Origin of the sequence: Xanthobacter autotrophicus ATCC 700552 (genome assembly GCF_043194565.1) — a bacterium.
Lineage (GTDB): Bacteria > Pseudomonadota > Alphaproteobacteria > Rhizobiales > Xanthobacteraceae > Xanthobacter > Xanthobacter autotrophicus_F.
On sequence record NZ_JBAFVS010000019.1, the window covers coordinates 55424 to 100327 of the forward strand.

The 44904-nt window shown below is 67.2% G+C and carries 34 protein-coding genes (1 of these 34 running past the window's edge); 19 read left to right on the forward strand and 15 right to left on the reverse strand.

Annotated features, from left to right (window positions below; genetic code table 11):
* The 6 genes from V5F48_RS18220 to V5F48_RS18245 all read left to right on the forward strand — a co-directional run.
* On the forward strand, positions 1-1289 hold the 3' portion of the coding sequence (locus V5F48_RS18220) for a hydantoinase B/oxoprolinase family protein (RefSeq protein WP_394259849.1). The gene continues 988 nt to the left of window position 1, outside the view; the window shows 1289 of its 2277 coding nt (coding positions 989-2277); its start codon lies off the left edge, out of view; its stop codon occupies positions 1287-1289.
* Positions 1286-2128 carry a hypothetical protein gene (locus tag V5F48_RS18225; RefSeq protein ID WP_394259850.1) on the forward strand — a complete coding sequence of 281 codons (843 nt, stop codon included), beginning with the start codon at positions 1286-1288 and terminating at the stop codon, positions 2126-2128. The genes V5F48_RS18220 and V5F48_RS18225 overlap by 4 nt, the downstream gene beginning before the upstream one ends.
* Before the next feature lie 160 nt (positions 2129-2288).
* On the forward strand, positions 2289-3176 hold the full coding sequence (locus tag V5F48_RS18230; protein ID WP_394259851.1) for a transporter: 888 nt from the start codon (positions 2289-2291) through the stop codon (positions 3174-3176).
* A 453-nt stretch (positions 3177-3629) separates the two neighbouring features.
* Complete coding sequence (locus tag V5F48_RS18235; protein WP_394259852.1) at positions 3630-4082, forward strand: MarR family winged helix-turn-helix transcriptional regulator; 453 nt, start codon at positions 3630-3632, stop codon at positions 4080-4082.
* A gap of 40 nt (positions 4083-4122) precedes the next feature.
* Positions 4123-4524 carry a DUF1398 domain-containing protein gene (locus V5F48_RS18240; protein ID WP_394110872.1) on the forward strand — a complete coding sequence of 134 codons (402 nt, stop codon included), beginning with the start codon at positions 4123-4125 and terminating at the stop codon, positions 4522-4524.
* Between the two features lie 104 nt (positions 4525-4628).
* Positions 4629-5177, forward strand: coding sequence for a DUF6790 family protein (locus V5F48_RS18245; RefSeq protein ID WP_394259853.1), 549 nt, complete (start codon positions 4629-4631; stop codon positions 5175-5177).
* A gap of 50 nt (positions 5178-5227) precedes the next feature.
* Here the strand turns inward: V5F48_RS18245 and V5F48_RS18250 are convergent, their stop codons facing one another.
* Genes V5F48_RS18250 through V5F48_RS18280 form a run of 7 tightly spaced genes read right to left on the reverse strand, consistent with a single transcriptional unit; the run spans position 5228 to position 12755 of the window.
* Positions 5228-5947 carry a nitroreductase gene (locus V5F48_RS18250; RefSeq protein ID WP_394110870.1) on the reverse strand — a complete coding sequence of 240 codons (720 nt, stop codon included), beginning with the start codon at positions 5945-5947 and terminating at the stop codon, positions 5228-5230.
* Positions 5944-6681, reverse strand: coding sequence for a FadR/GntR family transcriptional regulator (locus V5F48_RS18255; protein ID WP_394259854.1), 738 nt, complete (start codon positions 6679-6681; stop codon positions 5944-5946). Before V5F48_RS18255 ends, V5F48_RS18250 begins: the two co-directional genes overlap by 4 nt.
* Positions 6665-8326: an acyl-CoA synthetase gene (locus tag V5F48_RS18260; RefSeq protein WP_394259855.1), complete on the reverse strand. Its 1662-nt coding sequence runs from the start codon at positions 8324-8326 to the stop codon at positions 6665-6667. The genes V5F48_RS18255 and V5F48_RS18260 overlap by 17 nt, the downstream gene beginning before the upstream one ends.
* A 29-nt stretch (positions 8327-8355) precedes the next feature.
* Positions 8356-9585, reverse strand: a complete 1230-nt coding sequence (locus tag V5F48_RS18265) for a CaiB/BaiF CoA transferase family protein (RefSeq protein ID WP_394259856.1) — start codon at positions 9583-9585, stop codon at positions 8356-8358.
* Between the two features lie 13 nt (positions 9586-9598).
* Positions 9599-10393 (reverse strand): SDR family NAD(P)-dependent oxidoreductase, encoded by a 795-nt coding sequence (locus V5F48_RS18270; RefSeq protein ID WP_394259857.1) that lies wholly within the window; start codon positions 10391-10393, stop codon positions 9599-9601.
* On the reverse strand, positions 10393-11598 hold the full coding sequence (locus V5F48_RS18275) for an acyl-CoA dehydrogenase family protein (RefSeq protein WP_394259858.1): 1206 nt from the start codon (positions 11596-11598) through the stop codon (positions 10393-10395). Before V5F48_RS18275 ends, V5F48_RS18270 begins: the two co-directional genes overlap by 1 nt.
* An 11-nt stretch (positions 11599-11609) precedes the next feature.
* Positions 11610-12755, reverse strand: a complete 1146-nt coding sequence (locus tag V5F48_RS18280) for a phosphotransferase family protein (protein WP_394259859.1) — start codon at positions 12753-12755, stop codon at positions 11610-11612.
* Positions 12756-13022: 267 nt separating this feature from the next.
* Between V5F48_RS18280 and V5F48_RS18285 the strand changes: the two genes are divergently transcribed.
* The 7 genes from V5F48_RS18285 to V5F48_RS18315 all read left to right on the forward strand — a co-directional run bounded on the left by V5F48_RS18285 (position 13023) and on the right by V5F48_RS18315 (position 21656).
* Positions 13023-14402: an ABC transporter substrate-binding protein gene (locus V5F48_RS18285; protein ID WP_394259860.1), complete on the forward strand. Its 1380-nt coding sequence runs from the start codon at positions 13023-13025 to the stop codon at positions 14400-14402.
* A 103-nt stretch (positions 14403-14505) separates the two neighbouring features.
* Positions 14506-15309, forward strand: a complete 804-nt coding sequence (locus V5F48_RS18290; protein ID WP_394259861.1) for an ABC transporter ATP-binding protein — start codon at positions 14506-14508, stop codon at positions 15307-15309.
* 30 nt (positions 15310-15339) lie between these two features.
* The gene (locus tag V5F48_RS18295) at positions 15340-17586 is read left to right on the forward strand and encodes an ATP-binding cassette domain-containing protein (RefSeq protein ID WP_394259862.1); all 2247 of its coding nucleotides are present in this window, start codon (positions 15340-15342) and stop codon (positions 17584-17586) included.
* A gap of 26 nt (positions 17587-17612) precedes the next feature.
* Entirely contained in the window at positions 17613-18503 is an 891-nt protein-coding gene (locus V5F48_RS18300) for a branched-chain amino acid ABC transporter permease (RefSeq protein ID WP_394259863.1), read from the forward strand.
* 3 nt (positions 18504-18506) lie between these two features.
* The gene (locus tag V5F48_RS18305) at positions 18507-19571 is read left to right on the forward strand and encodes a branched-chain amino acid ABC transporter permease (RefSeq protein ID WP_394111018.1); all 1065 of its coding nucleotides are present in this window, start codon (positions 18507-18509) and stop codon (positions 19569-19571) included.
* 117 nt (positions 19572-19688) lie between these two features.
* Positions 19689-20687, forward strand: a complete 999-nt coding sequence (locus tag V5F48_RS18310; RefSeq protein ID WP_394259864.1) for a TRAP transporter substrate-binding protein — start codon at positions 19689-19691, stop codon at positions 20685-20687.
* A 168-nt stretch (positions 20688-20855) separates the two neighbouring features.
* Entirely contained in the window at positions 20856-21656 is an 801-nt protein-coding gene (locus V5F48_RS18315) for an enoyl-CoA hydratase (protein ID WP_394259865.1), read from the forward strand.
* 249 nt (positions 21657-21905) lie between these two features.
* Here V5F48_RS18315 and V5F48_RS18320 read toward each other — a convergent pair whose 3' ends face one another.
* The 4 genes from V5F48_RS18320 to V5F48_RS18335 all read right to left on the reverse strand — a co-directional run bounded on the left by V5F48_RS18320 (position 21906) and on the right by V5F48_RS18335 (position 28804).
* A complete protein-coding gene (locus V5F48_RS18320) occupies positions 21906-24659 on the reverse strand; it encodes a cation-transporting P-type ATPase (protein WP_394259866.1) in 2754 nt (917 codons plus the stop codon).
* A 189-nt stretch (positions 24660-24848) separates the two neighbouring features.
* Entirely contained in the window at positions 24849-25529 is a 681-nt protein-coding gene (locus V5F48_RS18325; RefSeq protein ID WP_394259867.1) for a response regulator transcription factor, read from the reverse strand.
* 504 nt (positions 25530-26033) lie between these two features.
* The gene (locus tag V5F48_RS18330; RefSeq protein ID WP_394259868.1) at positions 26034-26645 is read right to left on the reverse strand and encodes a pentapeptide repeat-containing protein; all 612 of its coding nucleotides are present in this window, start codon (positions 26643-26645) and stop codon (positions 26034-26036) included.
* Positions 26646-27004: 359 nt separating this feature from the next.
* Positions 27005-28804 (reverse strand): PQQ-dependent methanol/ethanol family dehydrogenase, encoded by a 1800-nt coding sequence (locus V5F48_RS18335; protein WP_394259881.1) that lies wholly within the window; start codon positions 28802-28804, stop codon positions 27005-27007.
* Positions 28805-29270: 466 nt separating this feature from the next.
* Between V5F48_RS18335 and V5F48_RS18340 the strand changes: the two genes are divergently transcribed.
* On the forward strand, positions 29271-30035 hold the full coding sequence (locus V5F48_RS18340; protein ID WP_394259869.1) for a transporter: 765 nt from the start codon (positions 29271-29273) through the stop codon (positions 30033-30035).
* A 189-nt stretch (positions 30036-30224) separates the two neighbouring features.
* Here V5F48_RS18340 and V5F48_RS18345 read toward each other — a convergent pair whose 3' ends face one another.
* Positions 30225-30380 carry a hypothetical protein gene (locus tag V5F48_RS18345; protein WP_394259870.1) on the reverse strand — a complete coding sequence of 52 codons (156 nt, stop codon included), beginning with the start codon at positions 30378-30380 and terminating at the stop codon, positions 30225-30227.
* Between V5F48_RS18345 and V5F48_RS18350 the strand changes: the two genes are divergently transcribed.
* The 4 genes from V5F48_RS18350 to V5F48_RS18365 all read left to right on the forward strand — a co-directional run bounded on the left by V5F48_RS18350 (position 30379) and on the right by V5F48_RS18365 (position 34621).
* Entirely contained in the window at positions 30379-31437 is a 1059-nt protein-coding gene (locus tag V5F48_RS18350) for an FIST N-terminal domain-containing protein (RefSeq protein ID WP_394259871.1), read from the forward strand. The two genes, V5F48_RS18345 and V5F48_RS18350, sit on opposite strands and share 2 nt — an antisense overlap.
* A complete protein-coding gene (locus tag V5F48_RS18355; protein ID WP_394259872.1) occupies positions 31434-32816 on the forward strand; it encodes an ATP-binding response regulator in 1383 nt (460 codons plus the stop codon). Before V5F48_RS18350 ends, V5F48_RS18355 begins: the two co-directional genes overlap by 4 nt.
* 293 nt (positions 32817-33109) lie before the next feature.
* Positions 33110-33550: a cytochrome c-550 PedF gene (gene pedF, locus V5F48_RS18360; RefSeq protein WP_394111024.1), complete on the forward strand. Its 441-nt coding sequence runs from the start codon at positions 33110-33112 to the stop codon at positions 33548-33550.
* Positions 33551-33928: 378 nt separating this feature from the next.
* The gene (locus tag V5F48_RS18365; protein WP_394259873.1) at positions 33929-34621 is read left to right on the forward strand and encodes a response regulator; all 693 of its coding nucleotides are present in this window, start codon (positions 33929-33931) and stop codon (positions 34619-34621) included.
* Positions 34622-34820: 199 nt separating this feature from the next.
* Here V5F48_RS18365 and V5F48_RS18370 read toward each other — a convergent pair whose 3' ends face one another.
* Together V5F48_RS18370 and V5F48_RS18375 are read right to left on the reverse strand one after the other, a co-directional pair.
* Positions 34821-35423, reverse strand: coding sequence for an invasion associated locus B family protein (locus V5F48_RS18370; protein ID WP_394259874.1), 603 nt, complete (start codon positions 35421-35423; stop codon positions 34821-34823).
* A 137-nt stretch (positions 35424-35560) separates the two neighbouring features.
* Positions 35561-41647 carry a hypothetical protein gene (locus V5F48_RS18375; protein ID WP_394259875.1) on the reverse strand — a complete coding sequence of 2029 codons (6087 nt, stop codon included), beginning with the start codon at positions 41645-41647 and terminating at the stop codon, positions 35561-35563.
* Between the two features lie 414 nt (positions 41648-42061).
* Between V5F48_RS18375 and V5F48_RS18380 the strand changes: the two genes are divergently transcribed.
* Positions 42062-43015 carry a helix-turn-helix transcriptional regulator gene (locus V5F48_RS18380; RefSeq protein WP_394259876.1) on the forward strand — a complete coding sequence of 318 codons (954 nt, stop codon included), beginning with the start codon at positions 42062-42064 and terminating at the stop codon, positions 43013-43015.
* 133 nt (positions 43016-43148) lie between these two features.
* Here V5F48_RS18380 and V5F48_RS18385 read toward each other — a convergent pair whose 3' ends face one another.
* Positions 43149-44903: a thiamine pyrophosphate-binding protein gene (locus V5F48_RS18385; RefSeq protein WP_394259877.1), complete on the reverse strand. Its 1755-nt coding sequence runs from the start codon at positions 44901-44903 to the stop codon at positions 43149-43151.
* Position 44904: the final 1 nt, after the last annotated feature.

Consider the following 44904-nt stretch of genomic DNA (forward strand, 5'->3'; position numbering starts at 1 on the left):
GGTCCGCGCCTGAATTCACCAACCGCGCCACCAATACCATCGTCGCCGGCCTCAAGGGCATGCTGGCGCAGGTGTTCTTGTGCTACGTGTGGCCGGACCTGCCGCGCGGACAGGCGGCCTTCGCCCCCATCGAGGTCATCACCGATCCCCATTCCATCGTCAATTGCTCCTATGACGCGCCCAACTCCCAGAGCCTGATGTCCATCTTCACGGGCTTTACGGCGGGCCAGCACGCGGTGGCGAAGTTCCTCTATTCCTGCCCGGAGAAGTTCACCAAGGTCCACGCGCCCACCTTCAACATGATCAATACCTTCGTGTGGGGCGGCGTGTCCCAGCACGGCGAGACCCTCGGCAACCTCTGCGCCGACCTCAACGGCATGGGCGCCGGCGCCACCGTGGACCGCGACGGCGAGCACGCGCTGGCGCCCATCTTCGCCACCATGGCCGACATCGGCGAGCAGGAGCTGAACGAGGAGGAAGTGCCCTTCCTCCAGCTGGTGTCCAAGAAGATGACGCGGGATGCCATTGCTCCCGGCAAGTATCGCGGCGGCCAGGGCTACACCATGATGGTGGCCACCAAGGACAGTGAGCAGTGGGGCTTCATGACCGTGTGTCAGGGCGCCAAGATCCCACCGCTCCAGGGCCTGTTCGGCGGCTATGCCTGCGGTTGCTATCCGCTGTCCAAGGTGAAGGGCGTGGATGTCTACGACGTGCTGCTCAACACGCCGGAGAAGTTCAAGCACTCCATCGAGGAAATCATGAACGAGCAGCCCTTCGAAGGCGCCAGCTACACCACCCACCACATGGGCATGGGCTTTGAGATATCAAAGCGCGGCGAGCTGTTCATGATCTCGCAGGGGGCAGGTGCCGGCTATGGCGATCTGCTGGAGCGCGACCCCAGGGGTGTCATCAAGGATATCGAGGAGGGGCTGATCTCCCCGGAGGTCGCCGCCCGCACCTACAAGGTGGCATTCGACCCGCAGACCCTGGCCATCGACGAGACGGCGACGGAAGAAGCGCGCGCCGCCGAGCGCCGGGCGCGCATCGCCCGCTCCAAACCCTATTCGGAGTTCGTGAAGGACTGGAGCAAGCCCACGCCGCCGACCCACCTGCAGTATTTCGGCGCGTGGGGGGACGATATCGAAACCCTCTACATGGGCAGCCCGCAAAAGATCCGCGACGCTGCAAACCCGCGCCCCAACTACATGCAGCATCCCAAGGATGTGCGCATCGCCGAGCTTGAGGCCCGCCTGGCCGCCGTCGGCGCCATGGGGGGCGAGAAGCAATGAGCCCACGGCTGGTGGACGCCCTGCCGCGCCCGTCCGGCGCGCCCGGGCTCAGGGTCTGGCTGAAGTCGTCGGGCTATGCCCGGCGCCTTCTGCTCGGGGAGGGGGGCGACCCGTGGGAGAGCGCGCCGCGCTATCTCTCCTTCTTCACCCAGGCCCATGGCCTGCTGCGGCCGGACGTGGGCGTGGTGGACGTGGGTGATCTCTATCGCTCCTGGGTGGCCCGCCACCCAGCCTTGAAGGCGGAGATGGGGGCCAAGTCCAGAGCGACTTTCCCCCTCAAGCGCATGCTGGAGGAGGAGGGGCCGCGGCGTCTCCTCGCCGAGGTCGTTGAAGCGGTGGCCGCAGCCTTGCGCGGGCAGACGCCGCTGGTGCTCGCCGCGCCCGCGCCCCGGCGCTGGCTCGCCGAGGCCGCCGCCTTCGCCGGGCGGGAGGGCGTCTCCATCGACGCCGACATGGTCGAGAGTGCCGCCATGTACATGGCGGACCTTGTGCGCGTGGTCTCGGCCCTTCCCATCGGCGGGCTGCTGCTGGAGGAGGACCAGGCGGCCGAAGCCGGCGACATGGACGCGGGCCGGCCGCTGGTGAACGTCGCGCGGCATTATCGCTGGGGCCTTGCCTTGCGCGGGCGTGACGGGGGCGCCACCACCGAGCTCGACACCCTCATCAGCTCCGGGCCGGTCGCGGGCGGGGACTTCGCCCTTGGCCTCGACGTGAGCCCGCAGCTGTGGAGCGGCGCGCCGCTCACAGAGCTTGGCGCAGGTCAGTTCTACTTCGCCGAGATTCCCGAAGGCGCAGAGCCGGAGGCGGTGCTTCAGCAGCTTTCGCGGCTGAGAGGTTGATCCGCGCGCGCGCCTGAACGGCCACGATTTGAGGTGTCTGGTTCAGCTCGGTCGGCTGGCGTGGCTCCGCGCGCCTGCGTGGGGAAGTCCGCCGGCACGTCGAGAACAAGCTGGCTGCCGAACGCAGCCCCATCACGTCAGAAACCATCCCGGAGGAAACATGATCAGCCTGCTCAATGGCGCCATTCTGGCCATCCTTTTTTGCATAGGGCTCGCGTCCGGCTCAGCCAAAGCTGCCGACGTGAATTCCGGTGACTACCTGCCCGCGCCCGCCGGCACAAATCTTCTGGTCTTCTACAGCCAGTACGCGACACGGAATGAGTATGTCACCAATTCGGGGCAGACATTTTCCGATGACACGGGGCTGGATTCCTACGTCAACATCCTGCGCTACGTGCATTACTTCGACATCGCCGGGTTCACGGTCGCGCCCCAGGTGCTCATTCCGGCCGGCACGCTCTACAATGGGCGTATTGCGGGCACACCGTTCGATGCTGCCGCCGGTCTTGGCGATCCCATCGTCGCGACCACGGTATGGGTCGTGAACAACAAGGCCACGCAGACATTTATTGGCATCATGCCCTACCTTTTCCTGCCGCTCGGCCAGTATAGCTCCGGGGAGGCGCTCAATCTGGGAGAGAATCGCTGGAAGCTCGATCTGCAGGCCGGATGGTACCAAGGCCTCGCCAGCGGCTTCGCGCTTCAGCTCACCGGCGACGCGGTCTGGTACGGGGACAACACCAAGGCTGGCAACGGGACCCAGACCCTGTCGCAGGATCCCACCTATCAATTCCAGGCGTGGTTCTCCTACGCCTTCGCCCCCTCCTGGTCGGCTGCCGTCGGCTATTCCCAGTTTTGGGGCGGCACGGAATATCTTGCCGGGGTTCCGACCGGAAATTCAACCGAGCACAGTCAGGTGCGCCTCGAGCTGTCCAAGTTCATCACTCCGACCTTCCAGGTGTTGGGCCTGGTTCAGCGCGATGTCGCAACGTCGGGAGGCTTCCCGGAGGACTTCCGAGGCACAGTACGTCTTCTGCAAGTGTTTTAGAGTATTTTCGACCGACTTGACTGTGGCTCCCTGAACGCCCGTCGCGGGGCGTGGGATGATTGAGTTCGCATGATCTGTCGTCGCAGCCGAGCACGCCGAAGAGCTTGAACCGGTCATTCCATCGGACACCACCATGTGGCGATCCTCGACCACGGACAGAAGCAAAGAACCCGGCGGCCCTGAGGGGGTGACGGTCCGATTCCGACGGATCGAGGCCGCACTCCGCCCCCGGCCGGCAGACCCCATCCGCCCTCGCCGCAACCTTCAACAGGCGACGGGACCTGCCGCTCCGCGCCAAGCAGGACGATGAGGGGCGGGCCGCTCGCGCTGGCACACATCCCCGGATGATGGTTGTGCGAGAGGGTCGGCATTCAAAGAATATCGACTCTGCGACAATATCATTGACTAGGAAACAGGATTGTGGTTGTTTCCTAGTCAACGAAAGGCGGCCTCATGACTCCGGTCTCCGAGTTGACCGATCATACGGGGTTCTGGATGCGCATGGTGTCCAACGCCGTGTCGCAGGCCTTCGCCCGTAAGGTCGAGACTGAAGGTGTCACCGTGGCGGAATGGTCGTTTATGCGGGCGCTTTACAATAGAGATCCCACACCTCCATCGGTTCTGGCGAACAGGATGGGCATGACGAAGGGCGCCATTAGCAAGCTTGCGGACAGGCTGCTTGCAAAAGGCCTGATCGAGCGGACGGAAAGCGCCAACGACAAGCGCGCTCACAGCCTGTCCCTGACGAGACAGGGAAAAGCCAAGATCCCGGCTCTTGCCTCACTTGCCGACAGGAATGAGGTCGAGTTCTTCGGTGTGTTGACGAAAGAACAGCACGAAACGCTCGACCGCATCCTGAAGGTTCTCGCCGAACGGCGTGAGTTGAAAGCAACTCCGGTGGACTGACCGCCGGATGCTCTTAACATCGCTACGAAAGGAAGCCGCCATGGACGCGGAACGGATTTCCATAGCCGAAACTTGCCTGCATGCGGCCCACGATGGAAGCCTGAGCTTTCCGGAGATTGTCGGCAAGCTGATCGCCGCCAACTTCGAGGGCTACACGGTCGACTATCGCCGCAACAGCCAGACCGACTATCTGCCGGACGGCGACAGCGTGACGATGGATATGCAGCCCTCCGTCGGCAACGTCGCCGCGGTCTTCGATGCCGCCGAGGTCGAGCGCCTGGTGCGATGGGCGCAGGCGAACCCCGCCGACTACAGCTACGTTGCTTTCAGCGAGAAGGCGAAAGCCGCCGGTTGCGCGGGATACCTCGTCTCGTTCCTGGGCCGCCGCGTCGTCTATTTCGGCCGGACTGCCGAGACCCATGTCGAGCACTTCCCAAAGTGACGGGGTGCCGATCATGACGCCTTCCGGACGCTCATCGCCCTTTGTACTCTCCTGATCTGCGCCGGCGCGACGGTCATTTCCCTCTCACGGTGAAGGGTATTCCCATGATGCCGGCTGATCTGATCAGAGCGACCATCGCCTTCGTAATGTCCAACTATTCGCTGAGCTTCTTCGCGCTCGGGCTTGTGGTCTCTATTGTTGCGATTGCACGATCGGGGTCTTCCATCGACCGCGCGCTTGTCGTCGAAAAGCTCCTCGCCTGGTATGTCTTCTTCAGTATAGGCGTCGACAATTTCTACAATTTTATCATGCACGTCTTCTTCGGAAAGCTGTCCGCCGCCTTCATCGGCTGGGCCGATAGTCCGTTCCAGTTCGAGGTGGGAACCGCAAGCCTTGGCTTCGCCGCGGTCGGATTGCTCGCGGCGTTCCGGAGTTATGATCTGCGCCTCGCAGCCGTGCTCGGCCCCAGCATCTTCACGTTGGGGGCGGCGGCGGGTCACATCAATCAGATGATCACCGCGCATAACTTCGCACCGGGCAATGCCGGCATCATTTTCTGGACCGACATCTTCATCCCGCTGTTCGGATTCGCGCTGCTGTGGCTGAGCCGTCGCACTACGAGTTCAAAAGCAATGTTTAGGCCCACAGTGTGATGGCGTAGATTTATCGTCGCCGGAAAGGGACGCACCTTGGGGCAGGTTCTTCAGGCGAGCGTGTCGACGAAGCGCACGAAGCCCTCCAGCGGCTCGCGCCCGGTGTCGAAGCGGTTCTCGGGGGCGGCAGCGTCGGCGTATCCGAGCGCCATGCCGCACACCACCATCCGGGTCTCGGGAACGGCGATGCGCCTGGCGATCACCGCCCCATAGGCGTTGAAGGCGGCCTGCGGACAGGTGTCGAGGCCAAAGCCGCGGGCGGCGATCATGATGTTCTGGAGGAACATCCCATAGTCGAGCCAGGAGCCGCGCTCCATGTCCCGGTCGATGGTGAAGACGAGCCCCACCGGCGCATCGAAGAACAGGAAGTTGCGGGCATGCTGGCGGCGCATGCGCTCGGTGTCGCCCCTGGTGATGCCCAGCGTGCCGTACAGGTCCCAGCCCACCTTGCGGCGGCGGGCGAGATAGGGCTCGCGCCATTGGCGGGGATAGTAGGCGTATTCCTCCGTGCCTTGATCGCCCGCGAGCGAGAGGGCGTGAAGCTCCCGCGTGAGGGCGGCGAGTGGCGCGCCCCGCAGCACCATCACCTGCCAGGGCTGGATGTTCGAGCCCGACGGCGCGCGGGCGGCCAGCTCCAGGATGCGCGCCACCGTCTCGTCGGGGATCGGCGTCGGCAGGAAGGCGCGCACCGAGCGGCGCGAGCGGATGGCCTCCTCGGCGGTGGGCGCGGTGCCGCCCGGGGCGGCGGGCGCAGAATGGGGTGCGTTCATTTTTCGGGCATGTCCACGGGGGTTGCCATGTCGAGATTGGCGAGCTCGTAGCCGCGCTTGAAATCGAGGATGTGCTTCTCCATCCACTCCCGCGCGCGCTTTTCGTCATGGTCGCGGATGGCGGCGTAGATGGCCTCGTGCGCCACCAGCAGGCGCTCGCCGGCATTGAGGCGCGACATCACCTTCAGGAAGGGCGGGTAGAACAGCTCGGAGATCGGCATGCGGGCCATCTGGATGGCGCGGTTGCGGGTGGCGCGGGCGACCAGTTCGTGGAACTCGATGTCGAGCGCGGTGAGGCTGCTGGAGTCTTTCAGTGCCTTGCGCGTGGCTTCGAGGTTCCGCTCCAGATCCTGGACATCCTCCGCATCGCTGCGGTGGGCGGCGGAGGCGGCAGCGGCCGGCTCGAGGGCGTACATGGCCTCCCACAATTCCTCGAAGGTCACCTGGTGCAGCACCATGGCGGCGGTGAGGCGCTTGGAAATGTCGCCGGAATGGGGGATGGAGGCGTAGAGCTTCTTGCGCCCCGCCTCGCGCTTGACGAAGCCGTTCTGTTCCAGCACGCGGATGGCCTCGCGGATGGTGGAGCGGTTGACGCCCATCTTCTCCGCGAACCCCGCCTCGGAGGGCAGCAGATCCCCCGGCGCGATTTCGCCGGACAGGATCTTGCCCTCGATGGTGCGGGCCACGAGGCGGAAGGCGGGCTCCACCAGCACCGGGTCAAGCACGAGCGACATCGGGGACCGTCCTCTCGGTGGCGCGGGCCTTTTCCAGGTCGCGCAGCACCTTGCGTTGTACCTTCCCGGTCATGGTCTTCGGCAGTTCGTCGAGAAACGCGATGGCGCGGGGATATTTGTAGGGAGCGGTGACACGCTTCACGTGATCCTGCAAGGCGGCCACCAGGGCGGCGTCCCCGACGAAGCCGGCGCGCAGCACCACGAAGGCCTTCACGATCTCGCCCCGCTCGTCGTGGGGCGCCGCGACCGCCGCGCATTCCTGCACCGCCGGATGGTCGAGCAGCGCATTCTCCACCTCCGAGGGGCCGATGCGGTAGCCGGCCGAATTGATCACGTCGTCGTTGCGGCCGCGATGGTAGAAATAGCCGTCCGCGTCCATCATGCCGAGATCGCCGGTGACGAACCAGCGGCCCTCTGGCCCCTCCACATGGGCTGCCGCGGTGCGTTCGGGTTCGTCGAGATAGCCCAGCATCATCTGCGGGTTGGGGGTAAGAATGGCAATGTCCCCCTCCGCTCCCGGCGGCAGGCGGCGGCCCGTGTCGTCGATGATGGCGAGGTCGAGCCCGGGCAGCGGCTTGCCCATGGAGCCCTCCCGCGTCGGCACGCAGGGATAGTTGAGCAGCGTCATCAGCGTCTCGGTCTGGCCGTAGGCTTCCAGGATGGGGATGCCGGTGGCCTGTTGCCAGCGCGCCGCCACCGCCGGGTTGAGCGTCTCGCCGGAAGAGACGGTGTGGCGCAGGCGCGAGAGGTCGTGCTCGGCGACGCCGGCGTCCACCACGCGGAACAGTTCGGTGCCGGGCGCGCAATAGACGGTGACGCCGTATTTCTCCAGCAGCCGCAGGCGCTGCTTCGGGTCGAACGGCCCGTCATAGAAGAAGCTCGCGGCGCCGCAGCTCCATGGCCCGAACAGGATGGAGGTGCCGGCCTTGCTCCAGCCGGTGTCGGCGGTGCACCAGATGGTATCGCCGCGCCGGAGGTCCAGCCAATGGACGGCCGAGCCGCGCCAGGCATAGAGGCCTCTGGCGGCATGGAGCACGCCCTTCGGCTGGCCGGTGGAGCCGGAGGTGTAATAGAGGACGGCGGGATCATCGGCCGCCACCGTTACGGGCACGAAGGCCTCGTCTCCCGCCGCCATCGCCTCGTCCAGCGGCTCGAAGCCCGGCGCATCGCCAAGGGCAAGGCGCACCGGCACATCGCCCATCACGTCCGCGAACTTCTCCGCGTGCTCGGCACGGGCGACGACGGCGCGCACCCCCGCATGGTGCACGCGATAGGCGATGTCCTTGGCGGTGAGCATCTCGATGCAGGGAATGGGCACCGCCCCGAGCTTCAGGCAGCCGACCATGGCCACCTGCCATTGCGGGATGCGCGGCAGCATCACCAGCACCCGGTCGCCTTTCCTCACCCCCCGCGCCGCCAGCGCCGAGGCGAAGCGATTGGTGAGGCGCGCCATGTCGGAGAAGGAGAAGCGCTGTTCCTCCCCCGCCGCATTGGCCCAGATGAGGGCGGGTCCGTCCGCCGTGCGGGCGAAATGGTCCACCACGTCGGCACCGAAATTGAAGGTTTCCGGCACCTGCCAGCGGAAGGCGCGGGCCGTTGCGGCATAGTCGGTCATGTTGGGGGCCATGGTTTCCTCCCGGAGCATTGCGCTCTCTTGCTTTCAGATCATTTGGCTCAGATTACCTTGCCGGCCTTCAGCGCGGCGATGTCGTCTTCGCCGTAGCCGAGGCCCGCGAGCACCGCGCCCGTGTGCTCGCCGAGCAGCGGCGGCGGCGAACGCAGGGTGCAGGGCGTGCCGGAATATTTCACCGGAAAGCCGATCTGCGGAATGGTGCCCTCCACCGGATGCTCCACGGAGCGCAGCATCTGCCGGTGCTGCGCATGGGGATCGGCGAACGCCTCCGCCATGGAGAAGACCGGGCCGAAGGGGATATCGAAGGGTTCCAGCTCCGCCACCCATGCATCGCGCGGCTTCTGCGCAAACAGGTTGGCGAGGATCTTCTTCTGCGCGATCTCGCGCTCGCCCTGCGGCCATTGCTCGTCCTTCAGGGCGGGCAGGCCCACGGCGTCGCAGAAGCGGAGCCAGAAATGCGGCTCGATGAGGCCGAGCGCCACGTATTTCCCGTCGGCGCAGGCATAGACATTGTAGCAGGGCGCCTGGCCGATGAAGGGGCGCTCGCCGCCCTTCGGCTCGATGCCGGCGAACAGATGGTCCGCGCCTTGGAGCGCCAGCCAGGAGATGGCGCCATCGTGCATGGACACGTCCACGAACTGGCCCCGGCCGGTGGTTGCACGGGACAGCAGCGCGGCGAGGATGCCGGTGGAGGCCATGAGCGAGCCGCCGCCCACATCGGCGATGGACAGGCCCGGTACGATCGGGCCTTCCCCGGCCTTGCCGAACAATTGCAGCGCCCCGGCCTCGGCGAGGTAGTTGAGGTCGTGGCCCGGCTTCAGCCGGCTCGGTCCATCCTGCCCGTAGCCGGAGATGGCGCAATAGACGAGCCGCGGGTTGAGGGCGGACAGGGTTTCGAAGCCGAGGCCGAGGCGGTCCATCACGCCCGGCCGGAAGCCCTCCAGCAGCACGTCGGCCTTCTCCACCAGCTTGAGGAGGATGGCGCGGCCTGCCTCGGCCTTCAGGTTCAGCGTCAGGCTCCTCTTGTTGCGGTTGAGCAGCAGGAATGAGCCCGACTCGGCCAGGTTCAGCGGCGGGAAGGTGCGGTTGTAGTCGCCGCCTTCGGGCTGCTCGATCTTGAGCACGTCGGCGCCGAGGTCCGCCAGCATCAGCGAGCAGAAGGCGCCGGGCAGGAGGCGGGTGAGGTCCAGCACCTTCAGGCCGGCAAGGGCCAAGGGGGCGGTGGTGGGGGCAGTGGTGGGGGCGGCGGTGTTGGGGGGGAGCGCGTTCATGGGATATCCGGGATCAGGCGGCGGTCCAGCCGCCGTCCACCGCCAGCGAGGCGCCGGTGATGTAGGAGGCTGCGGGAGAGGCGAGGAACAGGCAGGCGCCGACCAGCTCCTGCGGATGGCCGAAGCGCCCCATGGGGGTGCGGGCGGTGACGCGCTCGGCGAGCTTGGGGTTGTGGCGCAGGCCCTCGGTGAGGTCGGTCTCGAAATAGCCGGGGCCGACGGCATTCACCCGCACGCCCTTCTTCGCCCATTCGAGGGCGAGTTGGCGGGTCATCAGCTCCACCCCGCCCTTGGCGGCGCAATAGGCCGTGGTCCGGGCAAGGCCCACCCGCCCCGCCACGGACGTGACGTTGACGATGGCGCCTTCGCCCTGCGCCAGCATCACCCGGCCGGCGGCGCGGGCGGTGAGGAAGACGCCGGTGAGGTTGGTCTCCACCACGACGCGCCATTCATCGAGGCTGGTGTCCTCGGCGGACTTGTACCAGGGATTGACGCCGGCATTGTTGACGAGGGCGTCGATGCGGCCGTGGCGCTCCACCACCGCGCGGCACAGGGCGTCCACGTCGTCCTCGCGGGACACATCGGCGGCGATGCCCTCCGCCGCGCCGCCCTGCGCGGCGATGGCAGTGGCGGCTTCCTCCACGGTGGCGGCGGTACGGCCGGTGAGCACCACATGGGCGCCGGCGGCGGCGAAGCCTTCCGAGATGGCGCGGCCGAGGCCCCGCCCCCCGCCGGTGACGATGACGATCTTGCCCTGAAGGCCGGCAAAGGGGAGTGCTGTGCCGGGCATGGCGACGGCGACGCTCATCACGCCGCCCGTCCTGCGGGCACGGCCTTGACCGCGTTACTGCGCGCGAGGCGGCGGGCGATGTTCCAGCGGTGCACCTCGGACGGGCCGTCATAGATGCGGAAGCCGCGCACGTCGCGGAAGATGCGCTCCACCTCCGTGTCCCGCGTCATGCCGAGCCCGCCGAGCACCTGGAGCGAACGGTCCACCACGCGGAAGATGGCCTCGGAGGCGAACACCTTCACCATGGAACTCTCCACGTTCGCCCGCGCGCCCTGATCCAGCAGCCATGCGGCGTGGCGGATGGCGAGGCGGGTGGTGTGGAGGTCGATCTCGTTGTCGGCGAGCATGAAGCCCACGCCCTCGTGGGACAGCAGCGTGCCGCCGAACGCCTCGCGCCGCGCCGCATAGTCGGTGGCGATGTCGTGGGCGCGCCGCGCTGCGCCGAGCCAGCGCATGCAGTGGGTGAGGCGCGCCGGCACCAGCCGCGCCTGGGCGTAGCGGAAGCCCTCGCCCACTGCGCCCAGCACGTCGGCGGCGGGAATGCGCAAATTCTCCAGCGCCACCTCCGCGTGGCCGCCGGTGAAGGAGCTGTCGAGGGTGTCGAGGGCGCGGGTGATGCGGAAGCCCTCCGCCGGAAGGTCGGCAAGGAACATGGTGGCGCCCACGTCCCGCCCGTCCACGACGGTGCGTGCCATGACGATGGCGAAGGCGGCGCCCTCGGCGCCGGTGATGAGCCACTTCACGCCGTTGACGACGAAGTGGTCGCCCTCCTTCACCGCAATGGTCTTCATGAGGGAGGGATCGGCCCCGGCGCCCGGATGGGGCTCGGTCATCAGGAAGCAGGAGCGGGTCTCGCCCGCCGCCATGGGCGCGAGGAAGCGCGCGTTCTGCGCCGGGCTCGCCACCTCGGCCAGGAGGTGCATGTTGCCTTCGTCCGGCGCGGCGATGTTGAGCGCCACCGGGCCGAGCATGGAATAGCCCGCCGCCTCGAACACCACCGCCTTGCCGAGGTGGGAGAGGCCGAGCCCGCCCCAGTCCCGCGGCACATGGGGGCTGAGCAGGCCGGCGGCGCGCGCCTTGGCCACCAGCTCGCGGCGCAAATCGTCGGTGGGGCCGTGGGCGGTGCGGCGGGGGTCGGCCTCGAAGGGCAGGACCTCCTCCCGCACGAAGGCCACTGTGCGGGCCTCCAGCGCCGCAAGCTCTTGGGGAAGCGCAAAATCCATGGGGCGTCGCCTCAGAATGTCTTGTCGTTGACGATGTCGAGGGTGAAGTCGAAGAGCGCTTCGGCGAGGGCGCCGAAGCCGGCATAGCGCGGGTCCGCCGTCTCGCCGGCGAGGTGCCGGGCATGGAGCTGGTGGAACACCACGCCGAGCTTCAGCATGGTGAGCACCCGGTAGGGCTTGAGCTGGGAGAGGTCCCGCCCCGTGGCGCAGGCATAGGCATCAGCCGCCGCGGCGCGGGTCAGGAAGCCGGGATGGGCCGTGGGCATCTGCGCCAGCTGGTGCATGCACGGCGGATCGCCCGGCTCGGTCCAGTAGCTGAGCAGGGTGGCGAGGTCGAACAGCGGGTCGCCGCGGGTGCCCATGTCCCAGTCCACCACGGCGACGGGCGCGCGGGTCGCGGGATCGAGCAGTACGTTGTCGAGCTTGAAGTCGTTGTGCAGCAATGTCGGCGCCGCGGCATCCGCCACCTGCGCGGCGGCGAGCCACGCGGCCACCGTGCGGGCGGCGGGCGAGAGCGCCCCATGCGCCACCCGCTCGGCCCGGCCGATCCAGCCCGCGGCGGTGCGGGCGAAGAAGCCGGCGGGCCGGCCGAGATCGTCGAGGCCCACCCGTTTCGGGTCCACCGTGTGGATGGCCGCAAGTGTCTCCACCAGCAGGCGCGACACCGCAGCCCCCGTCTCCGCCGTGGCGGGAAAGGGGGCGAGGCTGTCGCCACGCAGGGCGATGCCATTGCGAAATTCGAGCAGCTGGAACGGCGCGCCGGCGACCGCAGCATCGGCGCACAGGTGGAGGCTGCGGGGCGCCAGCGGCAGCTCCCGCCAGAGGTTCGAGAGGATGCGATGCTCGCGCGCCATGTCGTGGGCGCCGGGGGGCAGGGGGCCGTCGGGCGGACGCCGCAGCACCGCCCAGCCGCCCTCCACGCGGACGAGGAAGTTGAGGTTGGCGAGCCCGCCCGCGAACTGGCGCGGTGTGAAGGCGCCATCAAGCACGATGCCGTGGTCCGCGAGATGGGTGGCCACCGCATCCCAGTCGAGCACCCGGCTCTCGGCGCGGCTGCGCAGGGCAACGCCCGGCGGTGGCGACAAGGGCTGCCGCCCAAGGGCCACGGCCGACGCGCCGTCCTCGTCCGGAGACGGCGACGAGAGACCAGGGGGCATGTGTTCGGCTTCGACCATGAGGCACCAGATTGCGGACGTTTTGTCGGACTAAAATTGTCCGACTGAAATTATTTGGTCAAGGGAAAATTCGTCGCTGCAGCGCAGCGAACATGACGCTATATCCGGTATAAATGTAGATATAATAACGTTTTAGCTGCATTTCATTGGCCTCTGGCGCTCTATTGACGATCGATCTCCCTTCTATTTATAGTCCGATCATCATATCAAAAATGCCGGACAAAATGCCGGTCTCGGGAGGAAACGCCAATGTCTCGAAGCCCTGGCACGCGCCGCGTGCCGACCCTTGCGTTCGCCTGCGCCCTCGCAGTCGCGGCCCTCTCCGCAGTCGCGCCTCTGCCCGCCGCCGCCCAGTCTCCGGCCCCCGCCGCGGGCAAGGCGATGGAGCAGTTCGTGCCCATCGCCATCTACCGCACCGGCCCCTACGCACCGGGCGGCTCCGGCATCTACGGCGCCTATGCGGACTATCTGGCGCTGGTGAACGCCCGCGACGGCGGCGTGAACGGCGTGAAGCTGGTCTATGAGGAGTGCGAGACCGGCTATCAGCCCGACCGCATGATCGAGTGCTACGAGCGCCAGAAGGGGAAGGGCCCCACCGGGGCCGCCGCCTTCACGCCCTCCGGCACGGGCGGCGTCTACGCCCTCATCGACCGCATGACGGCGGACAAGATCCCGTCCGTCACCATCGGCTACGGGCGCACCGATTCCTCCGACGGGCGGGTGTTCCCCTATTTCTTCCCGCTCATCTCCAATTACTGGAGCGAGAACACCGCCACCATCCGCTACATCGCCGAGCGCGAGGGCGGACTTGAGAAGCTGAAGGGCAAGCGCATCGCCAACGTGGTGATGGACTTTGCCGCCGGCCGCGAGACCCAGGCCATCCTCGACGCCCAGGCGAAACGCTATGGCTTCGAGGTGACCACCTTCCCCATCACCCCGCCGGGGCTGGACCAGCGCGCGGTGTGGCTGCAGGTGCGCCAGTATCGGCCGGACTGGGTGTTGTTCCGCGGTTGGGGTGCGGCCACCCCCACCGGCATCAAGGAAGCCGCCCGCGCCGGCATCGCCCGCGACCGCATCATCGGCTGGTGGTGGTCGGGCTCGGAAGAGGACGTGACGCCCGCGGGCGATGCGGCCAAGGGCTTCATCACCGCCCAGTTCCACGCCACGGGACCGAACTATCCGGTGTTCGAGGACATCAAGAAATATGTCTACGCCAAGGGCGCCGGCAATGTGGAGGAGAACCGCATCGGCTCGGTCTATTACGTCCGCGGCGTGCTCCACGGCGTGGCCGTGACCGAGGCCATGCGCACCGCCATGGCGAAGTTCGGCAACCGCCCGCTCACCGGCGACGAGGTGCGCTGGGGCCTCGAGCATCTGGTGATGACGGCCGACCGCATCAAGGAACTGGGTCTCGAAGGCCTGATGCCGGAAATCAAGGTCACCTGCGCCGACCACGAGGGCGACGGCGCCATCCGCTTCCAGCAGTGGGACGGCACCAAGTGGGTGATGATCTCCGACTGGATCAAGTCCGACCAGTCCATGGTGCGCCCGCTGATCGAGGCCTCGGCGGCCCAGTTCGCCAAGGAAAAGGGCATCACGGCGCGCGACTGCGCCGGCGAGACCAACTGAACCTCGCCCGCTCCACCCACGACCCCGCCACACGAACCGCAGCGCGCCGGAGCGCGGGCCTTGCCCGTCCCGGCGCCGGAGCCACCCCAGGGAGAGGCACGCCATGAGCGAGCAAGGCCCCTTGCTGTCCATCGCCGGCATCGAGGTGATGTATTCCCGTCTCGCGCTCGTCCTGCGCGGCCTGACGCTCAGCGTGCCGCGGGGCGGCATCGTCGCCCTGCTGGGTGCCAACGGGGCGGGCAAGACCACCACCATGAAGGCGGTGGCCAACCTTTTGCGCTCCGAGCGGGGTGAGGTGACGCGGGGCGCCATCCATTTTGACGGCGCGCGCATCGATGGTCTCGATCCCTCCGATCTCGCCCGGCGCGGCCTCTCGCTGGTGATGGAGGGTCGCCACGCCTTCGGTACCCTGTCGGTGGAGGACAATCTGAAGGTCGGCGCCTTCTCCCGCCGCGACCGCGGCGTGGGCGACAGCCTCGACAGGGTCTACCGCCATTTCCCACGCCTGAAGGACCGCCGGCACCAGGCCGCCGGCCTCCTCTCCGGCGGCGAGCAGCAGATGTGCGTCATCGGCCGCGCCCTCATGGCCCGCCCGCGCATGATCCTGCTCGACGAACCCTCCATGGGCCTCGCGCCGCTGCTGGTGGAGGAGATCTTCTCCATCATGCGCCAGCTCAACGCGGAGGAGGGCATGACCTTCCTCCTCGCCGAGCAGAACGCCGCCGTCGCCCTGCGCTACGCCACCTACGGCTATCTCGTGGAGAGCGGCCGCGTGGTGCGCGAGGGACCCGCCGCGGCGCTCGCCGCCGATCCCGAAATCCGCGCCTCCTATCTCGGGCTCGATGCCTCCGCCGAGGTGGACGGCGCGACGGTCGCCGCCCGTCGCCGCCCGCGCTGGCTCTCCTGACCCTCCATGGCCGAAGGGACCCCTGCTTCCATGAACCGCGCCCTCGACCATACCGCGCTCGCCGCCGGACAGGCGGACGCGCCCCCCGGCGAAACGCTGCCCGGCGCCCTCGTCGCGGCCGCCCGTCGCCATGCCACGCGCCCGGCCCTGCGCCACAAGACGGGCGGCATCTGGCGCACCTGGACGTTCGCGGATTATCTCGCCCGTACCGCCGCCATGGCCCGTTTGCTCGACGGGGCGGGCTTCACCGGCGCCGGCCTGCTCGCGACCGTGGGCGAGAACCGGCCGGAGCTGTATGCCGCCGCCCTCGCCGCGCAGGGCCTCGGCGCCGCGGTGATGCCGCTCGGGCCGGATTTCCTGCGCCGCTTCGGCGCGCCGGAGGCCGAGCCCGGCCTCGTCCTGTGTGAAAACGAGGAGGCTGCCCGGGCGTGGCGCGCCGTCGCCCACGCCCACGCGCCGGTGCTGCGCCTCGACGAACTCGCGCCGTCGCCGGAAGAGGCCCGAGAGGATGGCCTCTCCTGGTTCGCCTGGCGTGCCGCCACCGTGGGTGGCGACCAGACCGCGCTCATCGCGCACACGGACGGCGCCGACGGTCCGCCCCGTGCCCTGGCACTCTCCCACCGGAGCCTCCTTGCCGCGGGCAGGGCGGCGGTGTCGCAGCTGGAGCTTGTGCCGTCCGACCGGCTGATGGCTTTCCTGCCCGCCTCCGGCATCGCCGACGCGGCGGGGAGCCTCGTTCAGCCGCTCCTGTCCGGCTGCTGCGTGCATTGCGTGGAGGGGCCGGCGAGCTTCCCCATCGATCTCAGGGAGGTGGCGCCCACCGTGCTGCCGGCGCCCGCCCGCGTGTTCGAGCTGCTCGATCGCGATGCCGGACGCCGCCTGTCGGGCGGTGGGCCGCTGGTGCGGGCGCTTGCCCGGGCGGCGGAGAAGGGCGCTGCCGGCGCCGGCCTCGCCTTCGCGGCGCCGCTGCGCAACACGATGGGGATCAGCGCCTGCCGCCTTGCCTTCGTCACCTCCGGCGAACTGGAGCCGGGCGCCGCTACCCGCCTCATGGCGTTCGGCCTGCCGCTGGACACCGACCTCGGCCTCGACGAGGGCGGCAGCCCGCTTTCCCGCACCGGCATGCCGGCCGATGCGAAACGCCTGCTGCGGCGCGTGGAAGCCCTGCTGCGCAGCGAGCCTGGCATCGACCGCGCCCGCGTCACCCGCGACACGGTGGGTCTGCGCGCGCGCATCGCGCTCGCCCCCGCAGCCGGCGACACGGAGGATGGCGCCTCCGCCCACACCCGCGCCGCCAAGGCGGTGGAGCGGGTGAATGCCCGTCTCATCCCGGAGAGCCACGGGGAGCCTGTCTCCATCGTCGCCCTGGAGCTGGCGCCGGACGGCTTCGGCCCGCAGGAACTGACGCTGGAGGGCGAGGTGCGCCACGCCGCACCCATCCCCATCGTTCTCGCGGCGGACGGCGAGCGGACCGCGCGCGCAGACCGCGCGCAGGGGCCGGTGCTCATGGCGGTGCGCGACGTGGCGGTGGCGTTCGGCGGGGTGAAGGCGCTCACCGACGTTTCGCTGGCCATCCACGAGGGAGAGATCCTCTCCATCATCGGGCCGAACGGGGCGGGCAAGACCTCGCTGCTCAACGTCATCAACGGCGTCTACCACCCGCGCGCCGGCTCCATCACCTTCGCCGGCAAGGTGCGCGCCCGCATGCGCCCGGCCTTCGCCGCCCGCTCCGGCATCGGCCGCACCTTCCAGCACGTCTCCCTGTTCAAGGGCATGAACGTGATCGACAACGTGCTGGTGGGCCGCGCCGCGCGCTTCAAAGGCATGCTTCTCGGCAAGCTCCTGCGCCTGCCTTCGGCCGCGGCGGAGGAGCGCCGCGAGCGGGAGGCGGCGGAGCGCATCCTCGCCTTCCTGGAACTGGAGCACCTGCGCAAGGCGCCGGTGGCGAGCCTGCCCTACGGCGTGCAGAAGCGCGTGGAGCTGGCCCGGGCGCTGGCCACCGAGCCGCGCCTGCTGCTGCTCGACGAACCCATGGCCGGCATGACCCAGGAGGACAAGCGTGACATGTGCGGCTTCATCCGCCGGGTCAACGAGAGCTTCGGCACCACCATCCTCATCATCGAGCACGACATCGGCGTGGTGATGGGCCTGTCCGACCGCGTCGTGGTCCTCAATTACGGCCGCAAGATCGCCGACGGCACGCCGGCGCAGGTGCGCGCGAATCCCGAGGTCATCGCCGCCTATCTCGGCTCCGCCGCCGTGGGCGCGGCCGCCTGAACGCGCGCCCAGACAAGGAAACGCACATGAGCGACTTCTCCTTCTTTCTCGAAGTGGTGGTGGGCGGCCTGCTCTCCGGCGTCATGTACACGCTGGTGGCATTGGGCTTCGTGCTCATCTTCAAGGCCTCGGGCGTATTCAATTTCGCCCAGGGCGCCATGGTGCTGTTCGCGGCGCTGACCTTCGTGGGCTTCCTGGAATTCGGCCTGCCCCTGTGGGCCGCCTTCCTGCTGGCGCTCGCCGCCATGCTGGCGCTGGCGGTGGCTATCGAGCGCACGGTGCTGCGGCCCCTCGTCGGGCAGGATCACATGATCCTGTTCATGGCCACCATCGGCCTGTCCATCTTCCTGGAGGGCTTCGCCCAGCTCATCTGGGGCACAAGGGTGCGCGGGCTGGACCTCGGCATCTCCGACGAGCCCGTGGAGATCGCCGGCATACTGGTGTCCCAGTTCGACCTCTCCGCCGCGTTGATGGCGGCGGTGCTGGTGGCGGTGCTCTCGGCCTTCTTCTCCTACACCAAGGTGGGCCGCGCACTGCGCGCTGTCGCCGACGACACCCAGGCGGCGCAGGTGGCCGGCGTGCCGCTCGGCTTCATCTGGGCGGTGGTGTGGGGGGCGGCGGGCTTCATCGCGCTGGTCGCCGGCCTGGTCTGGGGCGCCCGGCTCGGGGTGCAGTTCGCCCTCACCCTGGTGGCGCTCAAGGCGCTGCCGGTGATGATCCTCGGCGGCTTCAACTCCATCGCCGGCGCCATCGTGGCGGGCCTCGTCATCGGCGTTTCGGAGAAGCTCGCCGAGATCTATCTCGGCCCCTTCATCGGCGGCGGCATCGAGAACTGGTTCCCCTATGCGCTCGCCATCGCCGTCCTCCTCATCCGCCCCGCCGGCCTGTTCGGCGCCACCCGCATCGCGAGGGTCTGAGCCATGTTCTACCGTGACGCCGGGGAGCTGAAGACCTCCTACGCCCAGGAGCAGGCCGTCTTCCCCGTGGCCCTCGACCGGTGGGTGGTGGCCGGCGTGGTTGCCGCCGGCGCACTGGTGGTGCCGCTGGTGGCGGGGCCCTACTGGCTCGGCTCCATCCTGCTGCCGTTCCTGATCCTGTCGCTCGCCGCCATCGGGCTGAACATCCTCACCGGCTATGCCGGCCAGCTCTCGCTGGGGTCCGGCGCCTTCATGGCGGTGGGGGCCTATGCGGCGGTGAACCTCGTCATCCGCCTGCCCATGCTGCCGTTCCCCGTCTCCTTCTTGCTGGCGGGGCTGGTGGCGGGCGCCGTGGGGCTCGCCTTCGGGCTCCTTTCCTTGCGCATCCGCGGCTTCTACGTGGCGGTGGCGACGCTCGCCGCGCAATTCTTCATCGAATGGATCTGCACCCATATTCCGTGGCTGGTGCTGAACACCCCCTCCGGCGTCGTTTCCACCCCGACGCTCTTTTTATTCGGCTTCGCCTTCTCCTCGGTACCGTCGCGCTACCTCGTGGCATTCGTGACGGTGGTGGCCCTCGCACTGCTCGCGAAGAACCTCGTCCGCTCCTCCGCCGGGCGCGCGCTGATGGCGGTGCGCGACCACGAGACCGCGGCCGAGCTGACCGGCGTCGACACCGCCCGCGCCAAGCTCACGGCCTTCGCCGTCGCGGGCTTCTATTGCGGGGTGGCGGGGGCGCTGTGGAGCTTCCTCTACCTCGGCACCGTGGAGATCGAGGCCTTCTCGCTGCATCGCTCGTTCCAGATCCTGTTCATGATCATCATCGGCGGGCTCGGCTCCATCCTCGGCGCGTTCCTCGGCGCGGCCTTCATCGTGCTGCTGCCGGTGGCCATCGCCAACGCCGCCGTGCTGTTCGGCGGAGCGCTCAAGCCAGACGTGCTCGCCAATCTCGAATTGATGATCTTCGGCGCGCTCATCGTGTCCTTCCTGATCATCGAGCCGAGCGGCCTTGCCCGCCTCGCGGTGAAGGCGAAGGAGCGCCTGCGCCGCTGGCCGCTGCCCTATTGAAACGCCGGGCGGGGCCCTGCTGAGTCCCCGGCGGAGCCTTGGCGCCCCGCCCCAACGACGCACGCGAAGACGCGGCGCAGGCGGCACGAAAGCCGCCGACACCTGAGGAGACGCCCCATGTCCATGACGTTCAGCCGCCTCGCGGGGGCGGTGATGATGACGCTTGTTCCGCTCGCCACCGCCCCGCCCATCGCAGCGGCGGAGGAGCTGCGGCTCGTCTTCGACATCCCGCTCAACCATCCGCGCGTTCCCTATTTCACCGCCATGGCCGATGCGGTGGCAAAGTCGACCTCGGGCCGGCTGACGCTGGCCGCAAATCCGGGCGGCACCATCTATCCCGGCTTCGCCTCCATCGAGGCGCTGAAGAATGGGAAGGCCGACCTCACCTTCGTCAACGCCGCGAACCTTGAGCGGCTTGATCCCCGCTTCGGCTTCGTCAACCTGCCTTTCGCCCTCGACGACACCGCCATGGCCCGGCCCGCCACGCGGCGCGGCGTGGTGGAGCTGCTCGACGGCCTTGCACAGAAGCAGGACCTGCGGGTCATCGGCCTGATGCGCGGGGCGGACCAGCTCTTCGTCTTCCGCGAGAAGCGCGTCGCGGCACCCGCCGACCTCAAGGGCCTGAAGATCCGCGTCGCCGGTGCCGGCATCTACGAGGAGATCATGCGCCGCCTCTCCGCCGAGCCGGTCGTGCTGCCCATCCCCGAGATGAAGCCGGCCTTCGAGCGCGGCACCCTCGACGGGGTGTTCACCTCCCCCGGGGCCTGGATGTCGCAACTGGGGATGGCCGCCCCGAAGGCCACCCATGCCCCCGGCCTGATGATGATCACCTACGTTCTCGTCGCCCGGAAGGATGCGGTGGAGCGCCTGCCGCCGGCGGATCGCGAGGCGCTGCTTGCCGCGGCCCGCGCGGACATCACGGAAGGGTGGGAACGCATGGAGGCGGATGACGCCGCCATCCTCAAGGACATGGCGGCGAAGGGCGCAGCGATCGTCACCGTGACCGACCTCAAGCCGTGGCGCGAGGCCGTGGCGCCGGTCGGGGCCGCCTTCGCGGCGCGCTTCCCGGACACCTGGGGCGCGCTCCAGGCCCAGATCGGGCCGCACGGCAAGTGACCGGTGCGCGCGCCGGACACCATTCCGGCGCGCGCCTCACGCCCTCGACCGAGCGCAAAACCATGGGACAGGGGAGCCGCCGGCATCCGGCGCGCCGATCCTCGACGCTGATCCTTCCTCATGGGCGGCGCGGCCGTTGCCAACGACAGGACACAGGGAGCGCACGCGATGAACACATCTCCACAGCGACAGGCGGATACATTCGACTTCATTCGCACAGACGTTCTCGGCCGGGTGGGATGGATCACGCTTGATCGACCGGACGCGCTCAACGCGCTCAACGCCGCGATGGTGGCCGAGATCGCGAGCGCCCTCGCCGGGTTCGGCGCCGATCCCGAGATCGGCTGCGTGGTGCTGACCGGGTCCGACCGCGCCTTCGCGGCGGGGGCTGACATCAAGGAGGCGGCGGGCCGCACCTATCCAGGGACGTTTCTCGACGATTTTCTCGCGTCCTGGGATGCGATCGCCCGCGAGCGCAAGCCAGTCGTTGCCGCGGTGGCGGGCTATGCGCTGGGGGGAGGTTGCGAGGTCGTGCTGATGTGCGATGTGGTGATCGCCGCGGATACGGCCCGCTTCGGCCTCCCGGAAGTGAAGATCGGGGTCATGCCGGGAGCAGGGGGCACGCAGCGCCTCGCGCGCGCCATCGGCAAGGCCAAGGCCATGGACCTTTGCCTGACCGGCCGGATGATGGACGCCGCGGAGGCGGAGCGGTCCGGACTTGTGTCGCGCGTCGTGCCCGCCTCGAACCTGCGCGCCGAAGCGCAGGCCATCGCCGAAGAGATATCGGCCAAATCCCGCATCACGACGATGACGATCAAGGAAGCCGTCAACCGGGCCTTTGAGACCTCTCTCTCGGAGGGGCTTCTGTTCGAGCGCCGGACCTTCCACGCTCTTTTTGCAACTCTTGATCAAAAGGAAGGAATGGCGGCCTTCATGGAAAAGCGCACACCTCAGTTTCGCAATAGATAGAGCGTTTTCGAGCGAAGTGGATACCGGTTCGCATGAAGAAAATGCGTAAACTCAAAGATCTAGAGCGGCTTCCGTGAGCCGAAGCGAACGGAAAACGCTCTAGTGGCGCTGTTTTCGTCCCTTGCATCCGGCTGTCGAGGGTACGCGCCGATCGGATTGGTTCAATCCGCCGCGCCAGTAGGACCCGACCGTGAAATGTCAGCGGGCATGCTTGTGGATATTCATCCGGGGGCTCCGGGGTGCTCCCCCTCATGCGTGCCGCGCGCCCCAGGCGGCGGCAAGCCGCTTCTCCCCCTCCACGATGACCAGCAGCGCGACGCCGACCGCAATGATGGCCATGCCATCGCCAAGCGACACCGGACGGCTGCCGAAGACCGCCTGCATCGGCGGCAGATAGGTGAAGGCCAGCTGTGCCACCACCACGATGGCGACACCGGCCAGCACGGCCCGCGTGCCGAGAAGCCCTTGCCAGGTGAGCGAAGTGCCATGCACGTAGCGGACACTGAACAGATAGAAAATCTCCAGCACAACGAGCGTGTTAACCGCCATGGTGCGCGCCGTCTCGACCGATAGTCCGCGGGATGTGGCCCAGATATAGATGCCGAAGGTCCCAGCGACCATCAGAGCGGACACGAACAGGATGCGCCACAGGAGGCGGCCCGAGAGCAGCGGCTGACGGGCGGGGCGCACGGGACGCCGCATGGTCCCAGGTTCCGTCGGTTCGAAGGCGAGGGTCAGGCCGAGTGCGACGGTCGTGATCATGTTGACCCAAAGGATTTGCACCGGCGTGATGGGAACCGAGAGGCCGAACAGCACCGCCAGAATGATGGTGGCGGCCTCGCCGCCATTGGTGGGCAGCGTATAGGCGATCAATTTGGTGAGGTTGTCATAGACCGTGCGTCCCTCACGCACAGCGGCGACGATCGAGGCGAAATTGTCGTCGGCGAGCACCATCTCGCTGGCTTCCTTGGCGGCCTCCGTGCCCTTGCCCCCCATGGCGACCCCGACATCCGCACGCTTCAGTGCAGGCGCGTCATTGACCCCGTCGCCGGTCATGGCGATGATCGAGCCGTCCAGTTGCAGCGCCTCGACAAGGCGGAGCTTATGCTCGGGGCTGGTGCGGGCGAAGACGGTCGCCTCCCGTGCGTGCCTGCGGAACGCGGCATCGTCCATCGCATCGAGCTCCTGGCCGGTCACGCTCTTCGGATCGTCACCAAGGCCGAGCTGGATCGCGATGGCGCGTGCCGTCGCGGCGTGATCGCCGGTGATCATCTTGACGCTGATGCCGGCCGCTTTGCATTCGGCGATCGCCGCCACCGCCTCCTGACGCGGGGGATCGATGAGCCCCACCAGACCAAGCAGCGTGAGATGATGAGAAACCTCGTCCGGCGAAAGCGCTTGTGTGCCCGCCTCCAGGGAGCGCCGCGCGAGCGCGATGACCCGCTGGCCGCTGGCGGCGAGGGCATCGATCCTGTCGTGCCAGACGCGGGGTTCGAGTGGCTGTTCGCCGTCGTGCGTCGCCACATGGCTGCACATGGCGAGGATGCGTTCAGGCGCGCCCTTCACGTAGGCGACCACCGGCGACGGCGCGGTACCGCCATGCAGCGTCGCCATGTAGCGATGGCGGGAATCGAAGGGGATCTCATCCAGGCGGGGGAAGCGGGTCCGGATCGCCGTTGCCTCGTGCCCGGCCTTGATCGCCAGCGAGACAAGCGCCCCTTCCATGGGATCTCCGTGGACGAGCCAGTCCTTGCCGTGTTGGCGCAGGTGAGCATCATTGCAAAGGAGGGCGGCCAGCGACAGCTCCGCCAAAATCGGATCGCCGGCGGGATCGAGCCGGGCGCCTGCCTTGATCTTGAAGCCGCCCGTGGGCGCATAGCCTGCCCCCTCGACCTCGATCTCTCGATCCGCGGTGACCACCGTGCGCACGGTCATCTCGTTGCGGGTCAGGGTGCCGGTCTTGTCGGAGCAGATCACCGAGACGGAGCCGAGCGTCTCGACGGCGGGCAGGCGCCTGACGATGGCGTTGCGGCGGGCCATCCGCTGGACGCCGACAGCGAGCGTGACCGTCATCACCGCCGGCAGCTCCTCGGGGATGGCCGCGACCGCCAGGCCGACCACAACCATGAAAGCGTCATCCAGGTTGTAGGCTTGCGCGAGCATGGCATAGGCGAACACGAAGCCGGAAACGCTGAGCACGGCCATCGTGATCTGGCGGGCGAACCGATCCATTTGCCGGATGAGGGGTGTGGTGAGCTGCGTCACCGCACCGATCATGGTGCTGATTCGCCCGAGCTCGGTGGCGGCGCCGGTCGCCACGACGACGCCGATCCCCTGTCCGCCGGTCACGAAGGTGCCGGAGAAGGCCATCGACAACCGGTCGCCAAGTGCGGCGCCGGCATGGACGGCTTGAACGGATTTGTCGACGGGGACGGATTCGCCGGTCAGGGCCGCCTCGTCCACCCTCAGGCTGCGCGCCTTGACGAGCCGGACGTCCGCCGGCACCCGGTCGCCCGCCTCGAGCATCAGGATGTCGCCCGGAACGACCGCGTCCGCTCCAACCGTGACACGGCGGCCGTCGCGGACGACCGAGGCGTGCGGGTCGATCATCGCGCGGATGGCATCCAGAGCCTTCTCGGCGCGACCTTCCTGAACAAAGCCGATGATCGCATTAATCAGCGTGACGGCGAGGATCACGAGAGCATCGGTGCCATGTCCCATCGCCGCGGCGAGCACCGCGGCGGCGAGCAGGACATAGATGAGGAGATTGTGAAACTGCAGCAGGAAGCGAATGAGGGGACTTTGCGCCGGCCCCTGAGGCAGGCGGTTGGGACCATAGGTTTCGAGGCGACGGGTTGCTTCGCGCTCGCATAGGCCGTCGATAGTGGTGCCAAGCGCGTCGAGAACCGCATCGGGCGCGACGGCGTGCCAGGCGGAGACGGGTGCGACGTCGGGTGAGGCCGGTGGTATATTCACATCAAGCGCTTCACGCGTTTTGTGCATGCCGTCTGGCTCCGTCAGTCCGATCGTTGACGGGATCACCGTCTCGCCCGCGAGAAGCGTCGGTGGGCGGCCGCGATTGCGACCGCTGATCTGGCACTTCAGCGTCTTCCGTATCACGCAAACCGGCAACACTCTGCGACGTCCTCCGAGAAGCCGATCGCTGTGTGGGCTGACGCTGCCTGCGATCCCTCAGCCGGCGGCGAGCTTGAAGCCGACGCCGCGCATGGTCACGATCCGCGCCGAGCCGGACAGCTCGTCGATCTTGCGGCGCAGGTAGCCCACGTACACGTCGACGGAATTTTCCGTGACCTCCGCATCAAGGCCCCAGACCCCGGTGAGGATCGCGGCCCGGTTCAGCGGCTTGTTGGGGCTCTTCATGAAGAATTCCAGCAGATGGAACTCGCGCACGGTCAGGGGCGCCGGCACGCCGGCCACCAGCACCTGATGGGCGTCCCCGTCGAGCACCAGGTCACCGACGCAGAGCCTTGTCGCCGACGTGTCGCTCGGCGCCGGCGTGCGCCGCATCAACGCCCGCAGGCGCGCCAGCAGTTCGTCGAGGGCGAAGGGCTTGGCCAGCACGTCGTCGCCGCCGGCATCGAGGGCATCCACCTTGTGGGCCACGCTGTCCTGCGCCGAGAGGACGAGGATGGGCGGCCCGCGCTCCTCGCTCCGCAGCCTGCGGCACAGGTCGAGCCCGTCCATGTCCGGCAGCGTGCGGTCGAGGATGACCGCGCCGTAGGGACCGGACCTCGCCTTCCGGAGGCCCTCACGGCCGCTCTCGGTCCAGTCCACGCTATAGCCGGCCGTCTTGAGGCCGCGTGTGAGCAGACGGCTCGCGGTGACGTCGTCGTCGACGAGAAGAAGGTTCATCGGAGCGTTTTCCCTGTTGGCTGCGGCGCATCGGCTCGGCCGTCGCCGCTTGCTTGGCATCGTCCCGTCTGGTGCGGGATTGACGAAGAAGGTGAACGGCGCCCGCGCCGGAACGCCGCGGCGCTCCGGCGTGGAACGCCGATGCGTCTCGGCCCGTGATCGGGAGCGTGTTCCGGGAGCTGGCGCGCGTGGCGCAGTGGCGCGGACGGCCCCGGCGGCCGGCGCCAGCGCAAATGGCCATGCGACCGCCACCGGGCGCGCCGCTGCCGCCGGCCGGGTGGCGGCCGTGCCGGAATGGGGTTCGGACCTTGGGACACGTGCGCGGCATGGTCGGCGGAGCCCGGATTCAACGGGGCATCACCTTAACAAGCTCTCATGCGCACCGACATTTCACCTTGGGGCAATACGCTGGTCAGCCTTGCGTGTGTCTATACCCGCGCGCCTGCGCGCAGCGCGAGCCTTAACCGAACCGACGCCCGCGCGCGAGGCGCGCGGGCTTTGGCGTCAGTTCCGGGCCTGCCAGTCGAAGGGGCAGCCCTTGCACCCCTCCATGAAGGCGTCCTGGAAGATGGCGAACCGGATCTTCGCGCCCTCCATGTCGGCGAAGGACAGATTGGCCTCGTAAAGCTTGGCCTCCTGGAGATTGGCGTTGACGAGGCGCGCGCGGACTAGCTGCACCCGTTGCGCGCGCACGGCTTCAAGGTTGGCGGCTTCAAGGTTCGCCCCGCTCATGTCGGCCCCGGCCAGGCGGGCGAAGTCCAGATCCGCGCCCCGCAGGCTCGCCCCCGAAAGATCCGCCCCCTGCAGGTACGCCATCTGGAGGCGTGCGCCGTCCAGGTTGGCGCCCTTGAGCTTCGCGCCGCGCAGATTGGCGTAGCGCAGATCGATCCGCGCCATGTTGGCGCCTGTCAGGTCGGCGTTGGAGAGATCCACCCCCTTCAGTTCCGCATGGCGCAGGTCCGCGCCCGGACAGGCGGTGTTCGGCGCGATCCGGCAGCGGCCGATGGCGAGGGGCTCCGCGGCATCGCTTTCATCGCCTTCGTCCGCCACCGCGGGCGCCAGCATCACCAGCAGCGAAACGGCAAGGGCTATGCCCGTCCTGAAAAAGGTGGTCATGGCGGAACGGGTCCTGAAGCGAGGAACGGGAGCGGGGAACGGGCGCCCGGAGCGACCCGGAGGATCGATCCGGGCGCCGTGCGGGATCGGAAGGGCGGGCGCGATCCGGGCAGATTGCAGCAACCTGCCCGGTGAACCGCCCTCTCAACTTAAGAAAGAGAACGCCTTATCCCATCGGCCTCGGTCTTTGGCCGATGCCGAGAGGGTCATGCTCAAGTGCCGCACGGGCGAGCCAATGGCCCATGAGTCAAGCTCGCGGGCCGTTGGAATATCCGATCCGATTGCACCGCAATCGGATCGGCGCGTGCTCGAGAGGGTTTTCGAGCGAAGTGGATACCGGTTCGCGTGAAGAAAACGCTCTAGCGCATCTCGAACACCCAATAGGAGCCGCCCTGGGTCACCTGCTTGGTCAGCTCGGCCATGTCGCCGCCCCACAGGGGCACGGCGCCGCCATAGCCCGAGGCGATGCCGACATACTGCTTGCCGTCCATGTCCCAGGTGATGGGCGAGCCGACGATGCCCGAGCCGGTCTGGAACTTCCACAGCTCCTTGCCGGTCTTTGCGTCGAACGCCTTGAAGTAGCCGTCGCTGGTGCCGGTGAACACCAGGTTCCCCGCCGTGGAGAGGGTGCCCGCCCACAGGGGGAAGGTTTCCTTGTGCTCCCAGGCGATCTTTCCGGTCTTCGGGTCCAGCGCGCGCAGGATGCCCACATGGTCGTCATACATGCGCTTGATGCGGAAGCCCATGCCGAGGAAGGCGGCGCCGGGCTTGTAGGTGACATGCTCGGCCCAGTAGTCCTCCTTCCAGTGGTTGGCTGGAATGTAGAACAGGCCGGTGTCCGGGCTGTAGGCCATGGGATTCCAGTTCTTGCCGCCGAGGAAGGGCGGCGAGACCTCAACCGCGGCGCCCTTGCTCTCGCCCTCCTTGGGCAACGGCGGGCGCTGGCCCTCCACCTCGATGGGACGCCCGGTCTTCAGATCGATGCTCTTGGCCCAGGTGATGTTGTCCACGAACGGATAGGCGGCGATCAGGGCGTTGGGCTTGTTGGGCTTGCCGTCGGCGGTCGCGAGCTTGGTGCGGTCGGTGACGTAGAAGAAGCCGTTGCGGTCGGCATGGGCGCCGGCCTTCACAGTCTTGCCGGCGGCATCCTTGTACTCGAACAGGATGATCTCGTTGTTGCCCGAGAAGTCCCAGGCATCGTTGGGCGTGTGCTGGTAGAAGCCCTTCAGCTCGCCGTTCGCCGGGTCCACATAGGCCTGGCCGGAGGTGAACAGGCTGTCGCCGGGCCAGCGGGCCCAGCCGTTCCAGGGGGCGGGATTGCCGGCACCGATGACGATGGTGTTGGTCTCGATGTCGAAGGCGGCGCTCTGCCACGGCGCGCCGCCGCCGTGGTGCCACGCCTCCACCAACTCGCCCTTGGCGTCGCGCGGCCAGGACGGGGCCTTGGGATCGCCGGTGACGGTGGACTCCTTCCCGTCGAGCCGGCCCTTGTGGCCTTCCACCAGCGGCCGCATCCACACCTCTTCGCCCGTGTCCGGATCGCGGGCGAACAGCAGGCCCACCACGCCGAACTCGTCGCCGGAGGAACCGTGGATCAGCAGCACCTTGCCGGTCTTGGCGTCCTTCACCAGGGTCGGGGCGCCGGTCATGGTGTAGCCGACCTTGTGGTCGCCGAACTTCTTCTTCCAGACGACCTTGCCGGTATCCTTGTTCAGCGCGACCACGGAGGCGTCGAGGGTGCCGAAGAACACCTTGTCCCCGTAGATGGCGGCGCCGCGATTGATAACGTCGCAGCATGGGCGGATGTCGTCGGGCAAGCGATGGGAATAGGCCCACAGGCGCTTTCCGGTGCGTGCGTCGATGGCGAAGATGCGGGAATAGGACCCGGTGACGTAGAGAACCCCATCATGGAGGAGCGCCTGGGTCTCCTGGCCGCGCTGGCGCTCGTCGCCGAACGAGAATGACCAGGCCGGCACCAGACGCGACACGTTCTCCGCGTTGATCTTGTCGAGCTTGCTGTAGCGCTGGGCCTTCGGACCGAAGCCATACATGAGCACGTCGCCGGAGCTGTCGGCGTCGGCCGCGATCTCGTCCCAGGTCACGTCCTTGGCGAGCGCGCCGACCGTGAAAGCCACGGCCAGGGCGCCGGCACTCACCATGGTCAGCGCCGCACGGCGCAATGGGTTCAGCATGTTCCGGATCCTCCCTCTGTTCTCGTTTGGCAGATGCCACTCTTGACGGATCAAGATGCCGGAACGCTATCGCCTCGAATGTAAGATTGTCATGAGAGCAGCGTGATAAGAAAATCATAAACCTGTAGAAATCACGCTGCTCATCAGACGACACCCTGCATTCAAAGCCCTTCAGATTGGCAGTTTTCTTCGGATTTACGGATGGGCGACCGACATATTCACGTGAAGTCGTGCCCTAAAGGACAATGGCGAGAAGCCTGACCCCGCCGGACAGTTGCGGTGGCTCACTCGAACGGGTGGAGGCGCCATGGCCATCCGATCGGCCATGCAAGCAATAAATGGAGGGGGAACAATGAAAGCCAGACGGGCCCAGGCAGTTTTGGCCGCGACTCTCGCGCTCAGCGCGATCCACTTTGAGGCGCACGCAGGTTCCGTGACGCAGCCGGGCGAAACGGTCGGTCTCGCCGCGGGCGCGCCGCTGCCGGAAGGCATCTACTTCGTCGACACGTCGGACTGGGGATGCCGCAATACCGATCCGGATACCTGCGTCGGCGTCAGCATTCCGGTGCTCGCCTGGTCCACGCCCTGGACCCTGTTCGGCGCCCGGCTGCAGTTTCTCGCCGCCGCCCCGGTGGCGGAGGTGGGCATCGCCGACACGACCTATCTCTACGGCTTCTACAATCCCTTCTTCGCCGCCCAGCTGGCCTGGGACCTCGGCGGCGGCCTCGGCTTCAGCTATCTCCTCGGCGCCTATGCCGGGGTCGATACCGACGTGGGCTTCGATACCAGCTCACTCAACCAGCGCTTCGCCCTGAGCTACACGGGCGACGGCTGGAACCTCACCGCCAACGTTATCTGGGGTATCCAGGCCGATGGCTCGACCAACACCATCAATCCCAATTTCGTCAATGTCGATCTCACCGCCACCAAGAAGTTCGGCAAGTGGGAGATCGGTCCGGTGGCCTATTATTCCACCGACCTCAATGCACCCGTCTTCGGCTACCAGAAGCAGAGCCAGTTCGCTCTGGGCGGCCTCGTCGGCTACGACTTCGGCCCGGTGATCCTGCAAGGCTATCTCACCACGGATGTCTATGAGGAGAATTACGGCGGCTACGACACCCGCCTGTGGGGCCGCATTATCGTGCCCCTCGGCAATCCGTTCGCGCCGCCGGCACCGGTCAGGCTCGCCACCAAATAGGCGGTGGGACCTCCCCGCCTTGCTGGCCCGGATGCCTCGGCATCCGGGCCTTTTTTATGCCTCGCCGCGGCCGCTGGCCCCGCAAGTCTCCCGCGCGACGACCGGGGTGGGGCCATGCGATGGGTTGTGATGTGATGCGACGCTGTTGTGACCGCCGGGGCGAACGGCTAGTCTAACAAAAAGACAAACTCAGGGATGGAACAGGGAGAGAACGCCGTTGTTGCGTTTATCCGCCCGTGCAAGAGCCACGGCCGGCATCACCACCGTCGCGCTGTCCGAAACGGATGTCGAGGGCGTCGCAACCGCGATCAGGGAAGCCGCGGGGGCCGGCGACTTTTCCGCCATGCTCGTCTTCTTCTCGCCGGCCCTGGATGCCGCGTCCCTCGCCGCGACGCTGAAGCGCGAAGTCGACATTCCCGTGCAGGTGGGGTGCTCCACGGCGGGCGAGATCGGCCCGTTCGGCATGAGCGACGGGGGCGCGGTCGCGCTGCTGTTCTCGGCGGACACGTTCCGCTGCTTTGCCGGCCTCGTCACCCAGATCTCGCGACACGGCTTCGAGCGTGGCATCGCTTGCGCCCAGCGGCTCAAAGAGTGCTGCGCCGAGATCGTGGGGGGCGCGATCGAGAATTCGGCGTTCGCCGTCACCCTCATCGATGGCCTGTCCAATTGCGAGGAAGTGATGGTCTCCGCCTTCCAGACGGAGCTCAGGGAGATTCCCCACGTGGGCGGCTCGGCCGGCGACGGGCTCGCCTTCCGCCAGACCTGGATCATCCACGACGGAACGGCGTACGCCGATGCCGCCATCCTGTGCCTCTTCCACTCGACGCTGCCGTTCAAGATCTTCAAGTCCGACCACTATGAGCCGACGGACATCCGCCTCGTGGTCACCGAATGCGACCAGGAACGGCGCATCGTCACCGAGATCAACGGCGCGCCGGCATGCGAGGAATATGCGCATGTCACCGGCCTCGACGCCGCGACCCTCTCGCCCATGAGCTTTGCCTCCCATCCCCTCATGGTGAAGATCGGCGGCGACTATTTCTGCCGCTCCATTCGGCGGGTGGAAAAGGAGGGACTGTCCTTCTTCTGCGCCATCGACAACGGCGTGGTGCTGACCCTCGCCCGCCGCAGGGACCTTGCCGAGAGCATCGACGATGCCCTTGGCCGCCTGACGGAGGAACTGGGCGGGATCGACGTGGTCCTCGGCTTCGATTGCGTGCTGCGGCGGGTGGAGGCGGAGGACCGCCAGCTTGCCCACCGCGTGGCGGAGCTCTATCGCCACTACAATGTGGTGGGCTTCAGCACCTACGGCGAACAGTACAAGGCCATGCACATCAACCAGACGTTCACGGGGATCGCCTTCGGGCGTTCCGGCGGCGTTCCGCCCGGCCCGGCCCTATGACCGACATCATACTCGGCAGCTACGGCAGCCTCGACGGCCGTCATGGCCGGTGGGACGACGCCGAGCGGGTCAAGCGCCTCGAAAAGGTCAACGCGGCCCTCATCGACCGTGCCGAGCGCATGATGGACAAGGAGGCCAACGCCTATTCCCTGTTCCAGGCCGCCATCGTGCTTCAGCAGCAGGTGCACCAGCGCACCGAGGAACTGGTCGCCGCCAAGCGCGGGCTGGAGAAGAGCAACCGCGAGATGCTCGAGGCGAAGGAAGCCGCCGAGATCGCCAACCGCTCCAAGAGCAATTTCCTCACTGCTGCCGGCCATGACCTGCTCCAGCCCCTGAACGCCGCGCGCCTGCTGCTGTCGGCCTTGTCGGAGGCGTCGCTGTCGGCGGACGGCCAGCATCTCGTCGGGCAGGTGGACCGGGCGCTGGCCAGCATCGAGGACCTCATCAAGAGCGTGCTCGACATCTCCAAGCTCGATGCCGGCGTGATGGTGGCGAACAGGGGCGCCGTGCGGGCGCGCGATCTTCTGGCCAGCGTCGCCGGCGAGTTCGCGCCCATGGCCTCCCAGAAGGGTTTGCGCATCAGCGTCCGCGCGCCGGACGTGACCTTGCTGAGCGATCCGGTGCTGCTGAAGCGGATCATCTCCAACCTCGTCTCCAACGCCGTCCGCTACACGCAGGAGGGTGGCGTCCTGCTGGGAGCGCGGCGGCGCGGGGACACGATCAGGCTCGATGTGGTGGACACCGGCATCGGCATCCCGGCATCCTGCCATGAGAGCATCTTCGAGGAATTCCAGCGGGGGCCGGAGGCGGCGCAGGACGGCCCCGGCAGCGACGGTCTGGGCCTCGGCCTCTCCATCGTGCGGCGCATGAGCGATACGCTCGGCCACAGCCTTGGCTTCCGGTCGGTGGTGGGACGCGGCTCGAGGTTTTCCCTCGAAGTCCCCCGGCTCGACGGTGCCGGCGCGCCGCCGCTGGCCGAGCAGCCCCTGGTTCCGCGTGCTTATGGCATCGCCGATGCCCGGCTGCTGCTGGTGGAGAACGACCGCCTGGTGGTCGATGCCATGCGGGCTCTGGTGGCCCGCTGGCAATGCACGCTGCGCTTTGCGCAGGATATTCCGACCGCCCTGACCCTCTTGGAGCAGGATGACTTCGTGCCCGACCTGATCGTGGCCGACTATCACCTCGACCATGGGCTCTGCGGCCCGGAGGTCGTGGCGCGGGTGCGGGCGGCGGCAGGCCGGGCGATACCCGCAATCATCACCACCGCCGACTACTCGCCACAAGTGGAAGCCGAAGTGGCGCGGCAGGGGCTGGCGCTGCTCAAGAAACCCCTGAAGCCGGCGGAACTGCGCGCGCTCATCGCGCATCACCTGCTGTAGGGCCTTCCCCGGCCCCAGAAGACACCCGCAGCGCCGGGACCGCCCGGATCGGTCGGCGCGGTCTTCGGCGCCGCTTTTCTTGAACATCTCCGGCAGACCCATGCGCCGACGCCCGCGATCGGCGTGCTTCGCAGCCGGATGCGCGCGCCCGGCCATGGGGTCCGCGCGCGGCGCGGCGGCCGGCAAGGATGTACCAAGGGGCAATTGGCACTCTTCCTCCTTTCGCTAGCATGCCCTGCAAATGAGCCGCCCCAAAGCGTGGCTCGCCAAGAATATCTTTTGGGAGGAATGACATGTGGGCTCGGCGAGCCATCGTCCTTGTTTCACTTTTTGCCACGGCTCTCACCGGCATGGCGACCGCCGTCTACGGACACGGCGATGGAGCGCCCCAGCCGGTAGACACCACCGGCCTCGATCCGGTCGGAACCATCTGGCTTGAGGAAAATCCCTATCGCATCAAGGGCGGCAAGCAATATGAGCTCGCCCAGACGATCGGCGCGTCGGGCTACACCCAGAATTGCGCGAGGTGCCACGGCCTTGAGGTGGTCTCGGGCGGCATCGCGCCGGATCTGCGCTATCTTGAGACCGGCCTCGACGGCGACCAGTGGTTCATCCAGCGCATCCGCCACGGCTACAGCCAGGATGGCAGCGTGAAGATGCCGCCCTTCGAGAACATCCTGAACCAGGAAGCCATGTGGGCCATCAGGTCCTATATCGAGACCCGGCCGAACTAACGCCAACCGGCGCGGGGCGGAACCGGAGGCGTGGGGACATGGCGGATCGTCCAGAGCGTTTTCGAGCGAAGTGGATACCGGTTCGCGTAAAGAAAACGCTCTGGCGGTGGCGCCGCCAGTAAGGCCAATGCCCGCGCGGCGCCTGAGCGCAACCCGCCCGGCACCGGTCAAAGGCCGGCGCCGGTGGTATAAGATGCGGAAGACAGGTGGCGCGCCGACGATCCCGCAAGCGCGTGCTATGCTTGCAGTCTGGTCAGTTCAAGTTCTGAGGGCGTTTGGCGGGGCAGATCGGTAATCTGCTCGGATCACGCTCCAGATCCCATCGGCACGCCGGAAGCTCGATCCCGGGCGGCGGCGGGCCTTCACGGTGCAAGCGCGATGAACCGCTTTCTGATCGTCGATGATCATCCCTTGTTCCGCGAGGCGCTCCATCGCGCGGTCATGCTCGCCTGCCCGTCGTCCGAGATTGCCGAAGCCACCACGGTCGCCTCGGCCGTGGCGCTGATCCAGAAGCCGGAGCCAGCGTTCGATCTCGTCCTGCTCGATCTGTCCATGCCCGGGACCGAGGGGTTCGAGGGGCTGCTGGAAATCCGCTCCCGGTTCCCGGAGCTGCCGGTCGTCATCGTCTCCTGCCTCGACGATGCCCGCATTGTCCAGCGCGCCCTGTCTTACGGGATCGCCGGCTTCATTCCCAAATCCGCCTCCAGGGAGGCCATTGCCGGCGCCATCACCGCCGTGATGAGCGGAGCGATCCATATTCCCGAAACGCTCCTGGGGCTCGGCGTCTCCGGGCTGGAGGGCGGCGCGCAGAACGATGTGCTGGCCCGCCTCGCGGCGCTGACGCCGCAGCAGTTGCGGGTGCTGCAGATGCTGCGCCAGGGGCGCCTCAACAAGCAGATCGCCTATGAGCTCGACGTCTGCGAGCGCACGGTAAAGGCGCACGTCTCGGAAATCCTGCGCAAGCTCGGCGTCTACAGCCGCACCCAGGTAGTCATCGAGACCGCCAAGATCGATTTCGAATCCCTGACCGAGCCTGCCCCGCCGCGGGGCACGGGCAGCCTCCCATCCTAGAGCATTTCCCCGTTTCACTGAATCGGGGGAATGCTCCAAGTCATTGAGTTTACGCGTTTTCATTGCGCGAACCGGTATCCACTTCGCTCGAAAACGCTCTAAACAATGTCAGCCGCACCGGCCGGAGCGGGGGAGGGGCGCCCCCTCATTGCGTAGGCTCGTTGCCATGGCCGATGAAATTGATCATCGGCCTCGGGCATCAGGCCTTCTTCAAGCTGGCCAGAACCTTGTCGATGCCGTTGATGGCCACCTTGACGTTTACCTGCCGGCCGTCTGCCAGATAGAAGCCCACTGTCGCCTCCTTGGCGGCGGCGAGATCGTTGGCGAAGGCCTGATCGTAGGCGACGGAAGCGTCGCACTCGGCCTGGCCGCAGGTCTGGAAGGCGAGCTTCCGCACGTTCTGTCCCAGGGTGATATCGACGCCTTCGCGCACAATCACGCCGGTGGGGGTGGTGACGGCGATGGTCGGCACATCCTTGCCGTCGCGGCCGAGCTTGAGAACCAGCACGACTCGGTTCGACTTGGCGTCGGTGACGCGCATGGTGGCCCAGCAGGTCTTCTTCGAGGTCTTGGCACCGGCTGCCGGGGGAAGCTCTTGGCAGGTCAGGACCCAGCTGTCGAAGCGCTGGGTCTCGGTCTTCACGGGCCCGGTCGGCGCAGCGGCGGCTGCGGGCTGCGCCGGGCGCTGCTGCTGGGCCTCGGCTGCGGTCATGGCCACGAGCCAGGTGGCGGCCAGGATCGTGGCGGCGCAGGCACCGAGCGCCGCACCGATACGCAGGGAAAATGACTTGGAAGTGGTCACGGACGTCTCCGACATCTCGCACTTGCGCCGTGGGAGCATGGCAGCCCGGGAGGTGTCCCGGCCAATCTGCCTGCTGCGGAGTTAGGAAAGGCGGCGTGCCGGAGCACGCCGCCTCATTTCAACCCGGTCGGGCGATCTCACCACTGGTAGCGAACGCCACCCTTCGCGCTGCCGGCGACGTAGCTGTCGCCGAACTTGACGTCGGCATTGGTGAAGCCGTTCCAGCCGCTGTCCTTGGCGAAGACGTTCATGCCCACGCCCACCTCGCCGAACAGCCCGTCGAAATTATCGACAGTGTTGAAGGGCGTGCCGGGGTTGTAGATCGTGACCGCATTGTCGCCGAGGAACTCGTACCACAGGCGACCGGTGAGGCTGGCCTCGACCCGGTAGGTGGCCGCGTCATAGGCGTTGGCTCCGACCCGCGCCCCGATGCTGCCCCGCAGGCTGTCGTTGTTTCCGAAGTCCACCAGCGTGCCGGGCACGAGGGTGAGGTTCGAAATGTTGGTGTTCACGTAGCTGAGGGTGGCAAGGCCATCCACGAAGCCGGACGTGCCCCACTTGTAGAAGCGGTATCCGGTATCGACCACGAAGCCGAGGTTGTTGGCATCCGTGGACTGGCCGAAGTAGCCCGACCCGACAAGGGTGGGTGCATCGTAGTCCATGGACAGGAGGTCGGCCTTGAACAGGGCGTCGAGGAACCAGTTGTTGTTGATGTAGGTGGCGTAGACGCCGACCGTGCCGCCCGAATAGTTCGCCGAGGTGGGCGAAGAGTCGAACGAGAGGTCGGAGGTCACATAGCCGCCGAGGACACCGAACACCACTGCGTCGTTCGGACCGAACACGCCTTCCTTGCCGAAATCGGCACCGGCCATGAACCCGTAGATGTTCTGGTTGTAGCCGGTGTCGAAGCCGTAGGTGCGACCGTAGGCGCTGTAGTTGTCGGAGGAGTCCCGCGATCCCCAGCTGCCGATCGCCTTGCCCCAGATGCCGGGGGTGACGGAGCCCGGGGCACCGCTGACGGTCTTCACGCCTTCCTTGGTGACAAGGGTCGTGGTCGTGCCCTGCAGGTAGGTGCGCAGGTCGGCCTGGCGGTCGAGCCACACGCCGGTGGTCTCATGCCAGATGGCCTGGGCACCGGTGACCAGCTTCGGCAGTTCGAACACTTCCTGGTCGGGCATGCCGATCAGGTACTGGTCGTTGCCGATGGCGAGGAGGTCGTAGAAGAACAGGCCCTTGTCGATCACACCGCCGAACTTGGCGCTGTAGTTCGCCGAAGCCGAGGAGATCACGAAGCTCGGGGTCTCGCCGAAGGTGTTCTTGCCGTAGGTGACGCCGGCCGGATCGACCACATCCACCACCTTGATGCCGGCGAGGTTCCACGCGCCCGGTCCGGTGTTGACGTCGTTGATCAGCAGCGCGGTCTGGCCGGTGGTGACGAGGCCGGCGATCGCGAAACCATCCTGGTCGAGGCCGCCCACCTGGAGGATGTCCGAGGTGGAGCCCGCGGCGCCGACGAAGGTGTCGAGGCCCACCGTGCTGTTGCCGGTACCGTTGAACACGCCGCTCACGTAGGTCACGTCGCGGGCGCCGTTCCAGGCGATCTGGCCGGGGGCTTCGTCCCGAAGGTCGAGCAGGCCAGCGCCGAGATAGGCGGCATCGCCGTTGTTGAAGAGCTCGAGGTCGTTGAAGGAGGTGGTCTCGGCCACGCTGCCCTGGAGCGCCGTGACCACGCGGCCGGGGTTGTTCACCTGGTCGTAGCCGGCGCCGAAGTAGTTGTTGCCGACGGTGACCCAGGTATTCGAGCTGTAATTGTTGAACACGTCGGCGTTGTGGGTCAGGCCGACGCGACCGACGACGGTGCCGTAGTTGTCGATGGTGGTGGCGCCGCCGTCGGTGTCGATGGCGATGTCGCTGGCAGCGGTGATGAGGTCACCGTTGAAGTAGGACCAGGAGGTGACGTAGCTGTCGGCGCCCACGGAGATGGTGGTGGCATCGTCGCTGCGGATCGAGATCACCGCGTTGGACCAGCTCTTGCCGGAGCCCACCACGATGTTGTTGTCACCGATGGTCACGGTGGCGATGTCTGCATCCGAGATGCGGATCGCATTGCCGACACCGCTTTCGTCAGCGTCGCCGATGATCTGGACGTAGGAGCCGGTGGTGATATCCACATTGTCCCAGCCGTGGGCGTGGATCGCGTCGTCACCCGCGGAGACCACGGTGGGCTGAACCGAGGTGCCGCCGAGCACGTTCACGATGATGTTGCCGGTCCCGAAGGAGCGGTTGGACACCTGGATGCCGTCGTCGCCGGCAATCACGGCGCTGGTGGCGCCGATCGTCACGGTCAGATCGCCCGAGCCGCCGAACTTGTCCGCCACAATGCCGTCGTTGACCGCCTGGATCAGGCTGTTGGTGCCGGTGGTGACGTTGGTCGCCCCGGTGGTGAACAGCGAGGTCGCGAAGATCCCGTCATAGCCGGCCAAAATGGCCGAGTTCTCGCCGGTGGTGACGCTGTTGTCGCCAGTGCCGAAGAGGTGGGCAGAGGTGATGCCGTTGGTCTGGGCGAAGATGATGCTGTTGAGGCCGGTGGTGGTGGTCAGGTTGCCGTCACCGAAGGCCTTGCCGGCGACGATGCCCGCGAAGACCGGTGCGGTGGCGTCGACGAAGGGGTTCGAGCCGATGGTGGAACCTTCGCCGGTGGTGACGACCACGTTGCCGTCGCCGAAGGACTGGCCGGCGGCGATGCCGACGCCTGCGGTCAGGATGGTGCTGTTCTTGCCGGTCGTCACCGTCACGGCGTCGCCGCCCACGGTGGCGCTGTCGCCGAAGAGCTTCAGGGCCACGATGCCGCCGAGGCCGGCATTGATGGCGCTGCCCTCGCCGGTGGTGACGACCACATTGCCGTTGCCGAAGCCCTGGCCGGCGGCGATGCCGACTCCCGCGGTGTTGATGGCGCTGTTCTTGCCGGTCTCCACCAGCACCGCGGTGCCGCTGGCGCTGTTACCGAAGGCCTTGAGGGCCACGATGCCGCCGAGGCCGGCATTGATGGTGCTGCCTTCGCCGGTGGTCACCTTCACGTCGCCGGTCCCGAAGGACTTGGAGGCGATGATGCCGATGTCGGCGGCGGTGATGGTGGTGGCATCCTTCTGGGCCACGGTCACGTTGCCGGTGCCGAAGAGGGCGTTAGCCTCGATGCCGTTGCCGTTGGCGGAGGTGATGTTGGCGTTGGCGTTCACCGCCACGTCGCCATCGCCACCCTTCAGGATGAAGATGCCGTTGTCCTGGGCGTTGATGGCGGCGTTGTTGGTCACCGTCACGGAGCTGGCGGACAGCGCGCCGCTGATCACCTGGATGCCTTCGTCACCCGCGGTGATGACGGCATTGGTGGTGATGCCGATGTCGCCGGAGCCCAGCTGGAACACCGAGATGCCGTCGTCGCCGGCATTGATGGTGCCGTTGGCGGTGGTGTTGATGGTGATGGGCGTGTTGCCGATGCCGAGGGCGAAGATGCCGTCGCCGCCGGTGGCCGCCTGGTTCAGGCCGCCGATGGCCGCATCCACGTCGATGGTGGTCGCGCCGTCGCCGATCTTGAAGGTGGAGACGCCGATGCCGTCGGACTGGATGGTCCCGCCGGCATTGATGTTCACGTCCACCACGCCGGTGCCCACGTTGCCGGCCAGGATGCCGATGCCGGTGGCCTGGACATTGGCGTTCACATTGGCCTGGGCGAGACCCGAGCCGAAGGTGACAGCGGCGCCGCCGATGACCGGCGGGTCGATGACGGCGTTGACGTTCAGCACGGCATCGCCAGTGCCGCCGGCGAAGGCCGCGGCGCCAAACAGGCCGCCGGCGGAAATCTTCTCCTCGACGTTCACCGTGGTGTCGCCGCCGGTGTTGAAGGCGACGATGCCCGAGCCGCCGGAGGTGATGGCGGCGTTGTTGGTCACCGTCACGGTGCCGTTGTCGCCGACCAGGCCGGCAATGATGCCCTGGGTGCCGGCGTCGATCTTGGCGTTGGTGGTCACGTCCACCGTGAAGTCGTCGCCGGCCGCTCCGGCGATGATGCCGGCGCCCCCGGTGGTGATGACGCCGTTGGTGGTGGTCTCAACCGTCACCGAGCCGGTCTTGCCGGACGCGAGGGCCATGACGCCGAAGCCGGCCACGTCGATGGTGTTGTCCACCAGCACGTCGGTGGTCGCGATATTGTTGGCCGAGGCGACGGCCAGGATGCCGGCGGCGGAGTTGTTGATGACGCCGTACTGCTCGACCGTGCTGGTGGCATTCTTGCCGCCGCCCTGGGCCGTCGCGATGCCGGTGATGGCGACGCCGGCGCCGCCGCTCACCGGGCCATAGGTGTCGATGGTGCTGGTCGCGTTGCCGAAGACGCTCTCGGTGGACGCGAAGATGCCACCAAAACCGCCGGTGGTGGTTCCGGCCGTGGTGATGCTGGTGGTGGTCGTCTGGTCGATGACGGCATTGACGCTGATACCCACGCCGGACGTGCCGGTGACGGTTCCGTTGGTGTTGACCGTCACATCGCCGCCGACGCTGGTCTTGTTGATGGCGATGCCCGCGAGACCGCCGGTAACGGTGGTGCCGCCGGCGGTGTTCACGTCCACGTTGCCGGTGGCCTGATACTGGCTGTTGACGAGGCCGCCGACGAGGCCGCCGGTGGCCTGCGTCGTGCCGCCGAGGGTGACGTTCACGTCATCCCCGCCCTGGAGCACGTTCACGCCGGCAAGCCCGCCGGACAGGTTGGCGGCGCCGGTGGTGGAGATGGTGATGTTCTCATCCGCCGAGGCGAAGAGGCCGGAACTCACCAGCGGCGCCGTGCCGGTCGCGGTGCCGGAGAAGCCGACGACGTTGATGTCGCCGTTGTCGGTGGTGAGGGCGATGCCCGCGAGACCGCCGGTCGCCGAGCCGGAGAAATTGTTGACATTGATGTCGCCCTGGGCGGTCTGGGCAACGATGCCCGAGCCCAGGGTGCCCTGTGCGGTGCCGGCGAAGTTGTTGACGGTGATGTTGCCGGCGACGCTGGCCGAGAGGTCGAGGCCGTTCACACCGCCGGTCACCAGGGCGGTGCCGGCGAAGTTGTTGGCGACGATGTTGCCGCTCTTCGTCTGGGCAAGGATGCCGCTGTTGGCGGTACCATCGGCGGTGCCGCTGAAACCGGACAGGTTGATGTTGCCGACCGCGGTCGTGGCCTTGATGCCGTTGTTGCCGCCCTGCGCCGAACTCGCAAAGTTCTGGACGCTGATATCGCCCAGGTTCGACTGGAGGTTCAGACCGTTGTTGCCGCCGACGATGTACGGGCCGGCGCCGTTCCCCGCGACGAAGTTGTCCGCGAGGATATCGCCGCTGTCGGTCTTGGCGACGATGCCGTTGTTGTCCGTACCCGTCGCGTTGCCAGCGAAGCCACTGATGTCGATGCCGCCGTTGCCGGCGGTGGCGTCGAGGGTGATGCCGTTGTTGCCGCCGGTTGCGGTGCCCGAGAAGTTCTTGACCTTGATGTCGCCGGTCGCATCGATGTCGATGCCCGCGCCATTGATGCCGCCCGCATAGGTCGTGTTGTTGTTGGAGTTCAGGGTGACGTTGTCGCCCTCGATGTGCACGGCATCAGCGACCAGGGCCGAGAACGAGCCGGCGTTGGTCCGGATGGTGACGTCGCCCCCGGCAACAGCCAGAAGGCCGTACTCGACGCCCGCCACATTGGTGCTGGAGCCGGTGCGCAGGGAAATGTCTTGGCCGGCCACAAGAACCAGTGCCGATGAGCCAGGCAGGGAGCTCGTGACTTCGGCGTTAAAGGTGGTTCCAGGGGCCTGGATGATGGAGCCGTCGGCCGCAAAAACGACGCCCGCAACGCCACCGTGGAATTCACCCCGGATGTTGTTCAAGGTGATGTCGCGATCACCGATCAGGCCGCCGGCACCGACGGTCAGGGCCGGCCCGAACAAGGCATTGATATCGGTGGAGTTAAGGGTCGTGACCGAGATGTCGTTGTTCGTCAGCGTTCCCTGCGCGCCGAACGTCAGTCCCGAGCAGACGATCTGCTCGTTCGCGGGAGGCCCGAACGTTGCGCACGCGGCCTCCGCGGTTCCGGGCTGGACGACGCCAGCGAGTACGGTCGCAAGTGCCGTGCTGAGGAGGAAGGCGCGGGTGCGCCGCTGGCGCAGGGAGAGTTCCCCAGAAACGCCGGAATGGATGGTGCCGCCCGTATTGGCCATCTGAACCCCCAGTGATCGGCCGATGCCCTGACCCGGCCGGAAAAACATTGTTTCGGTCGCGGCGCGAGATTTTGATCGCGCTACAACCTTTGGATGCCGATGCGCTTAGGGCACCATGCAACTCCAGCGAACTTATCCAGCCGACGCAATCGCCGCTCCGCAGGCGGCGAATCTTTGCACCTCAAAATGCGAACTTCTTCACATTCGCCAAGTGTGTTGCAGTTTTGCATGAAATGTCTGAAAGCGCCGATATTGTAATGTTTTATGACGGAATTTCGGATCCGTTTCGGGTCCATGATACCTTGGGTAAGTTTGATTGACGCAAGTTATGTGGCGGTATCATAATACAGGAATTTGCATTTACACTCTGTTTGTATTGTTCTCTGCTGCGATGCGGGGAGCGGCCACCGAGTGATGAACAGCACAACCGGCGCGGGAAAGAACTATAAGATAAGTATAGGTGCAAATGCGGCGCAGACGACATCGCTCGTATCGCCATTAGTTGCCATTAATGCGGCTGTCCGCACCATGGATAGCACGCAGCCGCAGGAAGAGACCGCTTTAGCCTTCCAGGCAGTGGCCTTGCATAGCGTTACGATTATTGGCGGAAAGGCAGATGGTCCCGGCAATTTTCACGTCACCGCTGCACCGGAGCCGGGTATCTTCATCGGCAGGTGTTCCGAATCTGCCACGGTGCGTATCGAAGACATGCAACCGCTCGCCATCGCGGCTGGCCGCGCCTTCCTTGGGGTGGTCGCGCGGGAGGCCGAACTGCACTATGCGGCCGGCGAGGTCACCCTCGTGCTCTTCCCGCGCCAGGTGCTGAAGCTGGCCGACGCGCTCAAGGCGGCGCCGTTCGGGGTTTCGGCCGGGCCGGATCCGGCGCTGGACATCCTGGTCTCGCAGGCCGCGGGCTTTCTCGGACGCCAGTTGTCGCCCGCCCTGGCGCTGTTTTGCGAGAGCGCGCTTCTCGGCCTCCTCGCCTTTGCCGCGGGGCCGGGCGGCAGCGCCGCCGCGCGGCGGCCGGATGGCCGCGATGCGCTCTACCAGGAGATCCTGCTCGACATCGCCGCCAATTGCAGCCGGCACGATTTCGGCGTGTCGCAGGTGGCGCAGCGCCACAAGATCAATGTGCGCACCCTCCAGAAGATGTTCCAGCAGCACGGCGTCACCCTCAAGGAACATCTTACCTGGTCGCGTCTGCATCTGGCCCGCAGCGCCCTGACCGATCCCGCCAACGCGGGCAAGAAGGTGTCCGATATCGCCTTCGAAGCCGGTTTCAACGATATCGCCACCTTCAACCGCCTGTTCCGCAAGAGCTTCGGGCGGACGCCCTCGTCCCTGCGCCATGGCGGGAACGGGGAGTGAGGCAGGTTTGAGGTTTCGCGCCCCTAGAGCATTGAGTTTACCCGTTTTCTTTACGCGAACCGGTATCCACTTCGCTCGAAAGCGCTCTATGGGGTGATGGCACGGCTGTCTGGCCCTCGCGCATGGGGCGGCGTCAGGTTTTGCCGCGGCCGGCCTTCAATGCAGCCTCGCGCAGGCCAGAGAGGGTGGCGGACGGGGTGATGGCTTCGGGATCGATCACCAGCTCCAGCAAGGCCGGCTTGTTGTTTTCCGCCGCGCAGGCGCAGGCGCGGGCGAAGGCGTCGGCGAAGGCGGCGGTCTCCTCCACCCGCTCGCCGAAGGCGCCATAGGCCCGGGCCAAGGCGGGAAAGTCGGGGTTCTCCAGCGTGGTGGCGAACACCCGGCCGGGATATGCCTTCTCCTGGTGCATGCGGATGGAACCGTAGATGCCGTTGTTCACCACCATCACCACCACGCCGGCGCCATACTGGCAGGCGGTAGCCAGTTCCTGCCCGCTCATCTGGAAGCAGCCGTCGCCGGCGAAGCAGATCACCTCGCGCGCCGGCTCATGCAGCTTCGCGGCGATGGCCGCCGGCAGGCCGTAGCCCATGGCGCCGGAGGTGGGGGCGAGCTGGGTGCGGAAGCCGCCGTAGCGGTGGAACCTGTGCACCCAGATGGCATAGTTGCCGGCGCCGTTGGTGAGGATGGCATCCTTGGGCAGGGTCTGTCGCAGAAGCATCATCACCGCGCCGAGATCGAGCCGGCCTGGCATGGGGCCGGGGGTCTGGGTGCCGGGGGGCAGGTGGCCGGGGGTCTGGTCGGCGAGATAGTCGGCGCGGGCGGCCTTCACCCCGGCGCTCCACGGCGCGGGGGGGCGCCCGCCGGCGGGTCCCTTCGGCTTCAGCACGGCGGCCGCGGCGGCGAACTCGGGCAGGCCGGCATTGATGGGCAGGTCGGCCTGATAGACCCGGCCCAGCTCCAGCGGATCGGCATGGACATGGATGAAGCGCTGCGCCGGGCGCGGCAGCTCGAACAGGGTGTAGCCGGCGGTGGTGGTCTCGCCGAGGCGCGGGCCCACCGCCAGGATCAGGTCGGCGGCGCGGATGCGCGCCACCAGCTTCGGGTTCGGCCCCAGCCCCGCATGGCCCACATAATTGGGATGGTGGTTGTCGAGGATGTCCTGCCGCCGGAAGGCCGCCGCCACCGGCAGGTCGAAGGCTTCCACGAACTGCTGGAAGTCGCGGCAGGCCTTGGCGTCCCAGCCCCCGCCGCCGACGATGACGAGGGGCCGTTCACTCAGCTCCAGCATGGCGGTGAGGCGGTTAAGGTCGTCGGCGCCGGGATGGGCGGCGACGCGCTTGTAGGCCGGCGCGTCCGGAACCTCGGCGGCGGCGGCCAGCACGTCCTCGGGCAGGGCCACCACCACCGGGCCGGGCCGGCCGGAGACCGCCACATGGAAGGCGCGGGAGACCAGTTCGGGAAGGCGCTCCGGCCGGTCCACCTCCACCACCCACTTGGCCATGCCGCCGAACATGGCGGGATAATCCACCTCCTGCCACGCTTCCCGCCCGCGCATGGTGGAGCTCACCTGCCCGATGAAGAGGATGAGCGGGGTGGAATCCTGCGACGCCGTATGCACGCCGATGGCGGCGTGGCTCGCGCCCGGCCCGCGGGTGACAAAGCACACGCCCGGCCGCCCGGTGAGCTTGCCGTAGGCTTCCGCCATATTGGCCGCCGCCGCCTCGTGGCGGGTAACAATGGTGCGGATGGCACCCACGGCACCGGCGAGGGCGTCGATGGCCGGCAGGAAGCTCTCGCCCGGCAGGCAATAGACGGTGTCGACGCCGTGGATCTTCAGCGCGTCCACCAGGATCTCGCCGCCGGAGCGGATATTCGCGGAATGCTGCATG

Bases quoted from the DNA above. Each gene is read 5' to 3' on its own strand.
- V5F48_RS18225 (WP_394259850.1), top strand. From the start codon at position 1,286: ATGAGCCCACGGCTGGTGGACGCCCTGCCGCGCCCGTCCGGCGCGCCC.
- V5F48_RS18230 (WP_394259851.1), top strand. From the start codon at position 2,289: ATGATCAGCCTGCTCAATGGCGCCATTCTGGCCATCCTTTTTTGCATA.
- V5F48_RS18235 (WP_394259852.1), top strand. From the start codon at position 3,630: ATGACTCCGGTCTCCGAGTTGACCGATCATACGGGGTTCTGGATGCGC.
- V5F48_RS18240 (WP_394110872.1), top strand. From the start codon at position 4,123: ATGGACGCGGAACGGATTTCCATAGCCGAAACTTGCCTGCATGCGGCC.
- V5F48_RS18245 (WP_394259853.1), top strand. From the start codon at position 4,629: ATGATGCCGGCTGATCTGATCAGAGCGACCATCGCCTTCGTAATGTCC.
- V5F48_RS18250 (WP_394110870.1), bottom strand. From the start codon at position 5,947: ATGAACGCACCCCATTCTGCGCCCGCCGCCCCGGGCGGCACCGCGCCC.
- V5F48_RS18255 (WP_394259854.1), bottom strand. From the start codon at position 6,681: ATGTCGCTCGTGCTTGACCCGGTGCTGGTGGAGCCCGCCTTCCGCCTC.
- V5F48_RS18260 (WP_394259855.1), bottom strand. From the start codon at position 8,326: ATGCTCCGGGAGGAAACCATGGCCCCCAACATGACCGACTATGCCGCA.
- V5F48_RS18265 (WP_394259856.1), bottom strand. From the start codon at position 9,585: ATGAACGCGCTCCCCCCCAACACCGCCGCCCCCACCACTGCCCCCACC.
- V5F48_RS18270 (WP_394259857.1), bottom strand. From the start codon at position 10,393: ATGAGCGTCGCCGTCGCCATGCCCGGCACAGCACTCCCCTTTGCCGGC.
- V5F48_RS18275 (WP_394259858.1), bottom strand. From the start codon at position 11,598: ATGGATTTTGCGCTTCCCCAAGAGCTTGCGGCGCTGGAGGCCCGCACA.
- V5F48_RS18280 (WP_394259859.1), bottom strand. From the start codon at position 12,755: ATGCCCCCTGGTCTCTCGTCGCCGTCTCCGGACGAGGACGGCGCGTCG.
- V5F48_RS18285 (WP_394259860.1), top strand. From the start codon at position 13,023: ATGTCTCGAAGCCCTGGCACGCGCCGCGTGCCGACCCTTGCGTTCGCC.
- V5F48_RS18290 (WP_394259861.1), top strand. From the start codon at position 14,506: ATGAGCGAGCAAGGCCCCTTGCTGTCCATCGCCGGCATCGAGGTGATG.
- V5F48_RS18295 (WP_394259862.1), top strand. From the start codon at position 15,340: ATGAACCGCGCCCTCGACCATACCGCGCTCGCCGCCGGACAGGCGGAC.
- V5F48_RS18300 (WP_394259863.1), top strand. From the start codon at position 17,613: ATGAGCGACTTCTCCTTCTTTCTCGAAGTGGTGGTGGGCGGCCTGCTC.
- V5F48_RS18305 (WP_394111018.1), top strand. From the start codon at position 18,507: ATGTTCTACCGTGACGCCGGGGAGCTGAAGACCTCCTACGCCCAGGAG.
- V5F48_RS18310 (WP_394259864.1), top strand. From the start codon at position 19,689: ATGTCCATGACGTTCAGCCGCCTCGCGGGGGCGGTGATGATGACGCTT.
- V5F48_RS18315 (WP_394259865.1), top strand. From the start codon at position 20,856: ATGAACACATCTCCACAGCGACAGGCGGATACATTCGACTTCATTCGC.
- V5F48_RS18320 (WP_394259866.1), bottom strand. From the start codon at position 24,659: ATGCACAAAACGCGTGAAGCGCTTGATGTGAATATACCACCGGCCTCA.
- V5F48_RS18325 (WP_394259867.1), bottom strand. From the start codon at position 25,529: ATGAACCTTCTTCTCGTCGACGACGACGTCACCGCGAGCCGTCTGCTC.
- V5F48_RS18330 (WP_394259868.1), bottom strand. From the start codon at position 26,645: ATGACCACCTTTTTCAGGACGGGCATAGCCCTTGCCGTTTCGCTGCTG.
- V5F48_RS18335 (WP_394259881.1), bottom strand. From the start codon at position 28,804: ATGGTGAGTGCCGGCGCCCTGGCCGTGGCTTTCACGGTCGGCGCGCTC.
- V5F48_RS18350 (WP_394259871.1), top strand. From the start codon at position 30,379: ATGCTCGTCTTCTTCTCGCCGGCCCTGGATGCCGCGTCCCTCGCCGCG.
- V5F48_RS18345 (WP_394259870.1), bottom strand. From the start codon at position 30,380: ATGGCGGAAAAGTCGCCGGCCCCCGCGGCTTCCCTGATCGCGGTTGCG.
- V5F48_RS18355 (WP_394259872.1), top strand. From the start codon at position 31,434: ATGACCGACATCATACTCGGCAGCTACGGCAGCCTCGACGGCCGTCAT.
- pedF (WP_394111024.1), top strand. From the start codon at position 33,110: ATGTGGGCTCGGCGAGCCATCGTCCTTGTTTCACTTTTTGCCACGGCT.
- V5F48_RS18365 (WP_394259873.1), top strand. From the start codon at position 33,929: ATGAACCGCTTTCTGATCGTCGATGATCATCCCTTGTTCCGCGAGGCG.
- V5F48_RS18375 (WP_394259875.1), bottom strand. From the start codon at position 41,647: ATGGCCAATACGGGCGGCACCATCCATTCCGGCGTTTCTGGGGAACTC.
- V5F48_RS18380 (WP_394259876.1), top strand. From the start codon at position 42,062: ATGAACAGCACAACCGGCGCGGGAAAGAACTATAAGATAAGTATAGGT.
- V5F48_RS18385 (WP_394259877.1), bottom strand. From the start codon at position 44,903: ATGCAGCATTCCGCGAATATCCGCTCCGGCGGCGAGATCCTGGTGGAC.